The following is a 57,671-nucleotide window of genomic DNA, read 5'->3' on the forward strand; positions in this document are numbered from 1 at the left end:
CATCGCTCCTGCCCCCGGAACAGCAGCCACCCCCGCCCCCGCCGCACGCGGCGAGCGAGATCAGGAGCGCCGCTGCGCACGCGCAGCGCGTCGTCTGGAAGAGCCTGTCGGCTGTTGCCGGGGTCGCGGAATTTGTTTTCATGAAATGGTTTCAGGTGAAGAGGGCAAACAAAAGAATCAACTCGTAACACGAGCGTTGCAATTCTTCTGTGCCCTCCTTCACCTCGCCATCCTCTGTTTTGAGGATGCGGCTGCAAGGCACCTATGGCTTTACGGTGCCCAATGCCTTCGCCGTGCCGGGTCCTAGAGCAGGCTCTCGGGGACCAGCGGCGCCAGCAGGTTCAGCCGCCAGCGCGCCCAGAAATCGGTTTCGGGCTCCTGGTGCAGGATGGTGTCGGCCGCATCCCCCGCCGAGGCCGGGCTGACCCATTCGATGGCGCCGGTCGGCCCCAGTTGCAACTGGTAGGCGCCGTCCAGCCGCATGAACCCGATCAGGCTGGTGAGCTGCTGCGCGATCTGCGGGCTGAAGATGAAGATGCCGACCTCGGTGTTGTGCAGCATCGAGCGCGGGTCGAAGTTCATCGAGCCGATGAACACCGTCTTGCGGTCGATCACCGCCGACTTGCCGTGCAGCCGCCCGCTGGCCGAGCCGTACATTCCGAAGCGTTTCGTCTGCTCCACCCGCTTGGGGCTCAGCTCGTACAGCTCGACGCCCAGGCGCAGCATCTCGGGGCGGTAGCGGCGGTAGCCGATGTGCACCAGCGATTCGTCGGTGGCGGCCAGCGAGTTGGTCACGATGGTGTAGCTCACGCCGTTGCCGCGCACGAGGCGAATGGTTTCCATGCCGCCGCGCCCCGGAATCAGGTAGGGCGTGGTCTGCAGGATCTCGTTCTCGGCACCGCGCAGGTAACGCCGCACGTTGTAGAGCACGCTGTCCCTGGCCTCGTCGGCGGGCGGCCCCCGTGCCTCGTCGGTGGCGCCGAGCGCCTTGGCCGGCGCGTCGGCGTAGGCCTCGGCACGGGCCCAGGCCAGCTTCAGCGTGCCGGCGTCGAGGTCCTTGGCCAGCGGGTTGTTGCCCAGCAGGTCGGTGGAGGCGGGCTCTTCCGGGTGCAACTGGTCCGGCCCGGAGGTCAGCCGGTCGAAACGCTCGCGCAGTTGCTGCGGGGTTTCGCCGCTGTCGGGCACCAGGGCGCCGATGGGGTACACGTAGGGGCTGTTCCAGTACATGTCGAACAGCGACGACAGCCGGGGCACCACGGCGCCGGCCACCAGCGTGTCGATGTCGATGAAGTTCGAGCCCCCGTCGCGCAGGAAGTACTCGTTGGCCATGTTGCGCCCGCCCATCACGCCGATGGTGTCGTCCACCACGTAGAGCTTGTTGTGCATGCGGCGGTGCACACGGTCGAAGTCCAGGATCGACCACGCCCAGCGCGTGCCGAGGCGGTCGCGCCCGGCCGGGAACGGGTTGAACAGGCGCACTTCCACGTGGGGGTGCGAGGCGAAGCTCGCGAACAGCGGGTCGGCACCGGCCGTGTAGAGGTCGTCCACCAGCAGCCGCACGCGCACGCCGCGGTCGGCCGCATCGCGCAGGGCGCGCAGCAGGTAGCGGCCGGTCTCGTCGTTCTGCACCAGGTAGTACTGCACGTCGATGGAGCGCTGCGCGCGGCGCGCGAGTTCGATGCGCGCATGCAGCGAGAACTGGGGCATCGGCAGCAGGCGGAAACCGCTGAGCGGCTCGCCGGGCGGCATGGCGGCCTGCACGAGGCGCCCGAGCGGCGTGCCCGCGCCGTCCGGAATCACCGTGGACACCCGGCGCTGCACGTCGGTGGGCAGGCCGGCACAGCCCGCCAGGCACAGGGCGGCAATGCCGAGCAGCAGCCACGCTAGCCAGCAGGCGGGCGGTGTGTCAGCGACCCGAAGTCGGAAATTCGGCATGGAGCGGAGCAAGGGGTGGGCGGCGTGGGTCGGAAGGCTCGCGGGTTCTACCACGAGCCCGAAACATCCGCCGCCGCGCCGCCGCGAGCGCTTCAGTGCCCCCGCGCCGGCCCCCACTGCCGCACGAAATGGCCGGCGCGCACGTTGGCACGCTCCACGGCGGAGTCCCACGACAACTGCTGGGTGATCACGAGGGCGCAGCGTGGAATGCCGCGCAAGCTCAGCTCGGCAATGCCGGCGTAGGTGCCGCTCGGCGTGCGCATGAGCTCGATCCAGCCCGTCCAGCCTTCTGGAACGTTCAGAACGAGTCGGGCGCTGTCCATGATCAATGCACCATACCCCTTATCTTTCGCGGTTCCAAGAATTTAAACCCTAAGCACTACTTGCGGCCGGGGGTGTGAGGCTAAGGGCTGACTCCCCGCGCTGCATCCCCCGAATATGGGAGCCCGGCGTGTCGGCCGACGCGACTGTCGGCGTACACGGGCGGCGCGGGCCGTGGCTTTTCAGCAAAGATCGAGGGGCATGACCACAACGACCCTTGCCCTGTTCGACGACCCGCCGCGCGAGGCGCGCGAACCGCTCGGGCCCGGCGCCTTCGTGCTCCCCGGCTTTGCGCTGCCCTTCGCGGGCGCGCTGCTGCCGGCCATCGAAGCGCTGGCCGACCGCGCGCCGTTTCGCCACCTGGTCACGCCGGGCGGCTTCACCATGTCCGTGGCGCTGACCAACTGCGGCGCGCTGGGCTGGACCAGCGACCGCCGCGGCTACCGCTACAGCGCCACCGACCCCGACACCGGCCTGCCCTGGCCGCCCATGCCCGAACCCTTCGCACGCCTGGCGCGCGAGGCGGCCGCGGCGGCGGGCTTCGGCGGCTTCGCGCCCGACGCCTGCCTGGTCAACCGCTACGTGCCCGGCGCGCGGCTGTCGCTGCACCAGGACAAGGACGAGCACGACTACGGCGCGCCCATCGTCTCGGTTTCGCTCGGCATGCCGGCCGTGTTCCTGTTCGGCGGGCTGTCGCGCGCAGACAAGCCGGTGCGCGTGCCGCTCGCGCACGGCGACGTGGTGGTGTGGGGCGGTGAAGACCGGCTGCGCTACCACGGCGTGCTGCCGCTCAAGGACCATCCGCACCCGCTGCTGGGTGCCCACCGCATCAACCTCACCTTCCGCAAAGCCGGCTGACACGCATGCAGACCACCGACAAGAAACTCGACCCCGGCAACGCCATTCGCGAGCTGTATGTGGCGCTGTGGCACTTCGCCGAAGGCGCGCGCGGACAACTGCTGGGCGCCACCGGGCTGCTGGCCTGCTCGCAGTTGATTCGCCTCGCGCTGCCCTACCTGGCGGGCCAGGCCATCAACTCGCTGCAGCGCGGCGACCTGCCCGGCGCGGGCCGGTGGATCGCGACGCTGGCCGGCGTGTACGTCGGCGCCTGGGTGCTGCACGGCCCCGGCCGCATCCTGGAGCGCAACGTGGGCATGAAGGTGCGCGAGAGGCTGGCCGACGAGCTGTACGCGCGCATTGCCGCCGCGCCGCTGGCCTGGCACGACGGCCACCATTCGGGCGAGCTGCAGCACCGCGTGCATCAGGCCAGCCGCGCGCTGTCGGACTTTGCGCAAAACCAGTTCATCTGGCTCACCAACGCCGTCAACTTCGTCGGCCCGCTGGTGGCGCTGGCGCTGCTGTCGCGCACCAGCGGCGTGACGGCGCTGGCGGGCTACGTGCTGATCGGCCTGGTCATCGTGCGCATCGACCGCGCGCTGATGAAGCTGGCGCGCGCCGAGAACGACGCCGACCGGCGCTACGTTTCAGCGCTGCTCGACTTCGTGGGCAATGCGTCCACAGTGATCGGCCTGCGCCTGCAGGGCGCGTCGCGGCTGCTGCTGCGCCGGCGCATGGCCGCCATTTCGCTGCCGCTGAAGCGCACCGTGGTGCTGAACGAAGGCAAGTGGTTCGCCGTCGACCTGATGGGGCTGGCGCTGACCTGGGGCCTGGTGGTGGTCTACGTGTGGCAGGCGCGCGCACCGGGGCAGGCGGTGATGCTGGGGGCGGTGTTCATGATCTACCAGTACGCGCAGCAGGCCGCCGGTGTCGTCACGTCGGTGGCGGCCAACTTCAGCTTCTTCGCGCGCATGCACACCGACTACAGCAGCGCGGAACCCATCTGGCAGGCCCCCACCAGTGGCGCTGGCGACGTGCGGGCCACGCCGCCCGAGCAGGTGCCCGAGCGCGAGCGCATCGTGGCCAACGCGCAGTGGCAGCAGCTGGACATTCAGGGCCTGCAATGGCGCTACGCCGCGCGCGGGGCCGCGCCCGGAACCGATCGCGAAGCCGCCACCGGCGAACCCGCGCGCAGCGGCCTGCACGACGTGACGCTCACGCTGCGGCGTGGCCAGCGCGTGGCGCTGGTGGGCCCCAGCGGCGGCGGCAAGAGCACGCTGCTGCGCGTGCTGGCCGGGCTGTATCCGCCGGGCAGCGGCACGCTCTCTTTCGACGGCCGGCCCATGGACTGGGCGCAACTGCGCCGCCTGGCCACGCTGATCCCGCAGGAGACCGAACTCTTCGAGGCCACCGTGCGCGAGAACCTCGCCTTCGGCCTGCCGCGCGACGACGCGCTGCTGAACGCCGCGCTGCACACCAGCACCTTCGACGAGGTGCTCAAGGCCAACCACGGCAACCTCGACACCGCCGTGTCGGAGCGCGGCTTCAACCTGTCGGGCGGACAGCGGCAACGGCTGTGCCTGGCGCGCGGCGTGCTCGCGGCGCAGGGCAGCTCGCTGCTGCTGCTCGACGAGCCCACCAGCGCGCTCGACGCCAACACCGAGGCCCGCGTGCTGGCGCGCATCGCCGAGGCCTTTCCCGACGCGTGCGTGATCGCATCGATCCACCGCCTGAGCCTGCTCGAGCGCTTCGACACCGTGGTGCTGATGGAGGCCGGCCATGTGCTCGACCACGGCCCGCGCGACGCGGTGCTGGCACGCCAGCCGCTGCTGCAGCGCATGACGGCACCGGCGGGCGCGCACGCCTAGAGAACTACGGAAGGTTTTCTCTGAAGATGACCTGGCTGCGCGTCGTTTCCACGCCGCTCAGCGCCTCGCGCTTGTCGCGCAGGTTGTTGAAGATGCGCACGCAGTTCATCAGCGTGGTGTGCGGGCTCTGCGTGATCACCGCGTCCATGCTGCCGTCGATCAGCAGCGCGCGCGTGTCGGGCGTGAGCCCGTGGCCGATGAAGACCACCTTCTGCTCGCGCCCCGCCTCCTTCAGCGCGCGCGCCACGCCGTCCGACGCACCGCCGATGTTGTAGATGCCGCCCATGTCCGGGTGCTGCTCCAGCAGCGCGCGGGTCTGGCGGTAGTTCTTGCCCGCGTCGTCCTGGCCTTCCCGCAGGCCCACCACTTCGAGCCGCGGGAACATCTCGTCGATGACGTGCAGGAAGCCCGCTTCGCGCTCCTCGTGCGCCTTGTAGCTCAGGCTGCCCGCAATGAGCGCCACCTTGGCCGTGCGCGCGCCGATGAAGCGCCCGATGAGGTAGCCCGCCGTGCGCCCGGCCGCGCGGTTGTCCAGCCCCACGAAGGCCGCGCGCTCCGAGTTCGACAGGTCTGAAATCAGCGTGACCACCGGCAGCCCGCGCGCCGCCAGCGCGGCCACCGCCTCGCGCACCGCCGGATGCTCCAGCGCCATCATCGCGATGCCGTCGCAGCGCTGGCCGTGGCGGCGCAGGGCGTCGGCCAGCTCGTGCGGATTGAAGCTCTCGATGAACACCGTGCGGCACTGCACGTTGAAGGGCGCCCAGTGCTCCTGCGCGTAACCCACCATGTCGCCCAGCATGCGGATGAAGCGGTTGGTGCCGGCCGGCAGCAGGAACACCAGCCGCAGCGGCGGCGGCGTGAGCGCGGCGTACAGCTCGGGGCCCGGCAGGTAGTCGAGCTCGCCCGCGGCCTTGAGCACGCGCTGCACCGTGGCGTCGCGCACGCCGGGGCGGCGGTTGAGCACGCGGTCGACGGTGGCGGTCGACACCTGCGCGGCGCGGGCGATGTCGACCACGCGGGCGCGGCGCGCATCAGGCGGCAAGGAAACGAGTGAAGGGTTTTCCCGCATACATCAAAAACCATCAGGCATAAGTTTGACCTGGATCATGCATCCTTCTATCTTCACTGGGCACTGAATTCCATGGTGCATCAGATTGCATCAAACGCATAACGGAGACAGACATGACATCGCTGACCCGCCGGAGCGCCCTGCGCGCCCTTTCCGCCCTCCCCGCTGCCGGCATCGTCACGGCCGTGCCGCGCATCGCGCGCGCCGCCGAGTTCTCGTACAAGTACGGCAACAACCTGCCGCTGAGCCACCCGCTGAACGTGCGCGCGCAAGAAGCGGCCGACCGCATCGCCAAGGAAACCAAGGGCCGGGTCGAGATCAAGATCTTTCCCAACAACCAGCTCGGCGGCGACACCGACATGCTCGCGCAGGTGCGCTCGGGCGGCATCGAGTTCTTCACGCCCTCGGCGCTGGTCATTGCCACGCTGGTGCCGGTGGCGGCCATCAACGCCGTGGGCTTCGCGTTCAACGACTACGCGCAGGTGTGGGGCGCCATGGACGGCAAGGTCGGCGCGCACGTGCGCGGCGCCATTGCCAAGTCGCGCCTCTACGCGTTCGAAAAGATGTGGGACAACGGCTTTCGCCAGACCACCAGCAGCAAGGCCGCGGTGGCGAACGCCAAGGACATGGACGGCCTGAAGATCCGCGTGCCCGTGAGCCCGCTGTCGATCTCGATGTTCAAGGGCCTGGGCGCCGCGCCGGCCAGCCTGCAGTTCAGCGAGGTGTACTCCGCGCTGCAGACGAAGATCGTCGACGCGCAGGAAAACCCGCTGCCCATCATCCAGGTGGCCAAGCTGTTCGAGGTGCAGAAGTTCTGCTCGCTCACCAACCACATCTGGGACGGCTACTGGTTCGTTGCCAACGGCCGCGCCTGGGACGCCCTGCCCGACGACCTGAAGACCATCGTGGCGCGCGCCATCAACGACGCCGGCATGCAGCAGCGCGAAGACATCAGGAAGCTCAACGAGTCGGTGGTCGGCGACCTGCAGGCCAAGGGCCTCACCATCAACCGCCCCACGGCCGACAGCTTTCGCGCGAAGCTGCGCGAATCGGGCTTCTACGGCGAGTGGAAAGGCCGCTTCGGCCCCGAGGCGTGGGCGCTGCTCGAAGGCACCGTCGGCAAACTGGCCTGAGCGGCCATGGTGCATGAATCCACTTTCGAGGCGGCCCCGTTCACGGGCGCCGGCCCTTCGGCCAATGCGCTGAGCGGCATCGCGGCGCGCGCCGACCGCGTGCTCGGCGGCGTGGTCGAGGCGGTGGCGGCGCTGCTGGTGCTGGCCGAGATCTGCGTGCTGTTCGCGGGCGTGGTGTCGCGCTATGTGTTCCATGCGCCGCTGGTGTGGTCGGACGAGCTGGCGTCCATCCTCTTCCTGTGGCTGTCGATGCTGGGCGCCGTGGTCGCGCTGCGGCGCGGCGAGCACATGCGCATGACGGCGCTGCTGCAGAAGGTAACGCCTTCCACCCGCGCCCTGCTCGACGCCTTCGCCATCGCGGCCTCGGTCGCGTTCCTGGTGCTCATCATCTGGCCGTCGATCGACTACGCGCACGAAGAGTCGTTCATCGTCACGCCCGCGCTGGAGATCAGCAACGCCTGGCGCGCGGCAGCCATTCCGGCGGGCATCGGCATCATGCTGGCGATGGCCCTGCTGCGCCTGGTGCGCGTGTGCAGCGGCCGGCAGATCGCCGTGGCGGTGCTCGGCATGGCCGCGCTGGTGGGCGCCTTCTGGCTCGCGGCGCCGCTGTTCGCGACGCTGGGCAAGTTCAACCTCGTCATCTTCTTCGTGGTGGTGGTGGCGGCCACCGTGCTGTCGGGCGTGCCCATTGCGTTTTCTTTCGCGCTGGCCACCTTCGGCTACCTGGCGCTCACCACGCGCACGCCGCTGCTGGTGATGGTGGGGCGGCTCGACGAAGGCATGTCGCACCTGATCCTGCTGGCGGTGCCGCTCTTCATCTTCCTGGGTGCGCTCATCGAGATGACCGGCATGGCGCGCGCCATGATCCAGTTCCTGGCCAGCCTGCTGGGCCACGTGCGCGGCGGCCTCTCGTATGTGCTGATCGGCGCCATGTACCTGGTGTCGGGCATCTCGGGCTCCAAGATCGCCGACATGGCCGCCATTGCGCCGGTGCTGTTCCCCGAGATGGTCAAGCGCGGCGCCAAGCCCGGCGACCTGGTCGCGCTGCTGTCGGCCACGGGCGCGCAGACAGAGACCATTCCGCCGTCGATCGTGCTCATCACCATCGGCTCGGTCACGGGCATTTCCATAGCGGCGCTGTTCACCGGCGGGCTGCTGCCGGCCGTGGTGCTGGGCGCCGCGCTGTGCGTGGTGGTGTGGTGGCGCTACCGCCGCGAAGACCTGAGCGGCGTGCAGCGCTACAGCAAGCGCGAAATCGGCAAGCTGCTGATGGTCGCGCTGCCCGCGGTGCTGCTGCCCTTCGTGATTCGCGCGGCCGTGGTCGAGGGCGTGGCCACGGCCACCGAGGTGTCGACCATCGGCATCGTGTACTCGGCGGTCGTGGGTCTGGTGGTGTACCGGCAGTTCGACTGGAAGCGGCTGAAGCCGATGCTGATCGACACCGCCTCGCTCTCGGGCGCCATCATCTTCATCGTCGGCTGCGCCACCGCCATGGCGTGGGGCCTCACGCAGTCGGGCTTCTCGCAGGACCTGGCGCGCGTCATGGGTGCGCTGCCCGGTGGGGCCTACGGCTTCCTGGCGGTATCGGTCGTCGCCTTCATCGTGCTGGGCAGCGTGCTCGAGGGCATTCCGGCCATCGTGCTGTTCGGCCCGCTGCTGTTTCCCATTGCCAAGGCCGCGGGCGTGCACGAGGTGCACTACGCCATGGTCGTCATCTTCTCGATGGGCATCGGCCTGTTCGCGCCGCCCTTCGGCGTGGGCTACTACGGCGCATGCGCCGTGAGCAAGGTCAACCCGGACGAAGGCATCAAGCACATCTGGGGCTACATCGGCGCGATGCTGGTGGGCCTGGTGATCGTGGCCGCGTTCCCCTGGTTCTCGACCGGCTTCCTGAAATTCTGATGAACACCACAACAACACACTCACATCCACGGAGCCACACCCCATGAGTCGATTCCTCGGCGAGATCCGCCAACTGGGCTATGTCGTGCACGACATCGAAGCCGCCATGGACTACTGGAGCACCACGCTGGGCGTGGGCCCCTGGTTCTACAACCCCAAGGTGCCCATCAAGAACTACCGCTACAACGGCGAAGCGCACGAGCCGCACAACTCGGTGGCGCTGGCCAACTCGGGCTACGTGCAGGTCGAGCTCATCCAGACGCGCAACGACGTGCCCTCGATGTACCGCGACTTTTTGCAGGCCGGGCGCACCGGGCTGCAGCACGTGGCCTACTGGACGGCCGACTACGACGCCGACCTGGCACGCCTGACCGCACAAGGCTTCAAGCCCGTGATGAGCGGCGAAGTGGGCGAGCGCGGGCGCTTCATCTACTTCGACACCGAGTACCACCCCGGCACCGTCATCGAGCTGTCGGAAGTCGCGGGCCCCAAGGGCAAGATGTTCGACCTGATCCGCAGCGCGTCCGAAGGCTGGGACGGCAGCGAACCCGTGCGGCCCTTCCCCGACCTGAGCAAGCTGTGAGCGCGCAGGCCCCAGAGCGCATCCGCGCGCGCTACCTGATCGAGACGCCGCACGACCTGGCGGCCGTGGCCGAGGTGATGGCCGGCGAACAGTCGTGCGGCACCTTCACGCGCGTGGAAGGCGAGACCGATGCGCTGCGCGCGCGGGCGCGCGCCACGGTCGAGGCCATCACCGAGCTCGCGCCGGCCCAGTCGCCCTCGCTGCCCAACGCCCTGCTGGAGCGCAAGGGCGCGAAGGGCCCCTGGCGGCGCGCGCATGTGGACATCGCGTTTCCGGTGGCGAACATCGGCGCGAACCTGCCGACGCTCGCGGCCACGGTGTCGGGCAACCTGTACGACCTGGGCGAGGTGACGGGGCTGCGGCTCGAGTCGCTGCAGGTGCCTGCCGCGTACCGCGCGCAATTCGACATGCCGCGCGTGGGCATCGCCGGCACGCGGCGCGCGACCGGCGTGGCCAGCGGTGCGCTGGTCGGCACCATCATCAAGCCGAACGTGGGGCTCTCCGCGGCCGAGACGGCCGAGCTGGTCGGCCGGTTGTGCGCCGCGGGCGTCGACTTCATCAAGGACGACGAGGTCTGCGCCGACCCCGCGCATTCGCCCTTGGCCGAGCGCGTGCCCGCCGTGATGGCCGTCGTGCGCGCGCACCAGCAGCGCACCGGCAAGCATGTGATGGTGGCCTTCAACATCACCGACGAGACCGACGCGATGAAGCGGCACGCCGACCTGGTCGCGCGCGAAGGCGGCTCGTGCGTGATGGCCAGCCTGAACTGGTGCGGGCACTCGGGCATGCAGACGCTGCGGCGGCACACCGGCCTGGCCGTGCACGGGCACCGCAACGGCTACGGGGCGCTGTCGCGGCATCCGCTGCTGGGCATTTCGTTCCAGGCGTACCAGACGCTGTGGCGGTTGGCCGGCGTGGACCACATGCATGTGCACGGGCTGCAGGGCAAGTTCTCGCAGCCCGACAGCGAGGTCATCGAATCGGCACGGGACTGCTACACACCGCTGACCGACGCAGCAGACGACCGCGTGATGCCCGCGTTCTCCTCGGGCCAATGGGCCGGCACCGTGCCCGCGACCTGGGCGGCCATCGGCAGCGACGACCTGCTCTTCATGGCGGGCGGCGGCATCCTCGCGCACCCCGACGGCGCGGCGGCGGGCGTGACCAGCATCCGGCAGGCGTGGTCGGCCGCGCGCGCAGGCGTGCCGCTGGCGGACGCAGCCAGGGACCAGCCCGAGCTGGCACGCGCCCTCGCCTTCTTCGGCAAGCCATGAGCCCCAAGGGCCCCACCAGCCAGCGCCCGGCGGTCGTCTACTACGGCGACGACTTCACCGGCGCGACCGACACGCTGGGCACCGCGGCGCGCGCGGGGCTGCGTGCGCTGCTGTTCCTGAAGGCGCCCGATGCCGCGCGCCTGGACCGCGCCGGGCCGCTCGACGTGCTGGGCATCGCGGGTGCGGCGCGCGCCATGACGCCTGAAGAAATGCGCGATGAGCTGCGCCCCGTGGCCACGCTGTTCCGCTCGCTGGGCGCGCGCGTGCTGCACTACAAGACCTGTTCGACCTTCGACAGCGCGCCGCACATCGGCTCCATCGGCGCGGCCGTGCGTGTGCTGCGCGCAGCCGTCGAGCAGCCGTGGACCGCCATCGTCGGCGGGCAGCCGAATCTGGGGCGCTATTGCCTGTTCGGCAACCTGTTCGCCGCTGCGGGAAGCGGCGGCGAGGTGTTTCGCATCGACAGGCATCCGACGATGAGCCGGCATCCGGTCACGCCGATGGACGAGGCCGACCTGCGGCTGCACCTGGCCAGGCAAGGCCTGACGGATGTGCGTTCGATGCCCTTCACCGCGGCATCGCATGGCAGCGATGCGCTCGCCACCGCGCTGCGGCAGGCGCTGCATTCGCCGCCCGCGGACGCCGTGCTTTTCGACGTGGCCGACGCCACGCAGCTCCGGGCCATCGGCGAAGTGCTGTGGGCCAGGGCGCAAGGCACCACGCTGCTGGCAGCGGGACCGAGCAGCGTGGTGGATGCGCTGGCGATGGCCATGTCTTCGTTGAACGGGGACGGCGTCGACGCCCCGGCTCCACGGACCGCTGTGACATCGGCGAAGGGCCCGGTGCTGGTGCTCGCAGGCAGCCTGTCGCCCGTCACCGCGCGGCAGGTGGCGGCGGCGAAGTCGTTCGACATCGTGTGGCTGGACGCGCAGAAGCTCGCGCAACGCGACGCAGCCGCCGTGGCCGATCACGCCAAAGCCATCGCCCAAAGCCTGGCGCGCGGCCGCCACGTGCTGGCCTGCACCCGCGCGCCGCACGCGATGCCTTCAGAGGCCGAACTGGACGCCCAGGCGCTGGCGCGCGCGGGGGGTGATCTGCTGGCGCAAGTGCTTGCGGCCACGCCGCTCGCCCGCATCGGCGTGGCCGGCGGCGATACCTCCAGCCACGGCGTGCAGGCGCTCGACGCCTGGGGGCTGTCTTATGTCGCCGACATGGGCGCCGGCGCGTCGCTGTGCCGCGTGCACAGCGACGACGCGGCGCTCGACGGCATGGAGCTCATGCTGAAAGGCGGGCAGATGGGGACGGAGGATGTGTTCGAGCGGCTGGTGCATGGCGTCGGCAGCTGAGCCGGGACGCGCGCTCGCGTGTCAGAGCTTCCCGCTGTCCTTGGGGTTGTGCACGATCTGGATCAACACGTCGGGCGTGTACGACTTGGTGCGCGAAATCTCCGCGATCTCGCCGCCTTCCGCACCCGCGAAGACCAGCACGCCCTGGCCCTTGTAGGCGAGGTAGTGGCGCCAGCGGTCGGTGCCCTTGTAGGTCGGCACCCAGGCCTTGCCCGTGTTGCGCACCGTCTCGGCGTTGGGCTTGCCGGCGATCTTGATGACCTCGGCGTAGGTCATGGTGGGGCGAAGCTGCGCGAAGGCGGTGCCGGGCGTGGGCTGCCCGACGACGGTGCGTTCTTCGTCTTCATCGGCGGCCACCAGTGCGCGGCGCGTGGGCTCGTACAAAGGGGCGGATTGGCAGGCGGCGAGCGCCATGCATGCGAGGGTGATGGCGCAGATTGAGCGGTAGTTCATTTCAAATTTCTCCCGTTTAGTTGTTTGCGAATCAGAAGCTTGCGTTCAGATTGAAGCCTAGCGTGACCTTGGCCGTGCGATAGCCCTCCGGTTTGCTGATCGGCGCGCCGACGAAGAAGTCGTAGCTCAGCTTCGTCCACTGGCCGCGCACGCCGATGACGGCGCCGGTCAGGCTGCGGCCGAGAAGGTCGGCGGTTGAACGCCCACCGACATGACCGTAGTCCATGCCCGCGTACAGCTCCGCGCCGCTCTGCCCCATCGCCCAGCCGATGTCGTTGCGAATGAGCCAGCCGCGCTCGCCCAACAGACTCGTCTCGCCATCGAAGCCGCGCACCGTGTAGCGTCCGCCGATGGCGAAGCGGTCTTGCGGCGTCAGCGGCGTGCGGTTCCATTGGGCGCGGATCAAGCCGGAGTAACGCAGCTTCTGCTCGCCGAGCTTGAATGGGGCGTTGAGGCTGATGTCGGCGGTGTAGAGCTTCAGGCGCGACGTGCCTTCGCCGAACTCTTCTTCTGGCGCGGCGCGAGAGCCGAAACCTCCTGTGCCACGCTTGTAGGCCAGCGTGCCTTCGAGCGTCGCATCGCCGATGAACTCCTTGTGGTTCAGGCTGAGCTCCCACCCGCCGACCACGCGGTGCTGCACCTCGATCTCGGTGTCGTCCACGAAGTTGCGTGATTCACGGCGCCAGCCCTTGACCGCCACCGTCGTCTTGCGGCTCTGGTCACGGTAGAGCAGGCGCGAGAGCTTGACCTCGGCATTGTTGGTCTTGCCGGCGTAGACGTAGTTCTGGTTCAGGCCCGCGACGCTTTGGTGGTACTGGCTGTTGGAGGCGGTGAGGCCCAGGAGCCAGTAGCCGTAAGGCAGCGAGTAGTGAACGGTCTGGCCTTCGGTGCCTTTGGCTGGGTCACCGAAGACGTGGTTGTTGATGCTGTGGTTCGCACTGACGTAGAACAGGTCGTTCAAGCCGAAGGGGTTGTCCAGCGACAAGGTTGCGCCGGATTGGTAGCGGCCCGTGGCCTCGGTACCGCTGTCGTCCAGGCTCAGGGTGACGCGCCACTTCTTGGATTGGACATACTTGACGACGAGGTCGCTGTCGCCGGGCTTGGCATTGGGGGCGGTCGAAGGTTCGATCTGGATGTCGGCTTCGGCAGTGGGGGCGCGCTTGAGGTTTTCCAGGCCTTGCTCGATGTCGCGCAGGTTCAGGAGATCGCCTGGGCGACCCGGGATTGCGGAGGCGAGCAAGGCGGAACTACCGAGCAGCGCGGACGAAGAATCGGGCGTTCTCCGAATGGCTGCGATGCGGCCGGGCACCAGGGATAAGGTCAGCGTGCCGGTCGACAAGTCCTGCGGCGCGGCCAGCACGCGGGTGGTGACGAAGCCGCGAGCAATGACCGCTTGCTGCGCACGCGCGAGAACCACGTTGACGCCAGCTGTGCCGAGGCAGCGGCCGACCGGAGAATCATTGCCTTCGGGGCCGGACAGGTCGGCAACGGCCCATTGGAAGGATTCGGATTGCTCGCCGACCAGCAGCACGCGGTCGATGCGGAAGCATGGAGACTCGGACTCGGGGATGCGTTGAGCCGGCGCAGCCGGTGCGGCCTGCGGACGCTGGTCGACGGTGCGCTCGTTCTGCTCACGCAGCGCACGTTCGCGTTCCTGTTGGCGCTGCTGTTCGACAAAGGGTTGCGGTGTGGTGGGTGACTGCTGGGCCAACGCCACCAACGGTGAAACGACAAGGGCTGCGGCCACGGCCATGCGCATGCGCCGATGCACGCCATTGGAAGGGATCATGATCAGCGCTTGAACTCGACCATGCGGACAGCAAAGGGCTTGCCGGAGAAGCCGCTCACAGTGCCATCGGCGCCAAAGAGGATATCCACCGACTCATCTTCCTGGGTCGTCCAGTACCGCCAAGTGTTGGCGTTCAGGTCCTTGGCGTCGTTGCGCGACGGGTAGCTGAGCGACATCAGCACTTGGGGGCGTGTCATGCCGACCACGACCTTGGCCGAGTAGACGGCCTTCTGCACCTCGGGGCTCCACGTGGCAAGCGCCACCTTGGGGTCTGTCGGAACAACTATCTGGTGCGTCCAGCGCAGCATGTCTTCCCTGCTGCGTGCCGTGTCATCGCGCAGCGAGACGTAGTCGCCGCCAATCGTGCCGTAGGCGTAGCGGTCGCGCTTCAGGGTGTCGATCACCACGGGCTCACCGGCCGGCACGATGGCGCCGCCCAGCATGTTGGTGCTGGAGACCCAACCGTAGTCGGGGCGCAGGTTGCAACAGGTGTAGCCGCTGATGGGCGGAGAAAGCTTGGTTGCGCAACCGGACAGAAGAGCACTTGCGACGAGCGTGGTCCCTGCAACGATTTGAATGGACTTGGGGTACAGCAATTTCATTGTTTTTATGGTTCTACTTGTGATGAGCCCTTAGGCATCATTCGATTGAATGAAATTTCAGAGAAATTTCTTGAAATCTTCGACAATTTAAAAAATTGAAAAACCAATTTCAACTGAGTTCACGGTATTTTTATTTCCTCAAGAAATTTCTCCGAAATTCCAAGCTGCACCTTTGTATCTCCATTGGGAAAGGAAAATTCAACCTCATAGTTTCCTTGTCCATAATCTTCAACTACATATCCAACATCTCCAAAGCTCAGCTCGTCGCAAAAATCCTCAGGACCCACAAATCGAACTTTGGAAAACATTTCAAATGGCATTATCGCCCCCTGGAAAATCCAGAAAATGGTGTATTTAATTTAATTGAACCGTCGGCCAAAATCATCCATCCCGAGACTAAGTAACTCTTCTTTCCTTCGGCTGCACCTTGTCCGGGCAATTCTATTTCTATGTCTATGCGTTGTCCAAAAGCATCTTTGCGCCCGAGTTTGAACTCTCCGCTAGCGAACTTTTCCGCAGCTTGTTGCTCCCACATTTTTGTCAATTTCTGGGAGTCTTCCAGCGAATAGCCAAGCGACTCGAATACGGCGTTTTTGCCGTGATCAGCTCCTGGCTTAAATATGTATTCCGCAAACTTCCGCTCGTCCGCCGCAGCGGCAACGGCATGTCCGCTAGCCCCCGCATTCCCTGCATTGCTGGCAGTCGCACCAATGGCGGCAGCTCCCGCGATATCCTTGAAGACAGTCTCATCACCAACCGCCAGGGCCGCTCTGGCAATGCGTGAGTTCAGCCCGATCACGTCAGTTTGATCAGTGCTGATCCCCTTCGCCTTCATGTCGGCCCGTACGGCCTGTAGTTGAACTAACGATCCGGCCGCGCAAGTGGTATCGCCCGGGGCGCATTGATCGAACGATTTCATCACGTTGATCGCGGTGATCGTCGTCTCCGCCCGATCACTCACGATCCGGTCATAGCGAGCATTGACATCGTCGGTACAGCTCTTCACTCTCCTGCATGCTTCGATGTTCTGATCCTTCGCTTGCTGCTCTTGGGTGTTCAGACCACCAACGTTTCGAGGATCAAGCGAGTTCAGTCGGTCCAGCCGCTGATCTGCCTCGGTGTAGTTGAACAAGGTCGCGGTCTGTGCATTACGAAGCAACGTCAGCGCACGGGTGTATTCGTCGTTCTTGTTGGCGGCGACCGCTTGGTCTGTTTCCTGTAGCGCGGCTTTCGCAGGATCACCGTCGCGCTTGCCATCTGCGCAGTGCGTCAAGTAGCAAGCAGCATCTGTCAACTGCTGCTCCAGGACCGGATCACCGTTTGCCAGTTGCTTGATCTTGGCTTTTTCGTTTTCGTGCAAAAGCCGGTTGTTGACAGTCGCGTTGTTCGCAACTGTTGCGCCCAAACCTGCGTTCCCGGTTGCTGCACCCACTGCCGCACCCAGCATGGTCGAACTGGCGATCAGAAGTTCAGAGAACTCACGATTCGGCGTTCCATCGGCGTTGTACCGATAGATGCCCTGGCCGTTCAGAATCTTCTCGATCTGCGGCGACAGTGCTTCATTCAACGCCCCCGCCACCGCGCCCGTCAACGCACTGCCGTCACCGATCCTCGCCTGAATGACCCCAGCGATGGCGTGCAGCACGATCTTTTCCGTGCCGCCTTCTGCCCACCCTTGCTTGGCAGCCACATCGCCAATGACGTTGTTGATAACGCTGCCCACCAGTTGCGCAGCCCGTTGCCGATCCTGCGCTTGCTGCTGCAGCCTGGGAATCTCCTTGGCCTGCTGCAGTGTCAGCGTGTTGACCAGCGCCCCGTTGGCGGTCGCAGGATCGCGCATAGTCAGCGTCGCCACGTTCTCGGCGCTCTTGTCGTCGATCTCCTTGTTGCCCGTGCCCGTGATCTTGATGTTGCCCGGACTGATGACGCTCAAGGTCTGGCTGGACTGGCTGTTGTCCGCCGGCAATCCAGCACCGCCATTGAGGTTGGCCAACGCGGTGTTGGTCACGCTCCTGGCCGCGTTGGTCAATGCACTGGTGCCCTGCTGAACCGCGCCTGTGGCATCGGTGTAACTCCCGCTGCTGAAACTCAAGCTCACCGCATCGTGGCTCGCATTGGTGCTCTGCTTGTTCTCCAGATCACTGGTAACGAGACTGGCGGTCGTCAGGCTGTTCTTGTCCTTGTCCGCCGTGCTGGTGATGGCCGCGCCCACGAGCGTGGTGCCGCCCTTGACGGTGAGGTCATACCCGCCGTTGCCCGCGGCGATTCCACTCTGGCCAGTTGCGCTCTGGTAATTGTGGTTGACGTCGCTGCTGGCGTAGTCGACCTTCGCCGTGACGGTCTCGCCATAGCAGATCGGCGGGATGCACAGACTCAAGTCCAGTCCACGGCTGGACTGCTCACTCGAATAGGTGGTGACATCCTGCAGCGTCTTGATGTTCAGGTTGCCGCCCACATCGGCCTTGACGCTGTCGCCAGCCACCTGCGCGCCGATCATGTTGAGGTCGCCGCCGCTCTTGATCTTGACGGTGTCGGTGGCGGTCACGAGCGTGTTGTCGAAGTGAACCTCGAAGCCGTTGGACTTGCCCTTGCTGGTCCCCGCGTTGCCCTGGAAGCTGATGCCGTTTTGCGCCCCGAAGCCCACGGTGACGCCGCCACCGAATGAAGTCCCGGAACTGTTGCCCAAGGTCATCGCCGTGTTCACGGCGGCGTTCAGGTTGATGTCTCGGGCCGCGTCGAGGCTGATGTTTTTCGCTTGCAGCTTGGCACCCTGCATGTTGATGTCCGTCTCGCGCGCCGTGATGTCTATGCTGCCGGCCTGGATGTTGGTGCCGCGCTGATTGGTGTAGGCGTCCGCGCTGGTCGAGCGCGTGCTGCTGCGCTGCTCGCTGGCACTCACTGCGAACGCCGCACCGGCGGGGTCGCCGCCTCCGCCGGGCGCCGTCACACCTTGGATGCCGGTGGTCAAGGAGCCACTCGTGGCCAGCTTATAGGCGTCGTAGCCGGCCTTGAGCTCCAGCGCGCCCTTCAACCGGCTGTCGTCGGTATTGCGTGCCTTTTGCGCGTTGTCCCAAACGCTGGTGATGAGGCTGCCCACGGTGCCGCTGAGCTGGGCACCGATGGTGTGGCTCTTGGATTGCGAACTGTGCGTGCTCTGGCCCGATGAGGTGGCCGCGTTCAGGTTGACGGCGTTGCCGGAGACAGTGACCTTGTCCTTGGCCAGCAGGTCCGCGCCTTCGGTGGTGACGTTGCCCTGGCCTGTTCCCTTGTACTGGGGGTCCAGGCCCGCCACCATGGTGAGGTTGCCGCCGTTGGCGCTGAGCAGGCTGGTGACGGCAGTGCTGGTGGTGCCGGTGCCGTTCCCCGAGCCTTGATTGTTGGCGTACAGGGTGTAGCGTGGCGCCACGCCAGTGGCTGCGGGGGTGACGCTGCGGCTGTAGCCGCTGCTGGTCGTCGCGGAGACGGACGTGTTCTGCGCCGCCAGGACGTCGATGTTGCGGCCGGCGTTGACGGCGATGTTCTTGTCGGCCAGCACGTTGCTGGCGATGATCTGCGCATCGCGCCCGGCGTCGATGCTGACGTTGCCACCGCTGATGGTGCTGCCGACCTGGGTCGTGCTGGCGCCGAACTCGGTCTGGTTGCTGGCACTGGCGTTATAGCCCTGGCCGTAGAGGAAGCTGTCCTTGATGCCCGTGAAGCCGTGCTGGCTGGATCTGGCGACGGTGCCACCTGCGCTCTATTCCTGGGCGCTTTCGATACGTACATCGCGCCCCGCACTCAGGGAAAGCTGGTCTTGCGCACTGACATTGCTGCCGCGCACCGTGAGGTCGTTGCCGGCCAACAGCACGACATCCTTGCCGGCCAGGCTGCTGCCGATCACCGTCGTTCCGACATGTGCATCGGTCTCGCTGCTCTTGCTGCTTGAAAGAAGCTTCTTGCGCGACGAGTTGCTGATGCTCAAAGAAGAGTCAGTGGCTTGTCCGGCATCGATGCGGATGTCATGCCCGGCGGTGACCGCCAGGGTACCTGCGGCGAAGACACCTGCGGCTCTGGCGTTGACATCGTTGCCGGCCACGAGGGCCACGCTGCCGCCACCTTCGATGCTGGTGCCAATCTCCCGGCTCTTGGAGGACGCGATGCTGACGCCATTCCTGGCATTGCCTCTGCTGGCAAGCACGGTGCTCGATTCGGTGACGGTGCCGAGGTTGACGTCACGCCCGGCCTTGACCAGGGTTCGGCTGTCCTCGCCACCATTGGCGAGGATTGCACCGACGAGGTTGACATCGCGCTCGGCTGAAGCAAGCAGGATGCCGCCGGGGTTGCTGACGTAGACACCGGCCACGCGGTCTACCGCAGTGCTGCCCAGCGTGCTCTGGGCGGTGGTGCGGATGTTGATGTCCCTGCCTGCGGTCAGCAGGGCCGCGTCGCGCGCGTCAACGGTTCCTCCGATCAGGTTCAGGTCGGTGTTGGCGTTGAGGGCGACACGGCCTCCCGAGATGCGCCCTCCCAGATTGTTGATGTTCTCTGCATCAATCTTGACCAGGCTGCGACCAGCGATGGTGCCTGTGTTGACCAGATCGCCCGTGCTCTTGATGACCGTCGCATCGGCACTCAGGAGCGCCCCGGAGCCATCGATGTCGCCGGGGCGCACATGCACATAGACCTGCGGCACGAGGACGCGTTGCGTCGTTCCATCTGGCAGGGTCACAGTCTGTTCGACCAGCCAGACGATATCGCTGGTCAACTGCGCCATCTGCGCCGGGCTCAAGCCGATGCCGGGGCGCAGGCCATACTGCTTCGCGAAGGTCGCACCAGCGTTCATCAACGCGGTGTACTGAGCTTCGTCGTCGTTGAAGCCATCGAGATACCGATAGCCCGTGAGCTGTGCCACTTGCTCGCGGATGAGCTTTTGTTCGTAGAAGCCGTCGCCCAGGCGTTTGAGGATGTTGTTCGGGTCCTGGCCGAGGCTGTTCAGCAGGTAGTCGCTGCTGAGCCAGTTGCGGTAGTTCGCAAAGCGCGGATCGGTCTCGATCAGGTAGTTGCCGCCCGCATGAATGCTGAACAGGCTGGCATTGGGGATGCGCGTGTTCGGCATGCTGGTGCGCACGACCATCGGCACGCTCCCGCTGGTGCCGGCGGAGCCAGTATTGGCACGGACCTCCACCACGACGCCGGGCGGGATGCCGCCGTTGGCGCCACTGCTGCCGCCCGCACCACCGGCACCACCGCCGACCGGGGCTGCCCCAGCGTTATAGCCGGTGGTGGCGTTGATGTTCTCCTGGCGCTTGTAAGCACCCAGGGGGATCGTCTTGGGCGCAATGACAATCGGTATGTTCGCCATCTGCAACTGACCCGTGTTGTCGTACACCGTCGCAGAGCCGGCAACCTTGAGTTGACCGGTCATTTGCTCGGGCACGTAGTCATTTGCAGTGATCGTGCCGCCGGCCAGCACCTGGCTGTCCTGGTTGTACAGGCGGCCGTTGACGTTCATGTTGCCGCCCGCGACGAGGTGCGCGGGGTCCACGTTGATCGCTGTGTCTTCGGTGGTCGTGATGGCGTTGTTCCAGATGCCGTAGCCGCCAGTGCCTACAAGTTCGCCGGTATCCTTGCGATACACAAAGCCGTTGACAGGATCGACGTTGACCTCGTCCAGGGTGTAGGTCGTGGTCCTGCCGATGCCGCTGCCGACAGGCGTGACCGGCGAGATGCCAATCAGCAGGCTGGGTGTCACCGTCGGTGTGCCCTTCTGAATGTGCACGTCGCGGTTGTTGATGTTGGCCATCGAAATGTCCATGTCACCTATGGACTCGATGTCCGCGCTCAGATTGTTGAGCACAGCGCCTTGTCCAGTCGCTTGGCGGTTGCCATCGAGTGCTCCGCCGATGTACATGCTGCCCTGGCTGAAGATCAAAGCGTGCTCGCGGTTGGTGATGTTCGCAGCGCCGATGTCCAGATCGCCACGCGCGGCAATGGTCCCTGCCTTGGTCACGCCGTTGATCGTCTCGGTGTCGTTCTCCAGCGTTCCGGTCGCAATGGAGATGTCGTCGCCGTAGATGCGGCCCGTGCCGATATTCTTCAGCGTGCCCGCCGCTGCCACATTGATCTGCGTCTTGCCCTTGCTGTCGATCAGGCCGCGGTTGGTCAGCGTGCCGCTGGCATTGACCGTGGTGTTCGTGCCCGACATTTCCGCGTTGACTGTGTTGTCGACATCGTTGCCGCCCACGGTGAGGGTCTGGCCGGCCAAGAGCTTGCCGTTGTTCGTGAAGTTGCCGGTGGTCGTGTAGCTCAGGTTGCCGTTGGCGGCCACTTCGCCGTTGTTCACGATGTCCTGCGTGAGCGCGATGCTCAGATCCTTGCCCGAGATGGCCTTGCCGTCACCGCTGAAAGTTGCGGCATCGACTTTCAGGCTCTTGTCCGCGACCAGGGTGCCGTTGGTGTTCACGACGTTCAGTGTCTTGGCCGTGGGGTTGGCCGCGTTGGGGTCCACGATGGCGAGGGAGTCACCGGCCGAGAGCAGGCCATCTACGTTCGACACCTTGCCGCCGCTGGTGATCGTGGCGTTGACGTCCGCGCGGATAGCTCCCGTGTCGTTGGTCAGGTCGCCGACGCCGATGGTGACGTTCTTGCCTTCGATGCCTTGGCCGGTGCCTTGGGTGTCGTTGTTGGAGATCGTCGCCGCATTCAGGCTGGTGGTGCCGAGCGAATGAATCAGCCCCTTGGAGTTGATGATGTTCGCGGCGCTGATGCTCAGGTCGCCGGTGGCGGCGGTCGCGTCGCCACCATTGGCGATGACCCCAGAGGTGTTGTCCACGGTGCCGGCAACGGTGATGCGGCTTGCTCCGGCACCGGTCTGCACGATCCGGCCGCTGCGATTGCTCAAGGAGCCCGCATCAACGGTGATCTGCTTGGCACTGGTCGTGCCGCCATCCTGATTGAAGGCGCCTGAAATGGCGACGGTTAGCGCGCCATTGGTCGTGATCTGGCCGCCGGCGCCGCTGAAGCTTCCGCCCGCGATGTTCAACGTGCCGGTACCGGCGTGCTCGATCCTGCCGGAAGCATTGCCGATGCTCGCGGCTTGCAGAGTGAGGTCCTGGCCGTTGCTTGCGATGAGCCCGCCATCGTTGTTCAAGGTGCCGCTGATGGCGATGCTCATCGCGCTCGTGCCAGTCTGCACGATCTCGCCAGCGTTCGTATTGGCGATGTTCGAGACGTTGATCTGCAACTGCCCGGCGTTGAGCTTGCCGGCGTCGTTCACGAGGGTTTGCGTCGCCTTGCTATTGGCCGTGACGCTCAAGGTGCCAAGCGTGACCACCGTGGCCTTGCTGGTGATCACATTGCCTTGCGTCGCCGTGATGGCAATGTTCGCCGCACTGGTTTGCTTGCCTGACAGATCAACGCTCGCACCTTGCAGCGTCGCGTTCCCTGCCGCGAGGTTCGTCCCATTGGCGACCAGCGCGCCGGAAGCGGTGACGCGCAGATCGCCGGCACTGCTAAGCTTCCCATCGCTCTGGATGCCCGCACCGAGCACTCCCGTGCTGCTGCTCTGCAAGCTGCCAGTCGTGATCGTTGTATTGCGCCCGGCTGTGACGCTGCCGTCGTTGTTCATTGCGCCGCCGACCGCGACGTTGACATCGTTCCCGCCGCGCAGGCTGCCGCTGTTGGCGAGCGAGCCGGCCTGGACGCCCAGGTCCGTTGCCGCGCTGATGGAGCCGCCGCTGCCGTTCCCAAGCTGGTTGGTCACTGCGACCTGCACGCCGGCCTGCGCCGACTGAATGCTGCCCTTCGTGTTCTCGAGAACGGCGGCAGTAAGCGTCAGCCCTTGATTGGAAGCCAGGGTGCCGCCACTGTTGGTGATCGCACCGCCGACGCCGGCCGTCAATGAGCCGGTTGCAGAAACGGTGCCGCGCGTGTTGTCAGCCTCGCCCCCGACCGTGAGGTTGGCATCCGTGGCGCTCGTGAGCGTGCCATCGACGTTGATCAGATCGCCGCTGGTGGCGATGCTCAGGCTGCCTGCATTCAGCTTGCCGCCGCTGTTGTCCAGCCGGCCCACGTTGGCACTGAAGCTGTTGCTGACGTTGAGGGTACCGCCCGCGTTGCTGAAGTTCGGTCCTGTGACCGCCATCGTCGCAACGTTCAACGTGCCGCCTGCGTTGTTGATCTGCGGCGTGCTGAGCGTGATGGGGCCGCCTGTATAAATGCGGCCACCGTCGTTCGACAGGGTGCCGCCTGCAGTGATGGCGCCAGGCGCCGGCGGGGTGTACGTGGCTGGCGTGGAAGCGCTGCCTGAGCCGCCGCTGTCGCCGCTTGTGGCCGATGGCGTCGTCGTCCCGCTGCCGCCGGGTTGAGTCGTGCCTCCAGTGCTCGCAGTACCGCCGCTGCTCGTGCCGGTACTGCCTGTGCCAGCACTCGCAGGTTCCGCGCCGATCACGCCACCATTGGTGTTGCTCAAGACCGGTGAAGTGATGGTGAGGCCGGCCGTGCTGGTCTGGCGAATCGTGCCGCCGCGGTTATCGATGTCGCCCGGGGTGCTCAATTCGACGCGCTGGCCTTCCAGCGTGCCGATGTTCTCGAGACGGCCGGCGGCCGTGACGACGAGCCCGCCTGCACCGGCGCCGATGCTCCCCGCATTGCGCACACCCAGGCCCGCCTCCGTGCCGATCAGGCTGATCTTGTTCGCATACATGCCCCCCAACGCCGCCACATCCAGCGCATACGTCGGCACGGCACCGGTCCCCGCAACAGGCGTGACCTGCCCCGAATCCACCGACACCTGGTTCGCACCCGCCACGACCTTCAGCTCGCTCGCCCAGATGCCCGCGTTCACCTGCACCGCACGCGCCAGGATGGCCGCGTAGTCCGTCTTGCTGAAGTCGAGCCCGGCGCCGTCGATGGTTATGGTCCCGCCCCGCACCAGAAAGCTGTCGAGCCCGCCCATCGCATTGAACTGCGGCGTGCCCGTGGTCAAGGTGGCGCGGCTCGCGTTGATGAAGCCGCCGCCATCCACGCTGATGCCGGCCGGGTTCGCGATGATCACTTCAGCACGCTGGCCGCCGACCTCGATGTACCCGCGCAATTGGCTCGGCGAGCCGCCGTTCACTTCATTGACGATGATGCGGGCCGCACCGCCCGCCATGAACGGATTGCCCTGTATGAACCCGCCCAATTGCGTCTGGACATTGGCTCGGCTGTTGTTCAGGATCGCGCCGTTCGCGCCGACATTGAACTGGTTGTAGACGTTTCGCGAAACGCCTGCCGCGGAAGGCGTCTGCACATTGACCAGCGGAACACCATTCGGTGCCATAAGCACGGTCGGGCGAAGGTTGCCTGGGACGTTGGGCGCGCCGACGATCTGGGCATGCACGGCACCTGCCATCAGCAACGCAGCGACAACGCCGAGCACAGCACCACTGCTTGCGCCCGTGGACTTGCTCGCCCCCTTGCCCGTGCTCCTGGCGGTCTCCTGGACCACCATGCGCATCCCCCTCGCCGCGTTAAAGACAACGCGGTGCAACTGCTTGTTCATGCCCGACACTCCCCAAATATTCTTTTGTGAATTCGCAACGCGTCTGTGACAAGACGCGTATTTCGGGGGCGATTATGGGAGGCAGTTACATCTCAACAAGGCATTTCGTCACGATTTGTAATGGTTGCTGAAAAACTTTAGCGGCCATGTACTTCCTATGAATTACTTTGCCGGCAATTTGAGTTGCGTATTGACGTCAATCGGGTCTGGTGCCGACCGCAGGCGCGGCGAAATGCCGCGCAATTGCCGGCACTTGTCGGTGGCGCCGGATGGGCGATGGGCGGCAGGGCGCGTTCGGGTTGCAGCCCCAACCCGAGGTTGCGAGCTTGTTCACCCGTTCACAGCTGCCCCTGCCCGTCCCCGGTACGGTCATGCACCCATCGCACGGCCTGCTGCTCCGCATGCCGCAGCGCCTCGGCCTCGGAGCCGTACGACGCGTTGTCGGTGTCGTTGGGCAATTGCGTGTCTTCGCCGTCGGGTGTGGGCGCGCGGCACACCACCACGGGCCGGTAGGTCTGGTCGTTCAGCCGCTCCGCGCGGCACAGGAAGAGCCGCCCCTGGTAGCTGAATGTGATGAGTCGTTCTTCGATGGCGGGGGTTTGCGTTTCCATGGCGCGCGTCCTTGTTTCTATGAAGCCGACCATCAATCTGCGCCGCGCCTGTACGCCACTGTGTGAGAGACGGCCCACGCCGGGCGTCGGCAATGAAGCACCCGGCCCGGCCCTTGCGGTGAACTACGGTCTTCAACCATGGAAGACCTACTCTCGCTGATTCAATGGCCGGCCTTTGCCGCTTCGGTTGTCGCCGCATGGCTTGTCGCGTCGCGCGAGAAGTCGAAGCGCAACGTCGGTTTCTGGGTCTTCCTGCTGAGCAACGTGCTCTGGGTGGCGTGGGGCCTGCACACCAGCGCGTGGGCACTGATTGCGTTGCAGGTGTGCCTGGCAGGGCTGAACATCCGCGGCCTGTTCAAGACCGAGGACGATTGAGTGGCACCCACTCGCGCAGATAAGGTCCGGTGCGCCCGCCCGATGCAGCCACCTGCGCTGGCGACCCCGCAGCCACGATGCGCCCGCCCTCGCCCCCCGCTCCCGGCCCCATGTCGATCACCCAGTCGCATGCGGCGACCCAGCGCATGTCGTGCTCCACCACGATGACGGTGTTGCCCGCGTCCACCAGCCCGTTCAGTTGCACCATGAGCTTGTCCATGTCGGCCGGATGCAGCCCCGTGGTGGGCTCGTCGAGCACGTAGAGCGTGTCTCCGCGTTGCGCGCGCTGCAGCTCTGTGGCGAGCTTGATGCGCTGCGCCTCGCCGCCCGACAGCTCCGTGGCGGGCTGGCCCAGCCGCAGGTAACCCAGGCCGATGGCGCGCAGCAGGCGCAACGGCCGCTCGATGGCGGTGTCGGCCTCGAAGAAGGCATGCGCCTCGTCCACCGTCATGCCCAGCACGTCGGCAATGGTCTTTCCGCGCAGCGTCACCTTCAGCGTCTGCGGATTGAAACGTGAGCCGTGGCAGGTGGGGCACGGCGCGTACACGCTCGGCATGAACAGCAGCTCCACACTGACGAAGCCCTCGCCCTCGCAGGCCGGGCAACGTCCCTTGGCCACGTTGAACGAAAAGCGCCCGGCGTCGTAGTGCCGCGTGCGCGCGGCCTTGGTCTGCGCGAACAGCTTGCGCACCGCGTCGAACAGCCCCGTGTAGGTTGCAAGGTTCGAGCGCGGCGTGCGGCCGATGGGCTTCTGGTCCACGCGCACCAGCCTGCGAATGCGCTCCATGCCCTGCACGATGCGCCCGGCCGTGCGCTGCGCCACCACCGGCGCGGCCTGGGCCTCGCCGTCGGGCTCGTCCGCCGCGGGCGGCTCGTGGCCCAGGTGCGCGGACACCAACTCCACCAGCGCCTGCGTCACCAGGCTGGACTTGCCCGAACCCGACACGCCCGTGACCGCCGTCAGCACGCCCAGCGGAAATTTCGCGGCCAGGCCGTTCAAGTTGTTGCGCGTGATACCGGCCAGCTCGAGCCAGCCGGTGGGCGTACGGTTCGCCGTGGGGCGCGGCGTGGGTTCGCCGAAAAGATAGTGCGCGGTGTGCGAGCCCTGCACGCCGCGCAACCCCTCGGGCGGCCCGCTGTACAGCACCACGCCGCCCTTCTCGCCCGCCTCGGGCCCCACGTCCACCAGCCAATCGGCGCGACGCATCAGCGACAGGTCGTGCTCCACCACGAAGAGCGAATTGCCCGCGCGCTTGAGCATGTCGAGCGCGGAGACCAGCGCTTCGCTGTCGGCCGGATGCAGCCCTGCCGAAGGCTCGTCGAGCACGTACACCACGCCGAACAGGTTGGAGCGGATCTGCGTGGCCAGGCGCAGCCGCTGCAGCTCGCCCGGGGACAGCGTGGGCGTGCGCCGGTCGAGCGACAGGTAGCCCAGCCCCAGGCCCAGCAGCGTGCCCACCCGCTCCAGCAGGTCATGCGCAAGGCGCTGCGCGGCAATGCGCTTTTCTTGCGCCTGCCCCTTCAGCTGGCCCGCCGCCAGGGGCGCCAGCACGCGCGACAGTTCGCCCAGCGGCATCTGCGCCATCTCGCCGATGTCGTGGCCGGCCACGCGCACCGACAGCGCCTCTTTCTTCAGCCGCTTGCCCTTGCACGACGGGCACAGTGCGCCCACCATGAAGCGCGACACGCGGTTCTTCATGAGCGCGCTCTGCGTGGTGGCGAAGGTGTGCAGCACGTACTTGCGCGCGCCGGTGAAGGTGCCCTGGTAGCTCGGCTCCATCTTGCTGCGCAGCGCGGCGCGGGTTTCCGCGGGCGTGAAGCCGGCATACACCGGCACCGTCGGCTGCTCGTCGGTGAACAGGATCCAGTCGCGCGTTTTCTTCGGCAGTTCGCGCCAGGGCTTGTCGACGTCGTGCCCCAGCGTGACCAGGATGTCGCGCAGGTTCTGCCCGTGCCAAGCGGGCGGCCACGCGGCCACGGCGCGCTCGCGGATGCTGAGCGAGTCGTCGGGCACCATGGTCTGCTCGGTCACCTCGAAGACGCGGCCCAGCCCGTGGCACACTGGGCAGGCGCCTTGCACGGTGTTGGGCGAAAAGTCTTCCGCGTACAGCATGGCCTGGCGCGCGGGGTAGTCGCCCGCCCTCGAATACAGCATGCGCAGCAGGTTCGACAGCGTGGTCACGCTGCCCACCGAGGAGCGCGCGCTCGGCGTGCCGCGCTGCTGCTGCAGCGCCACGGCTGGCGGCAGGCCCTCGATGCTGTCGAACTCGGGAACGCCCGCCTGGTCGATCAGCCGCCGCGCATACGGCGCGACCGATTCTAGGTAACGGCGCTGCGCCTCGGCGTACAGCGTGCCGAAAGCCAGTGAAGACTTGCCGGAGCCCGAGATGCCGGTGAATACCACCAGCGCGTCGCGCGGGATGTCGACGTCCACGTTTTTCAGGTTGTGTTCGCGCGCGCCGCGCAGGCGCACGAAGCGTTCGGTGGAACGGTCGGTGGTGTGGTGAAGGTGGCTGGGGTCCATATGCGCCCCAGCGTAACGGGCGGCGCTTGAGTGCGGGTCGGCCCGCGGTACGGGCCCCTGTAGGAAGGCGGGCAGCTTGCCACGCTCATCGTCGCCGCGGGCCTACAGACACGGGCGGCAAAACGCGCCATGTTGATCACACCATGACACATCCCATCGAACTCACCATCTTGGAAAAGCTGCCGGGCGCATTTGTCTGGCAGTTGCTCGAAACCGACGACCGAGGCGAGCACCCGCACCTGCTGGGCGAAGCCTTCGACGCGGCGGACAGCTACGAGCTGGCACTGTCGGCGGGCCAGCGGGCGCTGAAGAGCGCAATTCGCGGCCGCGCCGTACCCAGCGCCGGCTGACGGCGGCTCGCGCCGCCGATCAGGCCGGCCGCGGGGGCCTGCTTACTTGGGCGTGCCGCCGGGCACGGGCTTCGGCTTGCCGGGACGACGCTCGTCGCGGGTCTCGGCGCGACGTTCACCGGCGACCGCCGCGCGGTCATTGCCGATGGCCCCGCCTTCGGGCGTCTTCGACTCGTCACCGCCCGGGGCCTTCACCAGGCCGGGGGTGCGGCGGTCCTTGCGGGCCTCGCCGGCCATGTCCGACTTGCCGGTGGCAACGCCCGGCGTGTTCGGCGGGACGGCCGCGCCGGGCGGGTTCGACTGGGCGTAGGCGCCCGTGGCGGCCATGAGGCCGGCAACCAACAGTGCAGGGACAATTTTCTTCATCGAAAGCTCCTGGGAAGGTAATGAAAAACGGACACCGAAGAATCCGTGCACGCCACTGCCGCCCACGTAGGAAATCGTCGCGTCAACACCGGCGCAATTCATGACGCGGCGCGCACCACGACGAAAGCGGCCCACGGCACATGACGCAATGCGTCTGACAGCGCCAGGGCATCGGCCCCCAACGTGAAGCGCTCGCCGGTCAGCAGGTTCTCGAGCACCTCGCCTTCAAGCCATGCGGGCAGTTGCACCGTGGTGTCCTGCCAGGCATCGCCTTGCGGCAATGCCTGCAGCGCCGAGGCGTCGCCCTTGCACAGGCCGACAAAAAACCGCCCCGCCAGCACCACCAGCGCCTGCGATCCATGCTGCCGCACGAAGGCCACGACGTGCCGCGCCATCGGCCCCTCGGCCGTGAGGCCTTCGTAGCTGCCTTCGCGGAACAGCTCGGGCTGCGCGCGCCGCAGCGACAGCAGCCGCCAGATGAACCACAGCTTGGAGCGGCCGTCGTGCGGTGCAGCGGCCAGGGCCTGAACGCGCCCCGCCAGGCCGGCACCCTCGGCTGCGTCGGCCATGCCGCGCAGCTCGTCGAGCTGCCGCTGCCGCAGCGCATAGTCCACCGGCCGGCGGTTGTCGGGGTCGACCAGGCTCAGTTCGATCAGCTCGCTGCCCTGGTACAGGTCGGGCACGCCGGGCGAGGCGTACTTCAGCAGTGTGAGCGTGAGCCCGTTCCACGCGCCGAACCACGACAGGCGGTCGGCCAGCCGCTGGATGTCCGACAGGCAGGCACCGGCTTCCAGGTTGGAGACGATGGCGCGCACATAGCCTTCGAGCGCGGCCTCGTACTCGGCGTCGGGCTGGGTCCACCGCGTGCGCAGCTTGGCCTCGCGCGCGGCCTTCTGCATGTACTGCCAGATGCGCTCGGCATACGCGGGCGCGGTGGCCGCGTCGAGCCCGCCCGGCGGCAGCGTGCCCAGCAGCGTCTGGTACAGCAGGTACTCGTCGGCGCGCGAAGGCGCGTCGTCGGCCTCCAGCTTGCGGCGCGTGTCGCGGCACAGGCCGTGCCAGCGGGTCAGCGCCAGCACCCAGTCGTTGGGCATTTCGGACAGCACGTCGATGCGGTTGCGCACGTCTTCCGAGCGCTTGTTGTCATGCGTCGAGGTGGCCAGCATGGTGTGCGGCCAGCGCAGCGCGCGGTCGGTGCTCAGCGCATGGAACTCGGCCACCTCGATGCCGAAGCGGTCGGGCTCGCCGCCCACCTCGTTGAGCGAGCTCAGCGGAAAGTAGCGGTAGAAGGCCGTGTCTTCCACGCCCTTGGCCGTGACCGGCGCGCTGAACTGCTGGAAGCGCACCGCAAAGCGGCGCACGCGTTCGGCCAGCGCGCCCGAGGCGCCCTCCACCGCCTGGCCGCGCAGCACCTGGCGCAGAAAACCGAACACCGAGCGGTCGGCATCGCTGCTCTGGCGGCGGGCACCGGCAATGGCCTCGTCGATGAAGCGTTCGTCCTGCGCGGACGGCCCGTCGATGATGTAGGTGCGGTACACCGGCATGCAGGCCGCCACGTCGGCCAGCGCGCGGCGCAGCGCATTGAGCGTGTAGTCGCGCGTGGCGCGGTCGGCGCGCGCAATGCGCAGCAGCTCGCTCGAGAGCATGTTGAGCTCCGAGGACAGCGCATTGCGCATCACCTCGCGACGCCCGGTCTGCGAGAGCGCATGAAAGCTCTGCGTCTCGCCGGTGAAGCGGCGCCACGCATGGCCGATGGTTTCTTCGGCCGCGGTGTCCACCAGCACGCCGTTGGCCACGTTGGCAAAACGGTAGCCGGTGGTGCCGTGCACATGCCAGCCCACGGGCACTTCCTCGTCGTTGGCGGCGATCTTCTCGGCCACCACGTAGAGCGGGCGCGACGGGCGGCCCTGCGCGTCGTGGGCCGGCAGCACCAGGCCCGCGCGGCGCGCGTAGCCCTGCTGCAGCTTCTCGAAGTAGCGCGCGGGGTCGTACAAGCCGTCGGGGTGGTCGATGCGCAGGCCGTCCACCTTGCCGGCGGCCGCCAGGTCGAGCGCGAAGGACTGCGTGGCCTCGAACACGTCGTCGCGCTCCATGCGCACGGCCGCCAGGTCGTTGATGTCGAAGAAGCGCCGGTAGTTGATCTCGTCCGTCGCCACGCGCCAGTAGGCCAGCCGGTAGGCCTGCCCTTCGATGAGCGCATGCAGCGCATCGCGCGCGGCGGGCGTGGCCAGGTTCAGCTCGGCCACTGCCGCGCCCAGGGCACGCTGCACCGACGGGTGCCGCTGCGCGAGCCGCGCCAGGCGGGCCTTCAGCAGCTCCTTGTCGCGCGCGCGTTCGGCGCGCTGCTCGGGGTCGACGGCATCGCGGCCCGGCAGGTGGCCGAACGCGGCGGCAATGCTGGCGAGCGCGGCGGCGTCGTCGGCCGACGCGTCCAGCTGAGCGAGCGCGCGCGCCATCACTGTCGGGTAGCGCTCGGGCGCCAGCGGAAAGCGGTGGTCGAAGTACCTGAGCGCCAAGCCGCCGAGCTCGGGCTCGAAGTGCAGCACCAGTTCGCCGCTGGCCAGCACCTCGCCGTAGTGGCCGCCCAGCACGGGCAGCAGCACCTTGCCGGTGAGCTCCACGTTCAGCGGCTGCCAGTCGATGTCGAAGTGCTGCGCGTACAGCGAGGCCGGGCCGTTTTCCAGCACGTCCATCCACCATTCGTTGTCGGCGCCGAACACGCCCATGTGGTTGGGCACCATGTCCAGCAGCTGGCCCATGCCGTGCGCCTCCAGTGCCTGCACGAAGCGCTCGAAGCCTTCCTCGCCGCCCAGCTCGGGATTGATCTCTTCATGCGCCACCACGTCGTAGCCGTGCATGCTGCCCGCCCGCGCGCGCTGGATCGGCGAGCAGTACACGTGGCTCACGCCCAGCGCGGCCAGGTACGGCAGCACGCGAATGGCGTCGTCGAAACCGAAATCCTTGTGGAACTGCAGCCGGTAGGTGGCGCGCGGCACGCAAGCCTGCAGGTCTTGCGGCGCGACGGCGCGGGTGCGCGAGCGCAGGCTCGGGCGCACCGCGCGCAGCTGCGCGGCAATGCCCTGCATGCGCTCGCTCTCGGCCAGCGCGCGCAGCGGCAGCGGCAGCTTGCGCCGCCAGTTGGGCTGCTCGTTCACCGTGCCGGGCATGTTCGCCTGCTCCACGACGCCCGCCGCATCTTCCAGCTGCACCATCATCAGCGCCGACGGCGCGGCTGCCAAGTAGGCATGCACGGCCTCCACCACGCGCGTGGGCGGCACTGCCTGCCCGGCCGCCTCGGCGATCTCGTCGCGGCTGAGCAGGCCGCCGCGCTCGGCCGCCAGCATCAGCTGGATGCGCTCCTGCGCGCGGTCGAGCAGCTGCTTGTCGAACACCCGCTCGTCGGGGAACAGGCCCAATTCAAGCCGCACGCGCAGGTCGTGGCCGGCCCACCAGCCGGCGAAGGTGGCCAGGTCGTGCGTGCTCACCGCGACCAGCGCGGCCGGCGGGTAGGCCTCGGGCGGCTTGAAGCCGCCTTCGTGGTGCTCGTGGTGCTGGCCGTCGAACTTCTCGAAGTACAGCAGGCGGTACGACAGCACGTCGGCCTTGGCCAGCGCCTCGCGCACGGCGTCTTCCACCGTGCCCAGGTCTTCGCCCACCACCATGCAGCGCTGGCGATGGCTTTCGATTGCAACGATGGCCAGCATCTCGTCCAGCGGGTAGTACACGTACGCGCCGTCGTGCGCGCCGCGGCCCGGCGGAATCCAGAACAGGCGCATGAGCCCCATCACGTGGTCGATGCGCAAGGCGCCCGCGCCGCGCATGCCGGCGCGCAGGGTCTGGATGAAGTAGCGGTAGCCGTCGGCCCGCAGGCTGTCGGGCCGCAGCGGCGGCAGGCCCCAGTTCTGGCCGGCGGGGTTGAACTCGTCCGGCGGCGCGCCGATGGCCGCGCCGGGCGCGAGCACGGACTGCGCGGTCCAGGCGTCGGAGCCGGCGCGGTCCACAGACACCGCCAGGTCGACGTACAGGCCGATGCCCATGCCCACCGCCTCGCAGCGCGCCGCCGCCTGCGCCAGCTGGCGCGCGGCCTGCCACTGCAGGAACTGGTGGAACTGCAGGCGCTGCGCATGCTGCACCGCAAACGCCGTCACCTCGGCCGAGTCGGGGTCGCGGTAGGCCTCGGGCCACACCGGCCAACCCCACATGCCGGGATCGGCCGCGAGAAAGTGCGCATGCAGGGTTTCGAACAACGCATGCTGCCGCAGCGCCTCGCCGCCCTCGGCCACGAACGCCAGGAAGGCCAGGCCGGCTTCGTCGGGCTTGCCCAGCTCGGGCAGGTGCGCTTCGCGGAAGTGCTCGAACAGCAGCGCCAGCACCTCGTGCTTGGCCGCGGCCACGCCCGGCAGGTCGACCAGCGGCTCGGCGCGCAAGGCCGCAAGCCGGGCCTGGAAGGCGGCGGAGCGCACCAGATGGCGCGCCGGCTCGCACTCCGCAAAGCCGTCGACCGCCTCCACGTCGATGTAGAGCACGTTCAACTGCTGGCGCGACGACGGGCTGTACGGGCTCGCATGCGCCGGGTTGGCCGCGAACAGCGCATGCAGCGGGTTCAGGCCGACGATGTCGGCGCCCTGCGCCGCCATGCGCGTGACCAGTTCGTCGAGGTCGCCGAAATCGCCGATGCCCCAGTTGCGCGGCGAGCGCAGGCTGTACAGCTGCACCGCCGGGCCCCACACGCGGCCGCCGTCGCGCACGGCCGGCGGGCGGTAGCAGTGGCCCGGCGTGGCCAGCACCAGCGTTTCGCCGGGCAGGCCGTCGATGTGCAGTCGGTGGTAGCCGGCCTCGAGCGCCAGCGTCATGGGCAGCACGCGTTCGCACAGCCACTCGCCGTCGCGCTCGGCACGCGCGGTTTCGTGCAGCGACGCGGCATCGGCCTCGCCTTGCTGCGTGCGGCCGGCTTCGTCGGTCAGTTGCCAGCGCAGCGTGCGCATCGCGTGCGGCACGCGCAGCGGCACCTGCCAGCCGGTGCTGCCCGCGGCCACCGCCGCCACCGGCGGCAATGCCTGCGCCCAGTGGGCGCGGCGCACGGTGTCGAGCGCGTGGTGCGCGTCGGCCGCGCTCTCGATGCGCACGCCGAACTCCGCCAGCAGCGCGAGCAGGCTCTGCGCCGTGGCCTCGCGACGGGTGCCGAACGCATCGTTGTAGGCGGTGGCAATGCCGAAATGCGCGCACAGCGACCCAAGCACGCCCGCTGCGTCGCTGCGGAAAGCCTCGTTCATGTCATTCACCGTGCGAGTCCTCCAGCGTGACCAACACGGCGCCGTGTGCCAGCCGCAACGCGCCGCCCTCCTCTTGCACGCCATGGCTGTAGACCACCGCGCCGGGCGAGCCGGCAACCGCCGCCGGCTGCGCGCCGAAATGCGCCAGCATGTGCAGGCGGCCCGAGCCCAGGTCCCAGTGCACGCGCAGCGTGTCGTTCTCGCAGAAGAACACGCCGGCACCGGTCGAGCCGGACAGGCGCGGCACGATCAGCCGGTGGCGCAGGGCCAGCAACTGCTGCACCTCGTTGAACTGTTCGAAATGCATGCGCGCGCCCCGCTCGCGCCAGTTGAGCTTGGACGCGAGAAAGGTGGCCTCGGCGTTCGGGTCGGGAATGCGCGCACGCGCCGCCTCGTCCTTGAACGCGGCGAAGCCGCCGAACTCCGAGCGCCGCCCGTTGGACACCGCCTCGGCCAGCTCGGGCCCGAAGTCGCAGAAATACAGGAACGGCGTGGAAGCGGCGAACTCGTCGCCCATGAACAGCATCGGCACATGCGGCGACAGCAGCAGGCAGGCCATGGCCGCACGCACGCGCACCGGGTCGCCCAGCGCGTGGATGCGTTCGCCGAAGGCGCGGTTGCCGACCTGGTCGTGCGTCTGCAGGAACGACACGAAGGCCTGCGACGGCAGCCGCGTGCTGGGCTCGCCGCGCCGCTCGCCGTTGCGAAACGCCGAGGGCTGGCCCTGGTAGATGAAGCCTTCGGCCAGCGACAGCGCCAGGCGGCACACCGGGTCGTCGGCATAGTCGGCGTAGTAGCCGTCGCGCTCGCCGGTGGCCAGCACGTGCACCGCGTGGTGCAGGTCGTCGTTCCATTGCGCGGTGCCGGCCACGGGCAGGCCGTGGCCGTCGCGTGCAAGCATCGAGGCCTGGTTGGTGTCGTTCTCCAGCACCAGGTGCACGTGGCGCTCGCGGCCCGGGCCGGCCAGCACCGCCTCGCGGATCTCCTGCACGATGTGCGGATGCGAGCCGTCGCGGATGGCGTGAATCGCGTCCATGCGCAGCCCGTCGAAGCGGTATTCCTCGATCCAGTAGAGCGCGTTGTGCACGAAGAAGTCGCGCACCGTGCGCGCGCTCGGCCCGTCGAAGTTGATGGCCGCGCCCCAGGGCGTGCGGTGTTCGGGGTTGAAGAACTCGGGGCAGTAGCCGTGCAGGTAGTTGCCTTCGGGGCCGAAGTGGTTGTAGACCACGTCCACGAGCACCATCAGGCCCAGCCCGTGCGCCGCGTCGACCAGCGCCTTGAGCTCGTCGGGCGTGCCGTACGAGGCGTCGGGCGCAAACTGCAGCACGCCGTCGTAGCCCCAGTTGCGCTTGCCCGGAAAGTCCGCCAGCGGCATCAGCTCGACGGCGGTCACGCCCAGCTCGGCCAGTTCGCCGAGCCGCTCGCGCGCGGCGTTGAAGGTGCCTTCTGCGGTGAACGCGCCGATGTGCAGTTCGTACACCACCGCCTCTTCCCATGGACGTCCGCGCCAGGCGGTGTCGCGCCAGGTGTAGCGGCGCGGGTCGATCACCACGCTCGGGCCGTGCACGTCCTCGGGGTTGAAGCGCGAGGCCGGGTCGGGCACGGCCGAGCCGTCGGGCATTTCGAAGCGGTAGCTGTCGCCATGCGCCGCGCCGGGCAGGTCCAGCCGGTGCCAGCCGTCGGCGTCGCGTGCCATGGCGTGCGAGGCGAAGTCGCCCTGGCCCACGGGCCGGTGCGACAGCCGCACGGCGTGCTGCGACGGTGCCCACAGGGCGAAGGCCACGCCGCCATCGTGCGCGGTGGCGCCGAAAGGCATGGCATGGGTGTGAAGGTGATTGGATGGGGTCGACATGGTCATGGCCGTACGTCCGGCCGACTCAGCACGACGAGCGAGCGGCATTGCAGGGGATAGGAAGCCTCGGCCCACGCAGGGGCGAGCGAAGCGGCGTCTTGGGTGGTGGGCGGCGGCGTGGTGCTGGCGGTATCGACCAGCAGCCGCCACGCGCCGTGGGGCATCGGGGGCAGCGTGAAGGCGATCTCGTCGTGATGCGCGTTCAGCAGCAGCAGGAAGTCGTCGTCGTGCTGCGTCTCGCCGCGCGGCCCGCGGTCGGCAATGCCGCCGCCGGGGATGTACATGGCGATGCAGCGGGCGTTGGTGTCGTTCCAGTCTTCGGTGCGCATCTCTTCGCCGTCGGGCTTGAGCCAGTGCACGTCGGTCACGGTCTCTCCTGCGGCCGGCTTGCCCGCGAAGAAGGTGCGCCGCCGGAACGACGGGTGCGCGCGGCGCAGCGCCACCATGCGTTCGACGAAGGTGGTCAGCGCCAGCCGCTCGGGCGTGGCCGACCAGTCGAGCCAGCCGAGTTCATTGTCCTGGCAGTAGACGTTGTTGTTGCCCTGCTGCGTGTGGCCGCGCTCGTCGCCCGCCAGCAGCATGGGCACGCCTTGGGACAGCAGCAGCGTGGCCAGCAGGTTGCGCTTCTGGCGCTCGCGCAGGGTCACCACCTCGGGGTCGTCGGTGGGGCCTTCGACGCCGCAGTTCCACGACACGTTGTGGCTGTTGCCGTCGCGGTTGTCCTCGCCGTTGGCCTCGTTGTGCTTGTCGTTGTAGGACACCAGGTCGTGCAAGGTGAAGCCGTCGTGCGCGGTGACGAAGTTGATGCTCGCGCTGGGCTGCTTGCCCGACCAGCCGTACAGGTCTTGCGAGCCGGTGACGCGCTTGGCCATTTCGCCGATGAGCCCGCCGTCGCCCTTCCAGAAGCCGCGCATGCCGTCGCGGTACTGGTCGTTCCACTCGGCCCAGCCCAGCGGAAAGTTGCCCACCTGGTAGCCGCCGTGCCCCAGGTCCCAGGGCTCGGCGATGAGCTTCACGCGGTTGAGCGTCGGGTCCTGCCGGATGGCGTCGAAGAAGCCGCCGAGGTTTTCCACCTTGCCGGCCTCGCGCGCCAGGGCCGAGGCCAGGTCGAAGCGAAAGCCGTCGACGTGCATTTCCTCGGCCCAGTAGCGCAGCGAGTCCATCACCAGCTGCAGCGCATGCGGGTGCTCCAGGTTCACGGTGTTGCCGCAACCGGTGAAGTCGTCGTAGTAGCGGCGGTTCTCGGCGTTGGCGATGTAGTAGGAGGCGTTGTCCACCCCGCGCATCGACAGCGTGGGCCCGAGCTGGTTGCCCTCGCAGGTGTGGTTGTAGACCACGTCGAGAATGACCTCGATGCCTGCGGAGTGCAGCGTCTTCACCATGGTCTTGAACTCCTTCACCTTGCCGGAGGCGCTGTAGCGCATCTCGGGGGCGAAATAGCCGAAGGTGTTGTAGCCCCAGTAGTTCTGCAGGCCCTTCTCGGCCAGGTGCCGGTCGTTCAGGAAGCTGTGCACCGGCAGCAGCTCCACGGTGGTCACGCCCAGGCGCTTGAGGTAGTCGACCACCGGCGCGCAGCCCAGGGCGGCGTAGGTGCCGCGCAGCTCGGGCGGCACGTCGGGGTGGTTCATGGTGAAGCCGCGCACATGCATCTCGTAGATGACCATGTCCTGCCGCGGCACGGAGGGGCGGCGGTCGTCGCCCCAGGTGAAGGCGGTTTCGAGCACGCGGCCCTTGGGCATCAGCGGGGCGCTGTCGCGCCGGTCGAAAGACAGGTCTTCGCGCTTGCTGCCCACGGTGTAGCCGTACAGCGCGTCGCCCCATCGCAACTGGCCCACCAGGTCTTTCGCGTACGGATCGAGCAGCAGCTTGTGCGCGTTGAAACGGTGGCCCTCCTCGGGGCGGTAGGGGCCGTGCACGCGGTAGCCATAGGCCTGGCCGGGCCGTGCTTCGGGCAGGTAGCAGTGCCACACGCCATCGGTGCGCTCGCGCAGCTCGATGCGCTGCAGCTCGTGGCGCCCGCGCTCGTCGAACAGGCACAGCTCCACCTTCTGCGCATGCTGGGAAAAGAGCGCGAAGTTGACACCCTCCCCGTCCCAGGTGGCGCCGCGCGGATAAGGCTTGCCGGGCCAGATGGCCGTGATCGTCGGATTGGTTTTTCGTGTCATTCAGGGGCCGGGGGCAATCGAAGGCGGGGCAAGCTTCAGGTCAATCAATCAATCAGTCAGCGCGGCGGGCGGTCGTCGAAACGGGGCGGCGGGTTGGTGCTTCCCACCGGGCCCACCGGCGTCACCGGGGGCGTGCCCTTCAGCGTCTTGCCGTCCCTGATGACCTCGCGCGGCCACCAACGCTCGATCTGCGCCTTCGCCCAGTCCTTGCCGGCCAGGCCGAAGGCCAAAGCCAACGCAAAAACCACGCCCGCCAGGATCACCAGGAAGCTTTCGCGCACGATGTCGCCGCCCACCTTGATCTGGTCGAGCGCAATCAGGATCACGAAAGCCATCACCGCGTACTGCGCCATCTTGGCGAACAGCATCGCGTCCTGCATCTTCACGCCGCGAAAGTAGCTGCCCACCGCGTCGCCCACGAACTTGGCGAAATACGAGCCGAAGGCCAGCACCAGCAAGGCCACGGCCACGTTCGGCACGAACCACACGATGCGCCCCAGCAGGTCGGCGATGTAGCTCAGTCCCATGCCGTTGAAGGCGATCAGCAGCGACGCCAGAATGACCAGCCAATACGCCAGCACCCCGAACACGCTGCTGGTGTCGCCCCGCCAGCCCCCCTGGCGCAGGAAGTTGTCCAGCCCCGCGCGCTCGGTGAGCACGTTGAAGTTGATGGCGCGCAGCGCCTTGGTCACCGCGAACCGCACCGCCTTGGCGATGACCCAGCCCACGAACACCACCACCAGCGCGACCAGCAGGCGCGGGATGAATGCCCCCACCTGGTAGAGGATGGCGCGCAGCGGCTCCAGGTGAATGCCGAAGTTTTCCATGATGAGTCTTTCCCGAATTTGATGGGGGGTGGTGTCAGGTGCGCGACGGGCGAATGAGAGAAAGCACGCCGTGCAACGGCACCTGCACCCAGTCGGTGCGGTTGTTCAGCTCGTAGCGCAGTTCGTAGAGGGCCTTCTCGAGCTCGAACAGGGAGAGCAGCTCGGCGTCGAGGGGCGCACCGTCGGGCGCGGCCATGGCCTCGGCATAGCCCTTCAGGAAGGCTTCGCGCGTGGCCTGCTCCCAGGCGATGGCGGGCGCGGCGAGCTTCTCGGCCTCTTCGGGGCTTTGCGCCACGCGCCGCAGGGCGGACCAGCGCGCGTAGTTGAACGAGCGCAGCATGCCCGCCACGTCGCGCAACGGCGAGCCCTTGGCGCGCCGCTCCTCGAAGCTGCGCGCGGGCTCGCCCTCGAAGTCGATGATGACGAAGTCGTTGTCCTTCACCAGCACCTGGCCCAGGTGGTAGTCGCCGTGGTAGCGGCTCTTCAGTGCGGCACCGCCACCACCTTCGCCGACGAAGCGACGCTCGGCGATGTTGGCCTGCAGCGCATCGGCCGCCGCCAGCAGGGCGTTGGCGTCGGCCTGCGTGCCGGCCGGCAACCCGCCGATGCGCTCGCGCAGCAACGCAATCGTGGCGGTGGCGTCGGTGCCCGCATGCGTGCGGTAGCCCGCCACGTCCGTGGCCGCGAGCGGCTCGGGGTCGAAGGCAGGCGCGCCGGTGCGGGTGGCCAGCGCGCGGTGCAGCTCGCCGGTACGCCGGCCCAGGGTGGCCATCAGCGCCAGGAAGCCGCCGTGCACCGCCCCCACGTCGGACCCGTCGGGCGCGGCGCCGTCGGTGGTTGCCACGTCGCGCAGAAAGCGCTCGAGGTAGCCCAGCGTGTAGTCCCAGCCGTCGCCCTGGTTGGCGACGTAGCTCTGCACCATGGCCAGCGTCATGGTGCGCCCGTCGGTGGTGATGTATTCGAGCGCGCCCAGCACCGGCACGCAGTTGGGGTACTCCACCTCGGTCAGGAAGCGGCCCATCTCCAGCTCGGGGTTGATGCCCAGGCGCACGTGGCGGTAGCCCTTGAGGAACAGCGTTTCGTTCAGCGTCACGGCGGTGTTGCTGCTCACGCCGCTGGGCCGGCCGACAGCCAGCGCGTCGATGTCGATGTTCAGCTCGCCGAACGCGGCGGTGGGCTTGAACACGAACCTGCCGTTGCCCGTGGCCAGTTCGGCGCCCTGGCCGATGGCGCGCACCAGCTCGCGGCAGAAGGCCTCGTCGTAGAAGGCGTCGCCCATCAGCCCGACCTGCGCCTGCTGGCGCACCTTGGCGAGCGCGGCCTGCGCCACGCCGGCCATGCGCTCTTCGTCACGCTCTTCCCAGGCGAGCGCCAGCGGCATGAAGTAGGTCGCGCCGCCGGGCGGTCCGTCGAGTGCCAGCAGCGGCAGCATCCAGCTCTGGCCGTTGGCCTCCCACACCGCATGGTCGGTCATGCGCGCGCGCTGGATCGGCACGCCCTTGGAGGCGTACCAGCGCTGGATCTCGATGTGGCGCGGCAGCGTGTCCAGCTCGAACTGGTTGCGCATGCGCTCGGCCATGCCGATGCGCCACGGCATCACGCGGTCGCGGAAGAAGCTGGTCCAGCCGTCGAACAGCACCAGCGTGGGCCAGTCCTGCAAGGCCACGCCCTGCTCGTGCCAGCTGGGCGCATCGGCCTCGGCCGTGAGCTTGAACCAGTAGAAGCCGTACGACGACAGCGTGAGCAGGTAAGGCAGCTCGCCGATGGGCGGAAACGCCGAGCGGCCCAGCATCTCGATGGGCACGTGCCCCTTGAACTCCGACAGGTCGAGTTCCACCGGCTGCGCCGCGCGCGACAGGTTGAACACAGCCAGGATCACGTCGCCGTCGTACTCGCTCAGGTACGCCAGGATCTTGCGGTTGCCCGGTTTCAGAAAGCGCCGCTTGCCGCGCCCGAAGGCGTGGCTGGTCTTGCGCACGGCCAGCATGCGCTTGGTCCAGTTCAAGAGCGAGCTGGCGTCGCGCGCCTGCGTTTCCACGTTGAGCGCCTCGTAGCCGTACATCGGGTCCATGATGGGCTGCAGGTACAGGCGCTGCGGGTCGGCGCGCGAGAAGCCGGCGTTGCGGTCGGGGCTCCACTGCATGGGCGTGCGCACGCCGTTGCGGTCGCCCACGAACACGTTGTCGCCCATGCCGATCTCGTCGCCGTAATAGATGATGGGCGAACCCGGCATCGACAGCAGCATGCCGTTCATGAGCTTCACGCGGTCGAGGTCGTTCTCCATCAGCGGGGCCAGGCGCCGGCGAATGCCCAGGTTGATGCGCGCGCGCGTGTCGGCCGCGTACATGGTGTACATGTAGTCGCGCTCCTTGCTGGTCACCATCTCGAGCGTGAGCTCGTCGTGGTTGCGCAGGAAGATGGCCCACTGGCAGCCCTCGGGAATGTCGGGCGTCTGCGCCATGATTTCCACGATCGGGTGGCGGTCTTCCTGCGCAATGGCCATGTACATGCGCGGCATCAGCGGAAAGTGATACGCCATGTGGCATTCGTCGCCGTCGCCGAAGTACTCGCGCACGTCCTCGGGCCACATGTTGGCCTCGGCCAGCAGGAAGCGGTTCTTGTACTCGGCGTCGATGGTCGCGCGCAGCTGCTTGATCACCGCGTGCGTCTCGGGCAGGTTCTCGTTGCTCGTGCCGTCGCGCTCCACCAGGTAGGGAATGGCGTCGAGCCGGAAGCCGTCCACGCCCATGTCGAGCCAGAAGCGCATCGTCTTCAGGATGGCTTCCATCACCGCCGGGTTGTCGAAGTTCAGGTCGGGCTGGTGGCTGAAGAAGCGGTGCCAGTAGTACTGCTTGGCCACCGGGTCCCAGGTCCAGTTCGAGGTCTCGGTGTCGGTGAAGATGATCCGCGTGCCCTGGTAGATCTGGTCGGTGTCGCTCCACACGTAGAAGTTGCGCTCGGGCGAGCCGGGCGGCGCCAGGCGCGCGGCCTTGAACCACGGGTGGTCGCTCGAGGTGTGGTTGATGACCAGCTCGGTAATGACGCGCAGGCCGCGCTTGTGCGCCTCGGCCATCATTTCGCGGAAGTCGGCCAGCGAGCCGTACTGCGGGTGCACGTCTTCGTACTCGGCAATGTCGTAGCCGTCGTCGCGCAGCGGCGACGGATAGAACGGCATCAGCCAGATGGTGTTGACGCCCAGGTCCTTCACGTAGTCGAGCTTGGCGGTCACCCCCTGGAAGTCGCCCATGCCGTCGTTGTTGGAGTCGAAGAAGGCCTTGACGTTGAGCTGGTAGATCACCGCGTCGCGGTACCACAGCGGATCGTCGCTGGTGTCGATTTCCACGGTTTCAAGCGCGATGTGCGAGACAGGTGCATTCATGGGCAGTCGACCTCAAAGAAAGTAATCGAAGTCGCGCTCGTCGCCATGGCGACGACGGACCACGAAGATGTGCGCGGGTGCGCTGTGGGGATCGAGCCGCACGTAGTGCCAGTCGCCCTGCCAGATGAAGCGCTGACCGCTGAGCAGGTCGTGCATCTGGAAGCCGCGCGACGGCGGGCTCACGCCCACGCTGCCGGGCTCCAGCCCCACCCAGCCCGACTGCGGCGTATGCGGGTCGAGGTTGACCACCGTCACCACCACGTTGCTGCCGTCGGCCGAGGTCTTGGCGTAGGCCAGCAGTTGCGGGTTGTCCACATGCAGGAAGCGCAGCGTGCGGTCCCATTGCAGGGCGGGGTTCTCGCGGCGGATGCGGTTCACCCGCGCGATGAAGGGCGCCAGGCTTTCGGGGTCGTCGTGGTTCCAGTGGCGCAGCTGGTACTTCTCGGAGTCGAGGTATTCCTCGCCACCGTGGTCGCGCGGCAGGTGCTCGCGCAGCTCGTAGGCCGGCCCGTAGATGCCGTAGCTGGCCGACAGCGTGGCGGCCAGCACCAGCCGCGACATGTAGACCGAGGCCTCGCCGCCCTGCAGCTGCTCGTGCAGGATGTCGGGCGTGTTGGGCCACACGTTGGGGCGAAAGTAGTCGATGCCCGGCGCGGTCGACAGCTCGGTGAAGTACTCGACCAGCTCCTCCTTGGTGTTGCGCCAGGTGAAGTAGGTGTAGCTCTGCGAGAAGCCACCCTTGGCCAGCCGGTGCATCACCTTCGGGCGCGTGAAGGCCTCGGCCAGGAAGATCACGTCGGGGTGGGTGCGCTTGATCTCGGCAATCACCCATTCCCAGAACGGAAAGGCCTTGGTGTGCGGGTTGTCCACGCGGAAGATGCGCACGCCCTCGCCCACCCAGTGCTCGAACACGCTCTTCAGCTCGGTCCACAGGCCGCGCCAGTCCTCGCACTCGAAGTTGAAAGGGTAGATGTCCTGGTACTTCTTGGGCGGGTTCTCCGCGTACTGGACGCTGCCGTCGGGCCGCCATCGGAACCAGTCGGGGTGTTCCTTCACGTACGGATGGTCGGGGGCGCACTGGAAGGCGATGTCCAGCGCAATCTCCAGGCCGTGGTCGGCCGCGCGCGCGAGCAGCTGGCGAAAGTCCTGCGGCGTGCCCAGCGCGGGCAGGATGTCCTTGTGCCCGCCTTCGGCCGCGCCGATGGCCCAGGGGCTGCCCACGTCCTGCGGCCCGCTCACCAGCTTGTTGTTGGGGCCCTTGCGCTGCATACGGCCCACGGGGTGGATCGGCGGGAAATACAGCACGTCGAAACCCATCGCGGCGATGGCCGGCAGGCGCGCCTCCACGTCCTTGAAGGTGCCGTGCACGCCTGGCTCGGTACCGGCCGAGCGCGGGAACAGTTCGTACCAGGTGCTGAAGCGCGCGCGCTCGCGGTCGGCCACCAGCGGCAGCTCGACGGGGTAACGCGCCTCGTGGCGACGGTCGGGATGGCGGCGCGCGGTGTCTGCCAGTTCGTCGTCGAGCGCCAGCGCCTTCAGCGACACGGCGTCGGCACCGGGCGTGGCGGCCACGGCGTCGAGTTCGGTGGCCCAGCGCTGCAGCGCGGTCTTGTCGGCACCATCCGCTCGCCCGGCGGCGGCCGCGATCTCGAGCGCGCCCACCTGCGAGGCGATGCGCACGTCGTCGGGGTCGACGCGGCGCGCCATCTCGCTGCGCCACGACTCGAAGGGGTCGACCCAGGCGACGGCGGTGTACACGTAGCGGCCGAGCGCGGGCGGCGAGAAGGCGGCCTCCCACACGTCGTTGCCCAGCGGCTTCATGGGCACTTCGCGGAACGCGGCCTGGTCGTGCGCGCGCCAGCACAGCTGCACGCGCAGCACGTCGTGCCCGTCGGTGAAGCAGTGCGCGCGCACGCGCACGCGCTCGCCGGCCACGCATTTCACGGGGAAGCGGCCGTTGTCCACGGCGGGCAGCACGGCGTCGATCACCGCGCGCACGTTGCCGTGCGCGTCCGCGATGTCGCTCGCCACGGGGGTCTGGCGGGTGGCAAAGATGTTCTTCATGGTGTGGTGCGTTGCTCCAGGATCAGCGTCGAAAGGGGCGGCAGGGTCAGGCTCACCGACTGCATGCGGCCATGCGAGCGCACAGGGGCGGCTTCCACGCCGCCGAGATTTCCCCAGCCCGTGCCGCCGAACTCGGCCGCGTCGGTGTTGACGACTTCGCGCCAGAAACTGCCGCCCAGAACGCCGTCGATGCCGCCCGGCACGCCCAGCACGTAGTTGGTTCGCGGTACCGGCGTCATGTTGCAGACCACCAGCAGCGGCGGGCTGCCGTCGGCGGACTTGCGCAAGAAGGCGAACACGCTTTTCTCTTCATCGTCCGCGGTGATCCACTCGAAGCCGGCCGCGGAAAAGTCGAGCTGGTGCAGCGCGGGCGCCTCGCGGTACACGCGGTTGAGCTGCGCCACCAGCCGTTGCAGGCCGCCGTGGCCGGTCTGCTCGGTCACCCACCATTCGAGCTCGCCGTCGTGCGTCCATTCGCGGCGCTGGCCGAACTCGCCGCCCATGAACAGCAGCTTCTTGCCCGGGTGCGCCCACATGAAGCCGAACAGCGCGCGCAGGTTGGCGAACTGCTGCCAGTTGTCGCCCGGCATCTTGTTGATGAGCGAACCCTTGCCGTGCACCACCTCGTCGTGCGAGAGCGGCAGCACGAAGTTCTCGTTGAAGGCATACACCAGCGAGAAGGTCAGCTTGTGGTGGTGGTACTTGCGATTGACCGGGTCTTCCTTCATGTAGTCCAGCGTGTCGTGCATCCACCCCATGTTCCATTTCTCGCCGAAGCCCAGGCCGTCCATGTCGGTCGGGCGGGACACGCGCGGCCAGGCGGTCGACTCCTCGGCCACGGCGAGCGTGTCGGGGAACTCGCGGTACACGGCGCGGTTGAGCGTGCGCAGGAAGTCGATGGCTTCCAGGTTCTCGCGCCCGCCGTGGCGGTTGGGGATCCACTCGCCGTGCTTGCGCGCGTAGTCGAGGTAGAGCATCGAGGCCACCGCGTCCACGCGCAGCCCGTCGAGGTGGTACAGGTCGAGCCAGAACAGCCCGGACGACACCAGGAAGCTGCGCACCTCGGGACGGCCGTAGTTGAAGATGCTGGAACTCCACTCCGGATGGAAGCCCTGGCGCGGGTCCGCATGCTCGTAGAGGTGCGTGCCGTCGAAGTAGCCCAGGCCGTGCTCGTCCGTCGGGAAGTGAGAGGGCACCCAGTCCAGCAGCACGCCGATGCCCTGCTGGTGCAGGTGATCGACCATGTACATGAAGTCCTGCGGCGAGCCGTAGCGCGCGGTGGGCGCGAAGTAGCCGGTGGTCTGGTAGCCCCACGAGCCGTAGAACGGGTGCTCGGTCACGGGCATGAGCTCCACGTGGGTGAAGCCCATCTTCTTCACGTAGGCGCCCAGTTCGTGCGCCAGCTCGCGGTAGCCGAGGAACTGCCCGTCATGCCGGCGCCACGAGCCCAGGTGCACCTCGTAGACCGACTGTGGCGCGTCCAGCGCGTTGTTCGCGCCGCGCGTGGCCATCCATTCGTCGTCGTTCCATTCGTACGAGAGTTCGCAGATGCGCGAGCCGGTGGCCGGCGGCAATTCGGCGCTGAATGCCACTGGGTCGGCCTTGTCGACGGTGTAGCCAGCAAAGCGCGAACGAATGCGGTACTTGTAGGTCTGCCCGAGCGCGGCCTGCGGCACATGCCCCTGCCAGATGCCGGTGTTGTCGGGGCTGGGTGAAAGAGGGTCGGCTTCGCCGGACCAGTAGTTCCAGTCGCCGACCACCGACACCGACTCGGCGTTGGGCGCCCACACCGCGAAATTGACGCCGCCACCGGGCTGCGGGTGGGAACCCAGCAGGTCGTACAGGCGGGCGTGGGTTCCTTCGTGGAAAAGATAGGCGTCTCGCGCGCCCAGGAGTGAATGGTTCAGAGGCACCGGCGTTCCTTGATTGAGGGCCAGCGACACGCCTGTTCGAGGAACATTTGCGTTTTTCGTCTGGCGGAACCTCAATTTGCGGCGGTGCCGCATGCCGTGGCTACGGTCTGAACCTACTCGCCTTGTCGGAGAGTTGCCCGTATGCCGGCGTCTCGCCCGGCGCCCGCTCAGGCGTGCAGCGCGAAGTCGTCGAGGGTCAGCGTGATGGGGCTGCGCGGCGCAGCCCGGTAGCGTGCAACGGCCGCGGGCTCGATCACCTGGAAGTGCTTGCGGCACACCTCCAGCAGCCGGTCGCCGACCTCGCGCGTTCCGAACCCGTCGTGCAGGGTGTGCTCGGAAATCTGCACGATGACGCGCGGGCCGCCCGGGCCTTCGGGGTAGACGGCGAAGCGCACGCTCGCCGTGTCGAAGCAGTAGATGCCTTCGAAATTCATCTGTCTTGTCTCCTGTAATTCGGGGCAAATTGAGCGCCCTCCCACGGCCATTGGAGAGTGGACATAGGCCCGTGCGCATGCAGGAAGATTCCTACGCACGGCAAGGCGCGCGCTTGCACGCACAGGGCGTGTTGGCTTTGGTGGCGCGGCGCCAATGCGGCGAAGATCGGGCCTCCAGATTTCCGGAGACCCTGTCTCGATGACCGAACTGAAAACGCGGCACGCGCTGCTCTCCCGCGGCGCCACGGCGTGCGGCCTTGCGGCGCTGCTTTTGCTCGGCGCCTGCACCTCCGCCACCACCGAAGCGCAGCGGCAAGCCAGCGCCAGCAAGCCCCCGCCCACCGACTGCACCGCATGGGTCGGCACCGACCGCAACGCCATGATGGGCGGCTACCTGCTGCCGCAAGGCACGGGCTCCGGCGGCGGCGGCATTGGCCCCAAGGTGTGCGTGCCGGTGCTCATGACGGCCAACCCCACGCCGGCCGACTACGCGGGCGGCGACTACCACGTCAGCGAGTTCACCGACGAAAAGCTCAAGGCCCGCTGGCGCGCCTGCAAGGACGACGCGGCCTGCTTCAAGCGCATCGACGCGCAGATGCAGCGCTGGCTGCCGCCCAACAAGGAGCGCGCCACGCGCTCGACCGGCGTGGTCGACCCTTCGGGCAGGATCGACCCCGAAGGCCAGGTCGACCTGAAGGCCATCCGCCGCCCTGCCTTCTTCGCCAAGGCGCCCTACCGCGAAGGCATTGCCGAGGCCGATGCGCGAACCAGCATCGTCGAGTTCACGGTGCCGCGCGACGCCTTCGAGCGCATCGACCTGAAGATGACCGGCGACATCAAGCTGCGCGGCTGGTACATCGAAGGCGCGGGGGTCGACGCCGGCAAGGGCAAGAAGACGCGCGCACTGGTCATCATGGCGCCGGGCGGCGGCGGCCAGCTCACGGCCATCCAGCATCCGGACGAGGTGGCCTACCGCACCGACGAGAAGACCGGCAAGACCACGCCCGTGAGCTTTCCCAACGCGACCACCGAGACCATGGGCCAGCGCTGGTGGCGCGAGAACCTGTACGCGCTGAACCAGGCGGGCTACGACGTGCTGGCCTACGACCGGCGCGGCGAAGGGCTGTCGGGCGGCTTCAGCGACACCAACACGCTGGAGCAAGGCGAGGACGTGTTCCGCGCGCTCACCGCGCTGGACACCGGGCGCGGCCTGCGCATCCTCACGCCCCAGGGCCAGCTGCTCGAAGGCGACGCCACGCGCGGGCGGCTGCTCGCGGGCATGCCGGCCAGCGAGATCCCGCTGGTGCTGGGCGGCTACTCGCGCGGCTCCATGTCCACCGCGTGGGCCATGACGCGCAACTACGTGGCCCAGTGCAGCTTCGACATGCCCGAGCCCAACTGCACGCCGCCCAAGGGCATGCGCAACATCCGCGGTGCGATTCTGCTGTCGTCGTTCGCCAGCGGCGCGGGCTACGTGGGCGACTCGCCCGACCTGGCCGACCGCAACCTGTTCCTGGGCGGCATGGCGGCCGACCACCACATCGTGTTCTATCCGAACTCGTCCACGCTGGCGGGCATGGACCGCTGGCCCGCCGCCTTCTTCGGCAAGGGCCTGTGGGACCGCGCCGAGACGCTGGAGGGCACCATGGCCGCCTACAACCGCATCCGCGGGCTGAAGGAGATCGTGGTGGCGCGCGGCCCGCATTCGATCGAGACCTGGCCCGAGTCCGACCGGGCCTACCTGCGCGAGCGCATGGTGGCGTATGCCAAGGCGGTGATCGTGGGCGGGCGCACCATTCCGGACGCCAGGAAATGGAAGGACTTCAAGTCGCTGGTGGCGACCACACCCGATTCGTGGGAGCCCTCGTCGCGGCCCAGGCCCGAGGGGAACACCGGCAAGTCGCCATGAACGAACGATGAGCCTGGGCAGCCGCCCGTCGGTGGCTGCCTACACCACGACAGCGTGAATGCGCTGTCGCCGCACTTTCGGGGCTCCCTAGGATTTTCTTCAAGCGCAGCGCTTGTGCAGGCCGTTCTCCGGGCCGCGAGCCGCGCGCTCTCCCGGAGATCCCCCGATGAAGTTCGAAAACCATTCCCAAGGCGCGGACGCCGCCCGCGCACGCGTCACGCGGCGCGCCGTGTTCCAGTCGGGCGCCGCGCTCGTCGGCGCCAATGCCACGATGCTCGCCGCCGCACAGGCCGCGCCTGTGGCCGCCCAGGCGGCCAACGCCGCGAGCCCCCAGGAACCCGCGCCGCAGCGCATGCAGGTGCAGTTGCAGATCAACGGCCAGCCGCACCGCCTGGAGGTCGACACCCGCACCACCCTGCTCGACGCGCTGCGCGAGAACCTGCGCATGACCGGCACCAAGAAGGGCTGCGACCACGGCCAGTGCGGCGCGTGCACGGTGCTGGTGGAAGGCCGGCGCACCAATTCGTGCCTGACGCTGGCGGTGATGCACGACGGCCAGTCGGTCACCACCATCGAAGGCATGGCGCAAGGCGATGCGCTGCACCCGCTGCAGCAGGCCTTTCTGGAACACGACGGCTTCCAGTGCGGCTACTGCACGCCGGGGCAGATCTGCTCGGCCGCGGGCATGCTGGCCGAGGCTCGTGCGGGCATGCCGAGCCATGTGACGCGCGAGCTCACCGGCCCTGCCGGCGAGCCGGCCAACGTGTCGCTCAGCGACGCCGAAATTCGCGAGCGCATGAGCGGCAATCTCTGTCGATGCAGCGCGTACCCCAACATCGTCGCGGCCATCCAGGTCGTGGCCAGGAACGCATCGGGAGCGCGCTCATGAAAGCCTTCAGCTACGAACGCGCCGCCACGCCCGAAGCGGCGGCCACCGCGGCCGCGCGCCCCGGCGCGCGGATGATCGCGGGCGGCACCAACCTGCTCGACCTGATGAAGCTGCAGGTCGAGACACCCGCGCACCTGGTGGACATCAACCGCCTGGGGCTGGACACCGTGGAGCCCACCGCAGAGGGCGGCCTGCGCATCGGCGCCATGGTTCGCAATGCCGAACTGGCGGCCGACGCGCGTGTGCGAAAGGACTACGCGGTGTTGAGCCGCGCGCTGCTGGCCGGCGCCTCGAGCCAGTTGCGCAACAAGGCCACCACCGGCGGCAACCTGCTGCAGCGCACGCGCTGCTACTACTTCTACGACACCGCACGCGCCTGCAACAAGCGCGAGCCGGGCACGGGCTGCTCCGCGCTGCAGGGCTACAACCGCATGCACGCAGTGATCGGCGCCAGCGAGCAGTGCATTGCCACGCACCCGTCGGACATGGCCGTGGCCATGCGCGTGCTCGACGCCAAGGTGGAAACCGTGTTGCCCGGCGGCATGCGCCGGGTGATTCCCATTGCCGACTTTCACCGCTTGCCGGGCGACACCCCGCAGATCGAGACCGACCTGCAGCCGGGCGAACTGATCACCGCCGTCACCCTGCCGCCGCCGGTGCCCGGCCACCACGTGTACCGCAAGGTGCGCGACCGGGCTTCCTATGCGTTCGCGCTGATCTCGGTGGCGGTGATCGTGGACGCCAGCGGCGGGCGCATCCGCTCCGCACGCATGGCCTTCGGCGGGCTGGCGCACAAGCCGTGGCGCGTGGAGGCGGCCGAGGCGCGGCTGGCCGACACCGTGCTGGACGACGCGGCGATCGATGCCGCCGCCGACACCGTGCTGGCCGGCGCCCGCGGGCGCGGGCACAACGACTTCAAGCTCCCGCTGGTGCGACGCACCCTGCAGGCCACCATCACCGAAGCCGCGCGTGCAGTGCGTGCCGCCTGAGGAACCCTCCCATGGAAATGAACGCACCCTCCGCCCGCAACCCGATCGACGAGAACCGCGGCGGGCTCATCGGCAAGCCCATCGCCCGCGTGGACGGCCGACTCAAGGTGACGGGCAAGGCGCCCTATGCCTACGAAGTGCAGGAGGCGCCGGGCGCACCCGCCTACGGCTTCATCGTGGAGGCCACCATCGCCAAGGGCCGCATCGCCGACATCGACGCCTCGGCCGCCGAAGCGGCGCCCGGGGTGCTGATGGTCATGACCCACCGCAACGCCCCGAAGCAAGGCGCATGGGGCCCCGTGGACGCCAAGGACCGCTTCGCGCGCTCCTCGCCGCAACTGGCGAGCGACCGCGTGCGCTACTACGGCGAGGCCGTGGCCTTCGTGGTGGCCGAGAGCTTCGAGGTGGCGCGCGCCGCCGCGAAGCTGGTGCGCGTTCGCTACGCCGTGGAGCCTGGCGAGTTCGACATGGCCGCCGCGCAGGGCAAGGCCGAGACACCGAAGGACGACGAGCAGCAAAAGGCCGACAGCCGCATCGGCGACTTCGAGCCGGCCTTTGCCGGCGCGCCCGTGCAGGTCGACGCCACCTACACCACGCCCACGCACATCCACGCGCAGATGGAGCCACACGCCACCGTCGCCTGGTGGAGCGGCGACAAGCTGACGGTGCACTGCGCGGCGCAGTTGCTGGAGAGCGCGCAGAACGCGGTGGCCAACACCCTGCAGATACCGCCATCGAAGGTGCGCATCGTGAGCCGCTACATCGGCGGCGGCTTCGGCGGCAAGCTGCCGATCTACGGCGACGTGATGCTCTCGGCCATGGCCGCGCGGCAGCTCAAGCGCCCGGTGAAGACCGCACTCACGCGCCAGCAGATGTTTCACTTCACCACGCACCGCAGCCAGACCGTGCAGCGCGTGCGCCTGGGTGCCACGCCGGACGGCAAGCTCACCGCCATCGGGCACGACTCGCTGTCGCACAGCGCGCGGTTCGACAACTTCTATGAAACGGCCAGCACGCAGACGCGCACGCTCTACGCCGCGCCGAACCGGCTCACCACGCACCGCGTGGTGAAGCTCGACCTGCCGATTTCAGACTCCACCCGCGCACCGGGCGAGGCGGTCGGCATGCTGGCGCTGGAGCAGGCCATGGACGAGCTGGCCGAAAAGCTCAGGCTCGACCCCATCGAGCTGCGCCGGCGCAACGAGCCCGCCATGGACCCGGAGAAGAACATTCCCTTTTCGACCCGCCAGCTGCTGCGCTGCATGGACGAGGGCGCCGAGCGCTTCGGCTGGAACCGGCGCAATGCGGCGCCGGGCGCGGTGCGAGACGGCCGATGGCAGATCGGCCTGGGCTTTGCTGCGGCCATTCGCAGCAACCTGCTGATGGACGCCAGGTGCGCGGTGTCGCTCGACCGCCAGGGCGTGCTCACGGCGCGCATGTCCATGACCGACATCGGCACCGGCAGCTATACGGTGTTCACGCAGATCGCAGCGGAAATGCTGGGGTTGCCGGTGGACAAGGTGCGCATCGAACTGGGCGACAGCGACTTCCCCGAAACGCCCGGCTCGGGCGGATCGTGGGGCGCGGCCAGCGCCGGCTCCGCCTTGTTCGACGCCTGCACCCAGCTGCGAGAGCAGATTGCGCGGCGCATGAACGCCAGGCCGGCCGACGTGGTGTTTGCCGACGGCCACGCCACGGCCGCAGGCCGCAGCGAAACGCTGGGCGCGCTGGCGGGCACCCTCGGCCTGCGCGCGGAAGGCCAGATCAAGAAGGGCGACATGGCAAGCAAGTTCTCCCAGCAGGCCTATGGCGCGCACTTTGCCGAAGTGGCGGTCGACATGGACAGCGGCGAGATTCGCCTGCGCCGCATGCTGGGTGTCTTCGCGGCGGGCCGCATCCTGAACATGAAGACCGCCACCAGCCAGGCGACGGGCGCCATGATCTGGGGCGTGGGCTCCGCGCTGTTCGAGGACGCCGTGGTCGACACGCGCTTCGGCAGTTTCGTGAACCACGACCTGGCCGAATACCACCTGCCCTCGCATGCGGACATTCCCGCCGTGGAGGCGGTGTTCCTCGACGAGGTGGACGACAAGACGAACCCGCTGAAGATCAAGGGCGTGGGCGAGCTGGGCATCTGCGGCGCGGGCGCGGCGGTGGCGAATGCGGTCTACAACGCGACCGGCGTGCGCATTCGCGACTACCCGCTGACGCTGGACAAGGTGCTGGGGCTGCAGGCGCCGCAGGGCTGAAGCCGTGAGGCCCCGGAGCCTCTTTCGACAAGGCAAAAAAGAACCCAGCGCCAAGCTGGGTTCAAGCCTCTTCGCTGCCAAGCGTCGAGGCCCTCGCAAAAGGAAGAAAGAAGCAGCTGCGAGCAACGGATGTCCGTCGCTTTCCAAGGTAGCGAACGCACCACGTCACGCTTCGAAGGGAATGCCGCCTGTGGCGGACGGACAAGACCTACGGCGCCGCTGGTGCGCCACATGTCGGCGCCGGACGACACGCCTGTGGGCTGTGTGTCCTCAAGCCCGTCGCAGCGACGGCCTTACGGTGAAGCCTTCAGTTCGAAACCTCAACACTCTGGAGCACCCGACATGACGACCACCACCAACGACCAAAGCAAGCTCTGGGACCTGATCAAGGACACCCGCTTCGGCATGCTGACCCACCGCCACGACGACGGCCAGCTGCACAGCCACCCGCTGACCACGCAGAACAAGAACGGCGACGAGGCTGGCACGCTCTACTTCTTCGTGCCGAAGGACGGCGACATTGCGCGCCATGTGGCCACCGATCCGGTCGTGAACATCGCCTATGCCAACACCGACGACGACAGCTACGTGTCGGTGTCGGGTCATGCCGCGCTGCTCGAGGACCAGGCCAAGAAGGAAGCGCTCTTCACCAAGATGGCGCAGGCGTGGTTCCCCAACGGCCCGACCGACCCCAACCTGGGCCTGCTGGCCGTGACCGTGCGCGGCGCTGAATACTGGGACGTGGACGACAGCAAGATGGTGCAGCTCTACAAGATGGCCAAGGCAGCCATCACCGGCGAGCCCCCCAAGAACCTCGGCGAGCACAAGAAGGTCGTGGTCTGACATAAGGGCCACGGACGATGACGCAAGCGACGACGCTGCAGAACCACAAGGCCGCCGACACCCGAACCCTCGCCCCCATTCCGGCCACCCCCCAACGGTGGCAGTTCATCCGCGCAGGCGGCACCGACCAGGTGGTGTTCCGCACGGGCGAGGACATCGCGCGCGTCGGCGAGCTCGACCAGAAACTGTGGGTCGCGCTGGCCTGCCCCACGCGGGGCATCGACTTTGACGCGCGCACGCTCGACCTGATCGACACCGACAAGGATGGGCGCGTGCGCCCGCCCGAAGTCGTTGCCGCCTGCCAGTGGGTGTGTGCCCGATTGCGCGATCCCGACGTGCTGCTGCAAGGCAGCGACGTGCTCACGCTGGACGCACTCGACGACAGCAACCCCGACGGTGCGCGCCTGCGGGACGAGGCCCGCCGCCTGCTGGAGATCCAGGGCAAGCCCGACGCGGCCACGCTCACCCTGGCCGATATTTCAGACCGCGGCGAGCTGCTGGCGGCCATGCGCTTCAACGGCGACGGCATCGTCACGCCCGACACGGCGCATGACGACGCGGTGCGCGCATCGGTCGAAGAGATCATGCGCACCCACGGCAGCGTGCCCGACCGCCACAAGGCGACGCCGGGCATCGACCGCGCGCGGGCGGAGGCCTTCTTTGCCGAAGTGCAGGTGGCGCGCGACTGGCATGCGCAGGCCGACGCCGGCAACGACACGCTGATGCCCCTGGGCGACCCCACCCTGGCCGCCGCCGACGCGGCCAACAAGGTGCAGGCCAAGCTCGACGACTTCTTCGCGCGCTGCCGCGTCGCGGCCTTCGACGGGCAGGCCGTGACCGCCCTCAACCCCTCCGCCAAGGCTTACGACGAACTGGGCGCGCACGCGCTCGACCTGCAGGCCGAGCCCATCGCCGAGCTGCCGCTGGCGCCCGTCACGCCGCGGTGTGTGCTGACGCTGCATGGCACCAGCCTGAACCCCGCCTGGGCCGAGGCCGTCGCCACCTTCGCCGAGCGCACCGTCGCGCCGCTGCTGGGTGCGCGCGACGAACTGGCCGAGGCCGACTGGCTGGCCATCAAGCACAAGCTCGCACCGCTGCAGGCGTTGATGGCCAAGCGCCCCGACAACTGGGCTGCCTCGCTGCCGCTGGACAAGCTCGAGGCGCTGTTGCAAACCCGCGAGCCCTTGCTCGCGCTCATCAAGGAAGACGAAGGGGCCGAAGCGCACAACGCGCTGCTGGTCGACCTGGAAAAGCTCATTCGCCTGCAGCGCGACCTGGTGGTGCTGCTGAACAACTTCGTGTCGTTCAAGGCTTTCTACAGCCGCGAAGGCGCAATCTTCCAGGCCGGCACGCTGTACCTCGACGGGCGCAGCTGCGAGCTGACCGTGCAGGTGGAAAACACCGCCAAGCATGCGGTGCTGGCAGGCCTGGCCAAGACCTGCCTGGCCTACTGCGACTGCACGCGCCAGGGCGCGAAGATGAGCATCGTCGCGGCGTTCACGGCGGGCGACATCGACTTTCTGTTCGTCGGGCGCAACGGCGTGTTCTACGACCGCCAGGGGCGCGACTGGGACGCCACCATCACCAAGCTGATCGAGAACCCGACCAGCGTGGCGCAGGCCTTCTTCGCGCCGTACAAGAAGTTCGTGCGGGTGATCGAAGAGCAGGTGGCCAAGCGCGCCGCGGCGCAGGAGGCTGTGGGCCAGGGCAGCCTGACCAGCCTGGCGACCCGGCTCACGACCGCCGACCAGACCGCCGCGGCCGACGCCGCCAAAGCGCAGTCCGCCGGGGCGCGCGCCGCCGCCCGGGTGGACGTGGGCACGGTGGCCGCCATCGGCGTGGCGCTGGGCAGCATCAGCGCTGTGCTGGTGGCCATCTTCGGCAAGTTCGTCGACCTGGGGCAATGGATACCGGTGGCATTGCTGGGCATCGTGCTGGCCATCTCGGGCCCGAGCATGCTCATTGCCTGGCTGAAGCTGCGCCAGCGCAGCCTGGGGCCGATCCTGGACGCGAGCGGCTGGGCCATCAACGGGCGCATGAAGGTCAATGTGCGGCTGGGCGGCATGCTCTCGCAAACCGCGCACGTGCCGCCGGGCGCGAGGCGCATTGCACGCGACCCTTACCGCGACCGCCACGCGGCCACCGGGTTCGCAGCGGCGGCGGTGCTGGTGCTCGCGGTGGTCGTGCTGGCCTGGCGCATGGACTGGCTCGATGACCGCCTGCCCGCGGCCTTGCAGCACGGCACGTCGGCCGCGGCCACGGGGCTGGCTGGCGCGCGCGTCGGCTGACGGGTCGGGATGTCGGGGCTTCGAGGCTTCAGCGCGTCAGGGCTGCGGGCCGTGCAGCCCGCGGCGTCGCAGGAGTTCGGCCCGTCCGAGCGGGGTGATCTTTTTCACGACGGCCGGCAACTGCACGCCGCCGGGTTCGTCCCCCGCGGAGGGCGGCGGCACCGCGGCGTCCACCAGCCCTGCAGCGAGCAGCACCGCCACGCAGCGGATGTCGCTCTCGTCGTCGACGATCAGCGGCAGGCCCAGGTGTTCAATCTTGTGAAGGTAATCGAGCGGCATACGACCCTTGTTTGGTGCTCCAACAGTTTCCCGTGCACACGTTACGCCCTTGCATCGGCCTGACACGTGCGTTGCCGCACAGACCGCGCCGCTCAGGAACATTAGATTCAGCTGAGCGAGTCGGCATCTCTTCCGACAGCGCCCGCGCCGGAAGGGCACTACATTTTTTTCGGCGCTCCCCGGCGCCGGGCCTGTCGAAGGCCTGGGCGCAGGAAAGCGCGCCACTCCTTCATCACGCACACCTTGCACATTCCGCGCATGAACACCTTCCGCTCGGCTTCGCTCCTGAGGCCTTCCGCTCCCCGCTCGCGCCGCGCGCGCGCCGAGCCAAAGACAAAGACCACGGCCTCGCTCGATGCCGTCGCGCACTCGGAGCAGCACCACGGCCGGTGGGAAATTCATTACCGGCTGGAGCCGGCCCGCGAGAAGTTCGCCGGCACCGCGCAGATCCACTGCGACGGCCTGCCGCATTGCGAACTGTCGATCTTCGAGCCGCAGTCGAACGCGCTGGCCTCCATCGACCTGCTGCGCGAGCAGTGCCTGGCATGGATCGCACACCGCAGCGACGCGGCCGCTGCACGGACGCTTCCGGCCAACTGAACGCTGCGCGCGCGCCCTGCGGGCCTCGGGCGGCGTTGCGGGCGCACTTCTGAACGCACCGATTTCGCGTTGTGGCGCGATCCGTGGAGAATGCGCGATGACTCTCCCATCCCCCGCTTCCCTTACCCCGGACCATCTTGCCGTGCTGCGCGCGGTGGCCCGCATGGACCTGTCGCTCGGCATCGCCATCGGCCAGAGCCTGGGCAGACCGGTTTCCGACGACCTGGCGGCACTGCGCGCACAGGGCTACGTCCGGGAAGTTTCCAGCCCCCGGCACGACGGAACGCCGAGCCACCTGCACACGATCACCCCCCAGGGGCGCGAGGCGCTGCAGGCGCACGGCGAGCAAGGCGTGACGACCCCGCAGCCCACCGTGGGCCCCCGGCCTCCGCTGCGCCGCGAAACGTACACGGGCAGCGAAATGCTGCCTTTCACCGGGCGCGCGGGGTCGATGGACGCACTGAAGTACCCGAGCCGGGTAGGCAACCAGCTGCGTTACCGGGACGACGGGGCCGAGCCGGTGGTCAAGGACGCCACGCCGCCGCCGCGCAAGAAGTAGCCTGGGGCGCCCGCGTCGGGCTGTCGAAGCGGACGGACAATAGAGGCAAACAGCCTGGAGAAAACCTTGTCTACCGTCACCATCAGCCCCCAAGTCACCGTCAGCAACAGCGCCCCGTTCGTTCTCTTCGGCGGCGTCAACGTGCTGGAGTCCCGCGACCTGGCTCTGCGCAGCGCCGAAGAATACGTGCGCGTCACGCGCAAGCTGGGCATTCCCTACGTGTTCAAGGGCAGCTTCGACAAGGCCAACCGCTCGTCCATCCACTCGTACCGCGGCCCCGGGCTGGACGAGGGGCTGA

Annotated in this window: 40 protein-coding genes (1 of these 40 running past the window's edge); 19 read left to right on the top strand and 21 right to left on the bottom strand. The window is 67.9% G+C overall.

Going from position 1 to position 57,671, the window contains the following annotated elements:
* Positions 1-188 (top strand): hypothetical protein (locus AC0IYU_RS29900; protein WP_472124747.1); only part of this gene is annotated, 188 nt, incomplete at its 5' end.
* Between the two features lie 115 nt (positions 189-303).
* Here AC0IYU_RS29900 and AC0IYU_RS29905 read toward each other — a convergent pair.
* Together AC0IYU_RS29905 and AC0IYU_RS29910 are read right to left on the bottom strand one after the other, a co-directional pair.
* Positions 304-1,935 (bottom strand): phospholipase D family protein, encoded by a 1,632-nt coding sequence (locus tag AC0IYU_RS29905; protein WP_472124749.1) that lies wholly within the window; start codon positions 1,933-1,935, stop codon positions 304-306.
* Positions 1,936-2,027: 92 nt separating this feature from the next.
* Positions 2,028-2,258, bottom strand: a complete 231-nt coding sequence (locus tag AC0IYU_RS29910; RefSeq protein WP_435438471.1) for a hypothetical protein — start codon at positions 2,256-2,258, stop codon at positions 2,028-2,030.
* A gap of 199 nt (positions 2,259-2,457) precedes the next feature.
* Here AC0IYU_RS29910 and alkB point away from each other — a divergent pair, with 199 nt between their 5' ends.
* Both alkB and AC0IYU_RS29920 read left to right on the top strand, forming a co-directional pair.
* Positions 2,458-3,114: a DNA oxidative demethylase AlkB gene (alkB, locus tag AC0IYU_RS29915; protein ID WP_472124752.1), complete on the top strand. Its 657-nt coding sequence runs from the start codon at positions 2,458-2,460 to the stop codon at positions 3,112-3,114.
* 5 nt (positions 3,115-3,119) lie between these two features.
* A complete protein-coding gene (locus AC0IYU_RS29920) occupies positions 3,120-4,961 on the top strand; it encodes an ABC transporter ATP-binding protein (RefSeq protein WP_472124755.1) in 1,842 nt (613 codons plus the stop codon).
* 4 nt (positions 4,962-4,965) lie between these two features.
* On the opposite strand, the gene AC0IYU_RS29925 is transcribed toward AC0IYU_RS29920, so the two are convergent.
* Positions 4,966-6,030: a LacI family DNA-binding transcriptional regulator gene (locus AC0IYU_RS29925; protein ID WP_435484171.1), complete on the bottom strand. Its 1,065-nt coding sequence runs from the start codon at positions 6,028-6,030 to the stop codon at positions 4,966-4,968.
* Between the two features lie 113 nt (positions 6,031-6,143).
* On the opposite strand from AC0IYU_RS29925, the gene AC0IYU_RS29930 reads away from it, so the two are divergent.
* Genes AC0IYU_RS29930 through AC0IYU_RS29950 form a run of 5 tightly spaced genes read left to right on the top strand, consistent with a single transcriptional unit; the run spans position 6,144 to position 12,268 of the window.
* Positions 6,144-7,163 carry a TRAP transporter substrate-binding protein gene (locus AC0IYU_RS29930; protein ID WP_435438467.1) on the top strand — a complete coding sequence of 340 codons (1,020 nt, stop codon included), beginning with the start codon at positions 6,144-6,146 and terminating at the stop codon, positions 7,161-7,163.
* Between the two features lie 6 nt (positions 7,164-7,169).
* Positions 7,170-9,065: a TRAP transporter large permease gene (locus AC0IYU_RS29935; protein WP_472124758.1), complete on the top strand. Its 1,896-nt coding sequence runs from the start codon at positions 7,170-7,172 to the stop codon at positions 9,063-9,065.
* Between the two features lie 43 nt (positions 9,066-9,108).
* Positions 9,109-9,648, top strand: a complete 540-nt coding sequence (locus AC0IYU_RS29940) for a VOC family protein (protein WP_101490957.1) — start codon at positions 9,109-9,111, stop codon at positions 9,646-9,648.
* A complete protein-coding gene (locus tag AC0IYU_RS29945) occupies positions 9,645-10,922 on the top strand; it encodes a ribulose-bisphosphate carboxylase large subunit family protein (protein WP_472124761.1) in 1,278 nt (425 codons plus the stop codon). The genes AC0IYU_RS29940 and AC0IYU_RS29945 overlap by 4 nt, the downstream gene beginning before the upstream one ends.
* Positions 10,919-12,268 carry a four-carbon acid sugar kinase family protein gene (locus AC0IYU_RS29950; protein ID WP_472124764.1) on the top strand — a complete coding sequence of 450 codons (1,350 nt, stop codon included), beginning with the start codon at positions 10,919-10,921 and terminating at the stop codon, positions 12,266-12,268. The genes AC0IYU_RS29945 and AC0IYU_RS29950 overlap by 4 nt, the downstream gene beginning before the upstream one ends.
* Positions 12,269-12,289: 21 nt before the next feature.
* Here the strand turns inward: AC0IYU_RS29950 and AC0IYU_RS29955 are convergent, their stop codons facing one another.
* The 7 genes from AC0IYU_RS29955 to AC0IYU_RS29985 form a co-directional block, all read right to left on the bottom strand.
* Positions 12,290-12,721: a hypothetical protein gene (locus AC0IYU_RS29955; RefSeq protein ID WP_435484175.1), complete on the bottom strand. Its 432-nt coding sequence runs from the start codon at positions 12,719-12,721 to the stop codon at positions 12,290-12,292.
* A 31-nt stretch (positions 12,722-12,752) separates the two neighbouring features.
* The gene (locus AC0IYU_RS29960; protein WP_472124920.1) at positions 12,753-14,474 is read right to left on the bottom strand and encodes a ShlB/FhaC/HecB family hemolysin secretion/activation protein; all 1,722 of its coding nucleotides are present in this window, start codon (positions 14,472-14,474) and stop codon (positions 12,753-12,755) included.
* Positions 14,475-14,512: 38 nt separating this feature from the next.
* A complete protein-coding gene (locus AC0IYU_RS29965) occupies positions 14,513-15,112 on the bottom strand; it encodes a hypothetical protein (protein ID WP_472124766.1) in 600 nt (199 codons plus the stop codon).
* 119 nt (positions 15,113-15,231) lie between these two features.
* Positions 15,232-15,420 (bottom strand): DUF4926 domain-containing protein, encoded by a 189-nt coding sequence (locus AC0IYU_RS29970; RefSeq protein WP_472124768.1) that lies wholly within the window; start codon positions 15,418-15,420, stop codon positions 15,232-15,234.
* 11 nt (positions 15,421-15,431) lie between these two features.
* Entirely contained in the window at positions 15,432-18,800 is a 3,369-nt protein-coding gene (locus AC0IYU_RS29975; RefSeq protein WP_472124922.1) for a hemagglutinin repeat-containing protein, read from the bottom strand.
* Positions 18,801-18,848: 48 nt separating this feature from the next.
* On the bottom strand, positions 18,849-24,635 hold the full coding sequence (locus AC0IYU_RS29980) for a two-partner secretion domain-containing protein (RefSeq protein WP_472124771.1): 5,787 nt from the start codon (positions 24,633-24,635) through the stop codon (positions 18,849-18,851).
* 338 nt (positions 24,636-24,973) lie between these two features.
* Entirely contained in the window at positions 24,974-25,246 is a 273-nt protein-coding gene (locus AC0IYU_RS29985; RefSeq protein ID WP_435438459.1) for a hypothetical protein, read from the bottom strand.
* A gap of 138 nt (positions 25,247-25,384) precedes the next feature.
* Here AC0IYU_RS29985 and AC0IYU_RS29990 point away from each other — a divergent pair, with 138 nt between their 5' ends.
* Positions 25,385-25,621 (top strand): hypothetical protein, encoded by a 237-nt coding sequence (locus AC0IYU_RS29990; RefSeq protein WP_435438458.1) that lies wholly within the window; start codon positions 25,385-25,387, stop codon positions 25,619-25,621.
* Here the strand turns inward: AC0IYU_RS29990 and AC0IYU_RS29995 are convergent.
* On the bottom strand, positions 25,602-28,145 hold the full coding sequence (locus AC0IYU_RS29995) for an excinuclease ABC subunit UvrA (protein WP_472124773.1): 2,544 nt from the start codon (positions 28,143-28,145) through the stop codon (positions 25,602-25,604). The genes AC0IYU_RS29990 and AC0IYU_RS29995 overlap by 20 nt on opposite strands.
* Positions 28,146-28,288: 143 nt before the next feature.
* Here AC0IYU_RS29995 and AC0IYU_RS30000 point away from each other — a divergent pair, with 143 nt between their 5' ends.
* Entirely contained in the window at positions 28,289-28,495 is a 207-nt protein-coding gene (locus tag AC0IYU_RS30000; protein WP_472124776.1) for a hypothetical protein, read from the top strand.
* A gap of 42 nt (positions 28,496-28,537) precedes the next feature.
* On the opposite strand, the gene AC0IYU_RS30005 is transcribed toward AC0IYU_RS30000, so the two are convergent.
* From AC0IYU_RS30005 to AC0IYU_RS30045, 9 genes are all read right to left on the bottom strand, one after another.
* Entirely contained in the window at positions 28,538-28,861 is a 324-nt protein-coding gene (locus AC0IYU_RS30005; protein ID WP_472124780.1) for a cell envelope biogenesis protein TolA, read from the bottom strand.
* Between the two features lie 98 nt (positions 28,862-28,959).
* Positions 28,960-34,134: a malto-oligosyltrehalose synthase gene (locus AC0IYU_RS30010; protein ID WP_472124925.1), complete on the bottom strand. Its 5,175-nt coding sequence runs from the start codon at positions 34,132-34,134 to the stop codon at positions 28,960-28,962.
* A 1-nt stretch (position 34,135) separates the two neighbouring features.
* Positions 34,136-35,986, bottom strand: a complete 1,851-nt coding sequence (gene treZ / locus AC0IYU_RS30015) for a malto-oligosyltrehalose trehalohydrolase (protein WP_472124782.1) — start codon at positions 35,984-35,986, stop codon at positions 34,136-34,138.
* Positions 35,987-35,988: 2 nt separating this feature from the next.
* Positions 35,989-38,151, bottom strand: a complete 2,163-nt coding sequence (gene glgX, locus AC0IYU_RS30020) for a glycogen debranching protein GlgX (protein WP_435484184.1) — start codon at positions 38,149-38,151, stop codon at positions 35,989-35,991.
* A gap of 56 nt (positions 38,152-38,207) precedes the next feature.
* Positions 38,208-38,978 carry a mechanosensitive ion channel family protein gene (locus tag AC0IYU_RS30025; RefSeq protein WP_472124784.1) on the bottom strand — a complete coding sequence of 257 codons (771 nt, stop codon included), beginning with the start codon at positions 38,976-38,978 and terminating at the stop codon, positions 38,208-38,210.
* A gap of 34 nt (positions 38,979-39,012) precedes the next feature.
* A complete protein-coding gene (treS, locus tag AC0IYU_RS30030; RefSeq protein ID WP_472124786.1) occupies positions 39,013-42,357 on the bottom strand; it encodes a maltose alpha-D-glucosyltransferase in 3,345 nt (1,114 codons plus the stop codon).
* Between the two features lie 12 nt (positions 42,358-42,369).
* On the bottom strand, positions 42,370-44,421 hold the full coding sequence (locus AC0IYU_RS30035; RefSeq protein WP_472124789.1) for an alpha-1,4-glucan--maltose-1-phosphate maltosyltransferase: 2,052 nt from the start codon (positions 44,419-44,421) through the stop codon (positions 42,370-42,372).
* The gene (gene glgB / locus AC0IYU_RS30040) at positions 44,418-46,334 is read right to left on the bottom strand and encodes a 1,4-alpha-glucan branching protein GlgB (RefSeq protein ID WP_472124791.1); all 1,917 of its coding nucleotides are present in this window, start codon (positions 46,332-46,334) and stop codon (positions 44,418-44,420) included. Before glgB ends, AC0IYU_RS30035 begins: the two co-directional genes overlap by 4 nt.
* Before the next feature lie 167 nt (positions 46,335-46,501).
* The gene (locus AC0IYU_RS30045; RefSeq protein ID WP_472124794.1) at positions 46,502-46,768 is read right to left on the bottom strand and encodes a hypothetical protein; all 267 of its coding nucleotides are present in this window, start codon (positions 46,766-46,768) and stop codon (positions 46,502-46,504) included.
* Between the two features lie 199 nt (positions 46,769-46,967).
* Here AC0IYU_RS30045 and AC0IYU_RS30050 point away from each other — a divergent pair, with 199 nt between their 5' ends.
* From AC0IYU_RS30050 to AC0IYU_RS30075, 6 genes are all read left to right on the top strand, one after another.
* On the top strand, positions 46,968-48,677 hold the full coding sequence (locus AC0IYU_RS30050; RefSeq protein ID WP_472124796.1) for an alpha/beta hydrolase family protein: 1,710 nt from the start codon (positions 46,968-46,970) through the stop codon (positions 48,675-48,677).
* Between the two features lie 166 nt (positions 48,678-48,843).
* On the top strand, positions 48,844-49,566 hold the full coding sequence (locus tag AC0IYU_RS30055) for a 2Fe-2S iron-sulfur cluster-binding protein (RefSeq protein ID WP_472124799.1): 723 nt from the start codon (positions 48,844-48,846) through the stop codon (positions 49,564-49,566).
* Positions 49,563-50,555, top strand: a complete 993-nt coding sequence (locus tag AC0IYU_RS30060; protein WP_472124802.1) for an FAD binding domain-containing protein — start codon at positions 49,563-49,565, stop codon at positions 50,553-50,555. The genes AC0IYU_RS30055 and AC0IYU_RS30060 overlap by 4 nt, the downstream gene beginning before the upstream one ends.
* An 11-nt stretch (positions 50,556-50,566) precedes the next feature.
* Positions 50,567-52,804 carry a molybdopterin cofactor-binding domain-containing protein gene (locus AC0IYU_RS30065; RefSeq protein ID WP_472124805.1) on the top strand — a complete coding sequence of 746 codons (2,238 nt, stop codon included), beginning with the start codon at positions 50,567-50,569 and terminating at the stop codon, positions 52,802-52,804.
* A gap of 342 nt (positions 52,805-53,146) precedes the next feature.
* Positions 53,147-53,647, top strand: a complete 501-nt coding sequence (locus AC0IYU_RS30070; RefSeq protein WP_472124808.1) for a pyridoxamine 5'-phosphate oxidase family protein — start codon at positions 53,147-53,149, stop codon at positions 53,645-53,647.
* Between the two features lie 17 nt (positions 53,648-53,664).
* The gene (locus AC0IYU_RS30075; protein ID WP_472124810.1) at positions 53,665-55,935 is read left to right on the top strand and encodes a hypothetical protein; all 2,271 of its coding nucleotides are present in this window, start codon (positions 53,665-53,667) and stop codon (positions 55,933-55,935) included.
* 36 nt (positions 55,936-55,971) lie between these two features.
* Here AC0IYU_RS30075 and AC0IYU_RS30080 read toward each other — a convergent pair whose 3' ends face one another.
* Positions 55,972-56,214: a hypothetical protein gene (locus AC0IYU_RS30080; protein ID WP_472124812.1), complete on the bottom strand. Its 243-nt coding sequence runs from the start codon at positions 56,212-56,214 to the stop codon at positions 55,972-55,974.
* A gap of 258 nt (positions 56,215-56,472) precedes the next feature.
* Here AC0IYU_RS30080 and AC0IYU_RS30085 point away from each other — a divergent pair, with 258 nt between their 5' ends.
* From AC0IYU_RS30085 to kdsA, 3 genes are all read left to right on the top strand, one after another.
* Positions 56,473-56,814 carry a hypothetical protein gene (locus AC0IYU_RS30085; RefSeq protein WP_435484197.1) on the top strand — a complete coding sequence of 114 codons (342 nt, stop codon included), beginning with the start codon at positions 56,473-56,475 and terminating at the stop codon, positions 56,812-56,814.
* Positions 56,815-56,911: 97 nt separating this feature from the next.
* Complete coding sequence (locus AC0IYU_RS30090; RefSeq protein ID WP_435484198.1) at positions 56,912-57,373, top strand: hypothetical protein; 462 nt, start codon at positions 56,912-56,914, stop codon at positions 57,371-57,373.
* A gap of 66 nt (positions 57,374-57,439) precedes the next feature.
* Positions 57,440-57,671, top strand: partial view of a 3-deoxy-8-phosphooctulonate synthase gene (gene kdsA / locus AC0IYU_RS30095; RefSeq protein ID WP_435438437.1) — the beginning only. 614 nt of this gene lie beyond the right edge of the window; 232 of the gene's 846 nt are visible here — the first part of the coding sequence; its start codon is at positions 57,440-57,442; the stop codon falls past the right edge of the window.

This window comes from Variovorax sp. AC103 (genome assembly GCF_979254005.1).

Coding starts and splice junctions, on each gene's coding strand:
- AC0IYU_RS30000 (WP_472124776.1), top strand. CDS start 28,289: ATGACACATCCCATCGAACTCACCATCTTGGAAAAGCTGCCGGGCGCA.
- treS (WP_472124786.1), bottom strand. CDS start 42,357: ATGAATGCACCTGTCTCGCACATCGCGCTTGAAACCGTGGAAATCGAC.
- AC0IYU_RS29960 (WP_472124920.1), bottom strand. CDS start 14,474: ATGGCCGTGGCCGCAGCCCTTGTCGTTTCACCGTTGGTGGCGTTGGCC.
- AC0IYU_RS30055 (WP_472124799.1), top strand. CDS start 48,844: ATGAAGTTCGAAAACCATTCCCAAGGCGCGGACGCCGCCCGCGCACGC.
- AC0IYU_RS30065 (WP_472124805.1), top strand. CDS start 50,567: ATGGAAATGAACGCACCCTCCGCCCGCAACCCGATCGACGAGAACCGC.
- AC0IYU_RS29965 (WP_472124766.1), bottom strand. CDS start 15,112: ATGAAATTGCTGTACCCCAAGTCCATTCAAATCGTTGCAGGGACCACG.
- AC0IYU_RS29930 (WP_435438467.1), top strand. CDS start 6,144: ATGACATCGCTGACCCGCCGGAGCGCCCTGCGCGCCCTTTCCGCCCTC.
- glgX (WP_435484184.1), bottom strand. CDS start 38,151: ATGACACGAAAAACCAATCCGACGATCACGGCCATCTGGCCCGGCAAG.
- AC0IYU_RS30060 (WP_472124802.1), top strand. CDS start 49,563: ATGAAAGCCTTCAGCTACGAACGCGCCGCCACGCCCGAAGCGGCGGCC.
- AC0IYU_RS29905 (WP_472124749.1), bottom strand. CDS start 1,935: ATGCCGAATTTCCGACTTCGGGTCGCTGACACACCGCCCGCCTGCTGG.
- AC0IYU_RS29985 (WP_435438459.1), bottom strand. CDS start 25,246: ATGGAAACGCAAACCCCCGCCATCGAAGAACGACTCATCACATTCAGC.
- AC0IYU_RS30035 (WP_472124789.1), bottom strand. CDS start 44,421: ATGAAGAACATCTTTGCCACCCGCCAGACCCCCGTGGCGAGCGACATC.
- AC0IYU_RS29950 (WP_472124764.1), top strand. CDS start 10,919: ATGAGCCCCAAGGGCCCCACCAGCCAGCGCCCGGCGGTCGTCTACTAC.
- AC0IYU_RS29990 (WP_435438458.1), top strand. CDS start 25,385: ATGGAAGACCTACTCTCGCTGATTCAATGGCCGGCCTTTGCCGCTTCG.
- AC0IYU_RS29935 (WP_472124758.1), top strand. CDS start 7,170: ATGGTGCATGAATCCACTTTCGAGGCGGCCCCGTTCACGGGCGCCGGC.
- AC0IYU_RS29910 (WP_435438471.1), bottom strand. CDS start 2,258: ATGGACAGCGCCCGACTCGTTCTGAACGTTCCAGAAGGCTGGACGGGC.
- AC0IYU_RS30080 (WP_472124812.1), bottom strand. CDS start 56,214: ATGCCGCTCGATTACCTTCACAAGATTGAACACCTGGGCCTGCCGCTG.
- AC0IYU_RS29970 (WP_472124768.1), bottom strand. CDS start 15,420: ATGTTTTCCAAAGTTCGATTTGTGGGTCCTGAGGATTTTTGCGACGAG.
- AC0IYU_RS30085 (WP_435484197.1), top strand. CDS start 56,473: ATGAACACCTTCCGCTCGGCTTCGCTCCTGAGGCCTTCCGCTCCCCGC.
- AC0IYU_RS30010 (WP_472124925.1), bottom strand. CDS start 34,134: ATGAACGAGGCTTTCCGCAGCGACGCAGCGGGCGTGCTTGGGTCGCTG.
- AC0IYU_RS30005 (WP_472124780.1), bottom strand. CDS start 28,861: ATGAAGAAAATTGTCCCTGCACTGTTGGTTGCCGGCCTCATGGCCGCC.
- AC0IYU_RS29955 (WP_435484175.1), bottom strand. CDS start 12,721: ATGAACTACCGCTCAATCTGCGCCATCACCCTCGCATGCATGGCGCTC.
- AC0IYU_RS29925 (WP_435484171.1), bottom strand. CDS start 6,030: ATGCGGGAAAACCCTTCACTCGTTTCCTTGCCGCCTGATGCGCGCCGC.
- AC0IYU_RS30025 (WP_472124784.1), bottom strand. CDS start 38,978: ATGGAAAACTTCGGCATTCACCTGGAGCCGCTGCGCGCCATCCTCTAC.
- AC0IYU_RS29980 (WP_472124771.1), bottom strand. CDS start 24,635: ATGAACAAGCAGTTGCACCGCGTTGTCTTTAACGCGGCGAGGGGGATG.
- AC0IYU_RS30075 (WP_472124810.1), top strand. CDS start 53,665: ATGACGCAAGCGACGACGCTGCAGAACCACAAGGCCGCCGACACCCGA.
- alkB (WP_472124752.1), top strand. CDS start 2,458: ATGACCACAACGACCCTTGCCCTGTTCGACGACCCGCCGCGCGAGGCG.
- AC0IYU_RS29920 (WP_472124755.1), top strand. CDS start 3,120: ATGCAGACCACCGACAAGAAACTCGACCCCGGCAACGCCATTCGCGAG.
- AC0IYU_RS30070 (WP_472124808.1), top strand. CDS start 53,147: ATGACGACCACCACCAACGACCAAAGCAAGCTCTGGGACCTGATCAAG.
- treZ (WP_472124782.1), bottom strand. CDS start 35,986: ATGTCGACCCCATCCAATCACCTTCACACCCATGCCATGCCTTTCGGC.
- AC0IYU_RS30050 (WP_472124796.1), top strand. CDS start 46,968: ATGACCGAACTGAAAACGCGGCACGCGCTGCTCTCCCGCGGCGCCACG.
- AC0IYU_RS30090 (WP_435484198.1), top strand. CDS start 56,912: ATGACTCTCCCATCCCCCGCTTCCCTTACCCCGGACCATCTTGCCGTG.
- AC0IYU_RS29995 (WP_472124773.1), bottom strand. CDS start 28,145: ATGGACCCCAGCCACCTTCACCACACCACCGACCGTTCCACCGAACGC.
- AC0IYU_RS29940 (WP_101490957.1), top strand. CDS start 9,109: ATGAGTCGATTCCTCGGCGAGATCCGCCAACTGGGCTATGTCGTGCAC.
- AC0IYU_RS30045 (WP_472124794.1), bottom strand. CDS start 46,768: ATGAATTTCGAAGGCATCTACTGCTTCGACACGGCGAGCGTGCGCTTC.